Here is a 57,671-nt window from a genome sequence, read left to right on the forward strand (position 1 = left end):
CCCGGCGAGAACGCAGGCGACCCGGTCCGGGTCAGCGGGCCGCTCCTGCGGCCGTTCGTCCTGGACACGACCCGCTTCGACTTCGGGCTCGGCACGAGCGTGGACGCCGCGCTCGACGCGACGCTCGGGCCGGTCCGGGTCAGCGTCGGGCGTGCGGACAACAAGGCGAAGGCTGCGCTCGCCGCCCGCTTCACGGCCGCGGCGCCGTCGACGACGAACAAGCGGCTCGGGCTCGACAGCTCGGAGTTCTCCACCTGGGCAGCCTCGCTGCTGCCCAGGACGGACGGCAGCGTCACGCTGCACGAGCCCGACGACCGCCTCAAGGCGTCCTGCCCGGGCGTGACGGGGAACCCCGACGCCTGCGCCGTCCTTCCGGTCTGGGCCGGCAACACCTCGCTCGGGACTGCGAAGTTCACTGCACCTGACCTGCTGGCTCCGACCGGCAGCAACGGGTGGAGGTTCGACACCACCGAGATCGAGAGCAAGCTGTCCAACGAGGCGATCCAGTTCTCACTGCTGCTCGACGGGCTGCGCGCCCTGTCGCAGAAGCTCGCGGGGGCCCTGCAGTCCCTGCCGGCCGGCACGAAGATCCCGCTCCTGGGCACCGATGTGACCGCCGGTGTCGACGTCCTGGAGACCTTCGACCGAGAGGTCCTGGCCAGAGCGCAGGACATCGTCGACCAGACGACGACGCAGAACCGGCCGGCCGCCAAGGAGTTCGAGGCCAGGGCCAAGCAGTTGCTCGCGCAGATCCCGATCGTGCGCGACGTCAACGGCAACGGCCGGAAGGACGACGACATCGTGCTCGCGCTGCAGTGCAAGCGCGGCAACGGCGTCGGCGACTGCCAGCAGGACAACTCGTTCACGGACATCGTCCGGTTCGAGGTGCGCAAGCTGCCGCTGGGCCAGAGCCTCCAGGGCGGCACCTCGGCCTTCGACATCGGCTTCCCCGGCCTGCGCCTCAAGAGCGCCGGCCAGGTCACGGGCAAGGCGGGCTACGAGCTGGACCTGGGCTTCGGCCTGGACCAGGCGCACGGGTTCTACGTGCTCACCAGTGGCAGCGACCCGGAGCTCCGGGTCACGGCCGGTGCGGCGCTGCCCGAGGAGATGAACGCCGACATCGCCTTCCTACCGATCGGGATCACCGACCTGCACGGCGGTGACGACGTGAGCGTCTCGCTGAAGGTGGACCTCAAGGGCGGTGACGCCGGAGGCGTCCTGAGCCTGCAGTCGCTGAGCAGCGCGACCCTGGCCGCCTCCGTCGAGGCGAACGCCAATGTCGAGCTCGGCCTCTCCACCCAGATCCAGTCGCCGAAGTCGTCGTTGCCGAAGCTGAAGGCCGATCTCCTGATCAACGGCAAGCTCGGCTGGGCGGCCGGGGGCAACGTCAGCAACCAGGCCTCCATCCGCTTCGAGAACGTCCGGCTGGACGTCGGGAGCTTTGTCAGCGACTTCGTGCGCCCGGTCGCGGCCGAGCTGCGCAAGTACACCAAGCCGCTGGAGCCGACGATCGACGCCATCCGCAAGCCGATCCCCGGCGTCGCGGAGGCGGCGGAGTGGGCCGGCCTCGATGCGCCGACATGGCTCGAGCTGTTCGAGGCCGTCGACGCGCTCAACACCCAGCAGGGCAAGGCCAGCGGCCTGCAGATGATCAAGCACGTCATCACGCTGACCGAGCTGGTGCGGGAGTTCGACAAGCCGTCGCAGGCCAACGGCGAGCTCCGGCTGGGCAAGTTCTCGGTCGACGCCGGGAAGGTGACGAGCCCGGTCCCGGCGGACGAGCTCGACGGCCTCGTCAGCAGCCCGACGGTCCTCACCGGCCCCGGCAACTCCAAGAGCGTGTTCGACCGCATCAACATCACCCAGTCGGGGGCGCTTCGGGAGGCGAAGACCAACGGCGGCCTCACGTTCCCGGCCTTCGACGACCCGGCGAAGCTGTTCGGCCTGCTCGTCGGCCAGGACGTGTCGCTGGTCGAGTTCGACGCCGGCCGGCTCGCGATCTCGCGCAACTTCCAGTTCGCGTTCCCCGTCGGGCCGATCAGCCTCTACATCGGCGGTGGCGCGAGCCTGGAGGGGCGTTTCGTCGCCGGCTACGACACCTACGGCATCCGCAAGTCCTTCGAGATCCTCAACGACGGGGACACGTCCAACGACGGGGTCTGGAACGTCGCCGAGGGCATGCTGCAGGGCTTCTACATCAACGACCTGGACGACAAGGGCAACGACGTCCCGGAGATCACCTTCCGGGCCGAGCTGACCGCTGGTGCGTCCGTCGGGATCCCGCTGCTCTCCGTCTCGGCCGAGGGCGGGGTCGGAGGACAGGTCGACGTCAACCTCAAGGACGACGACGGCAAGGTGCGCTTCGAGGACATCGGGGCGCAGCTGAAGCGGAACCCGAACCCGATCTGCTTGTTCGACGCCTCGGCGAAGATCGACGCGTTCATCCGCGCCAAGCTCGAGACGCCGCTGGGCAACTCGGTCTACCCGATCGTCAACAAGACGATCTACGAGGAGAAGGACCTGCTGAAGTTCTGCGCCACGAACCCGGAGGGCAACCAGTACGTCCCGAAGCTGGGGACCAAGCTCGCTGACGGCACGTTGGCGCTGAAGGCCTCGGTGACCGACGACGACTTCACCGTGGTGCAGTTCGAGCCGGGCAACGTGCTCGTGTCCGGCCAGGGGCTCCAGGAGGAGTTCAAGGGCGTCACGCGGGTCTTCGCCGACCTGCAGGCCGGCAACGACCGAGTCGACGTCAGCAGCGCCCAGGGGGTGAGCAACCGGCTCGACGTCGTCCTCTGCGGTGGGCTCGGGAACGACGCCCTCACCGCGACCAGCGGCCAGGCCGGGCTGTACGGCGACGGCGGGCCGGGGATCAAGGTGGGGGAGCAGAGCCACCCCTGCGCGAACCCCGGTGACGGCGGCGACGACGAGCTGCAGGCGGGGGCGTACGACGACACCCTCGACAGCGGTGTCGGCAACGACGTCCTCAAGGGGGGCGACGGCACGGACACGCTGAAGGCGGGCTCGGGGGCCGACACGCTGCGCGGAGGCCTCGGCACCGACAGCATCGACGGCGGCCAGGGCGACGACACGACCGACTACAGCGACCACGACGCCTCGGTGACGGTGAACCTCGCCGGAACCAGCGGCTCGGGCGACGAGAAGGACACGATCCAGGCGATCGAGAAGGTCATCGGCGGCACCGGCAACGACACCCTGACGGCTGCCGACACCCAGAGCGTCCAGCTGGACGGTGGCACCGGGAACGACACGATCACGGGCGGACAGGCCGTCGACCTGCTGCTCGGCGGGGCCGACAACGACACCCTCACGGGTGGCGGGAGCGGCAACCAGCTCGTCGGCGGGCCGGGCGACGACACGCTCATCGACGGGCCCGGGTCGGACTCGTTCATCGGCCAGGGCGGCGTCGACACCGCCGACTTCAGCCAGGCGTCCGGGCCGGTCCACGTCCACATCGACGGGCTGCCGAACGACGGTGTGGTCGGCGCGATGCCGGACAACGTCGTGGACGTCGACGTCATCCTCGGTGGGCCGCACGACGACGTCCTCTCCGGCGGCTCCGCGTCCGAGACGCTGAAGGGTGGCAAGGGCAAGGACCTGCTCGAGGGCGGCCCCGGGGACGACACGCTGGTCGCCGGCGAGGGCAACGACGAGCTGCGCGGCGACGCGGGCAAGGACACGCTCTCGGGCGAGGCCGGCGACGACGTGCTCGGAGGCGGCAAGGGCGGCGACGAGTTCAACGGCGGCGCCGACTTCGACACCGCCGACTACTCCGACCGGACCGATGACCTGAAGATCTACAAGGACAACGATCCGAACGACGGCAACTCCGCGTACGACGGCTACGGCAGCGGCGCCACGGACAACGTCAAGCAGGACGTGGAGAAGTACGTCGGCGGCAGCGGCAAGGACGACTTCTTCGGCTGGGCCGGCAACGAGGTGATCGAGGGTGGCGCCGGGCCGGACTGGCTGAACGGCGAGTACGGCTCGGACACCATCGACGGCGGACCGGACGTGGACACCGTCTACGACATCAACCAGAGCCCCAAGCGGGACGAGGACGCCCCCGACGTCCTGCGCGGCGGCGCCGGCAACGACAACGTGTACGGCCAGGGCGGCAATGACGAGCTCGACGGCAACGCGGGCAGCGACTGGCTCTACGGCGGCGCCGGCAACGACCAGCTGTTCGGCGGGGAGGACACCGACTCCGACACGCTGAGCGGCGACGGCGGCGACGACGTGCTCCGCAGCGGTGAAGGCGGCGGCGCCCTCTGGGGCAAGGCCGACAACGACCGGATCTACGGCGGCTCGGGCCACGAGACGATCGCCGGTGGTTTCGGTGCCGACTACATCGAGACCGGCCTCGGCGGCGGCTCGGCGTACGGCGGTGGTGACGACGCCGAGAGCAAGGAGACGACCCCGAACCGGATCATCGGCGGCTCGGGCCCGGAGCAGGACTCGCTGACCGGCTCCGCCGGCAACGACACCATCTCGGGCGGTGGCGGCGGCGACCTCATCTTCGGCGGTGAGGGCGACGACGTCATCGACACCCTCGGCGGCACGGTCCTGGCCATCGCCCACGGCCAGGGGGGCAACGACACCATCACCGGCGGCGAGGGGGAGGAGCAGTTCCACGGCGGCGCCGGGAACGACACCCTCATCGGCAACGGTGGCACCGACACCCTGCAGGGCGACGCGGACGACGACAAGCTGTACGGCGGGCCCGGCGACGAGTACCAGTTCAGCGGCGGCGCCGGCGACGACCTGCTGGACGGCGGCCCGGGCGCGGACCAGATGTCCGGCGCCCAGGGCTTCGACACGGTCAGCTACGCGGACCGCGCCGAGCCGCTCGTCATCGACGTCGACGGCCAGGCCGACGACGGTGGTGCCAGCGATGCGCACTCGAACCGGACGCTGAACCAGAAGGACAGCGTCAGCACGGACGTCGAGAAGGTCATCGGTGGAGCAGGCGGCGACCGCATCACGGTCGGCGCCCCGCAGACGGGTGGGTACACCCTCGAGGGCCGAGGCGGCGACGACACCCTCGTCGGCGCGGCCGGGCCTGACGTCCTCGACGGCGGCGAGGGCAACGACGTCGAGCAGGGCAACGGCGGTGCGGACACCTTCCTGCAGGGTGCCGCCCCCAACGGTGGCGACGACCTCTCCGGCGGCGAGGGCGCCGACTCGGTGAGCTACGCACTGCGTACGCGGGGCTCGGTGGCGGTCTCGCTCGACGACGTCGCCAACGACGGCGCGGCGGGGGAGTCCGACAACGTCCGCTCCGACGTCGAGGGCTCGCGCCTCGGCGAGGTCGAGCCGCAGCCGGACGGCGGCACGGGCGGCGGTGGCACGGGTGGCGGTGGTGGCACCGGCGGCGGCGGCGGTGGCGGCGGGGGCGGCGGCGGCGGGGGCGGCAACCCCGCCCCGGTCGAGCCGCAGCCCGCGCCTCCGGCCCCGCAGCCGACCCAGCCGGCTCCTCCGGCGCCCCAGCCGACGCAGCCGGCGCCGGTGGAGACGCCGGTGCCGCAGCCTCCGGCTCCGCCGGTGGCCCGCAAGCCCGTGATCTCGATCAAGGGTGGCGCGGTGACCGAGGGCAAGAAGGGCCAGCGCAAGAAGCTGACCTTCACCATCACCCTCTCCGCGCCGGCGAAGGGCAAGGTCACGGTCGCGTGGTCCGCGGCCGGGGTCACCGCGAGGGCGGGCAGCGACTTCGCCAAGGCGGCCGGGACGGTCACCTTCGCGAAGGGGCAGAAGGTCAAGACTGTCACCGTCACGATCCTCGGTGACAAGGTGAAGGAGAAGAACGAGACCCTCAAGGTCAACCTCTCCAGGCCGACGGGCGCGACCGTCAAGGTGAAGTCGGCGGTCGGGACGATCCGCAACGACGACAAGTAGCCCTACGCGCTGCTGCGAGCTGCCCATGGCCTCCGGGCCATGGGCAGCTCGCGTGCCGGGCAGCGCCTGCCTCACCGGGCCCTCAGCGCGAGGGGCCGCCGGCGCCGATGGCGTCGAGGTCGGCCACGGCCTCGGCGGGCAGCCGGAGCCCGGCGCCGGCGACGTTCTCCCGCAGGTGCGCGACGGAGGAGGTCCCCGGGATCAGCAGCATGTTGGGGGAGCGCTGCAGCAGCCAGGCGAGCGCGACGGCGATCGGAGTCGTCTCCAGGCGGGTGGCCACCGCCCGCAGCGCGTCCGACTGGAGGGGGGAGAAGCCTCCGAGCGGGAAGTACGGCACGTACGCGATGCCCTGCTCGGCCGTGAGGCCGACCAGCGCGTCGTCCTCGCGCCGGGCGATGTTGTAGAGGTTTTGCACGCAGACGACGGGCGCGATGGTCTGCGCCTCGGCCAGCTGCTCGGCGCTCACCGTGCTGAGACCCAGATGGCGGATCAGGCCCTGCTGCTGCAGCTCGGCCAACGCCTCGAACTGCTCGGCGATCGAGCCCGGCTCCGGGGTCTCGAGCCCGCCCACGCGCAGGTTGACGACATCGAGCGCCTCCAGCCCGAGGTGGTCCAGGTTCTCGTGTACCTGCCGGCGCAGCTCCTTCGGCGTGCGCGCGTGCGGCCAGCCGCCGGCCTCGTCCCGGCGCGCGCCGACCTTCGTGACGACACGCAGGTTGTCGGGGTACGGCCAGAGCGCCTCGCGGATGAGCTCGTTGGTGACGTAGGGGCCGTAGAAGTCCGCGGTGTCGATGTGCGTGATGCCGAGTTCGACGGCTGTGCGGAGCACGGCTGTCGCCTCGTCCCGGTCCTTCGGGGGGCCGAAGACGCCGGGCCCGGCGAGCTGCATCGCGCCGTAGCCGACGCGGGTGAGGTCGAGGTCGCCGACGCGGTAGGTGCCGCCGGGGAGGTCGTTCGTGGCCATGGTGCCCTTCCTGCCGCGGCCGGACGCCTGCGGCAGGCCCAGGCTGCGACGTCGGTGCGGGCGCAGGCAGAGCCCCGGTCTTCCTGGGAGTGGCAGGGCCAGGCTGTCGCGGCGCGACGTCCCTACAGTGGCCGCATGGCCGGCACCAACGCGCTGGGGGAGTATCTCCGGGCTCGACGCGAGCTCGTGGACCCGGCTGACGTCGGCCTCCGGGTGATGGGCGTACGGCGGACGCCCGGGCTGCGCCGCGAGGAGGTCGCGACGCTCGCCGGCATCAGCGCGGACTACTACCTCCGGCTCGAGCAGGGGCGCGACCGCAACCCCTCGCCGCAGGTGCTCGACGCGCTGGCCCGGGTGTTCGGCCTCGACGCCACCGCCACGGCGTACCTGCTGGGGTTGGCGGGCACCGTCCGCACCCCGCGCGCGCCGCGGCGGGAGGTCGTCCCCGCGGGGATCCGACAGCTCGTGGCCGCTCTCGACCTGCCCGCCTTCGTCGAGAGCCGCCGCTTCGACGTCCTCGCCGTCAACCCGCTCGCGACCGCGCTCGCGCCGAGCATCCGTCCGGGGGAGAACCGCCTGCGGTCGGTCTTCCTCGACCCGGCCGAGCGCGCGCTCTATCCCGATTGGGAGAAGGCGACTGCAGGCATGGTCGCGTCCTTCCGCGCCTCCATCGGGACCGACACCGATGACCCGCGCACCGCTCAGCTGGTCGGTGAGCTCTCGCTCGGCAGCGAGCACTTCGGCCGGCTATGGGCACGGCACGACGTCGGGCCGCTCGCCGGTGGCACGGCCCGCATGCGTCACCCGCTGGTGGGCCACCTCGAGCTGCGGCGGGAGAAGCTGCCGATCGGTGATTCGGGCGGGCAGCTGCTGGTGATCTACCACCCGGAGCCGGGCTCGGAGTCGGCGACGGCGCTCGGGCGGCTGCGCTCGCTGGCCGGTGGCGAGCCGGTCGCGGGTGAGGGGTCGGGCCGCTCGGCGCGGTGACTGGAGCTGCCGGAGGAGCAGTGAGGGCCGGCCACGCGAGCGCCCGGCCCTCATGGGAGCAGCGACTGCCGCTCAGCCCCGCGCCTCCCGGTCCACCCGCTCCAGCACGTCGGTGAGGATCCCGAGCCCCTCCTCGGCCTCGGCCTCGGTGAGGATCAGCGGCGGCGCGATGCGCAGCACGTTGCCGTAGAGCCCGCCCTTGCCGATCAGCAGGCCGGCCTTCCGCGTCTCCTCCATCACCCGGGCCGCCGCCTCGGTGTCAGGAGTGCGGCCGTCCGGCCGGACGAGCTCGACCCCGACCATCAGGCCGCGGCCGCGTACCTCCGCGATGCTCGGGCAGCGCGCCGCGACGTCCCGCAGCCCCTCGTGCAGCCGGGTGCCGACCTTCGCGGCGTTGGCCTGCAGGTCGCGGGACAGGATGTAGTCGAGGACGGCGTTGGCCGCCGTCGTCGCCACAGGGTTGCCGCCGAACGTCGAGATCGAGTTGGCGCCGATGCAGTCCATCAGGTCGCCGCGCGCCACGACGCCGCCGATGGCCCAGCCGCCCGCCAGCCCCTTGGCGAACGTCATCGCGTCGGGGACGACACCGGAGGCGTTGATCCCCCAGAAGTGCTCGCCCGTGCGGCCCCACGCGGTCTGCACCTCGTCCGAGACGAAGAGCGTGCCCGTCTCGTCGAGGACCTCCTTGTAGGCCGCCAGCAGGCGGTCCGGCGGCACGGCGAAGCCGCCGACGCCCTGGATCGGCTCCGCGATCATGCAGGCGACCTCGCCCGCGGTCGCCACCGCGAGCAGCTCGCGCAGGTCGTCCACGCACGCCGCGACGTACGCCTCGTCGTCGAGGTCGCGGAACGGGCTGCGGAAGCGGTAGCCGCCGTGGACGTACGTCACCTGGAACGGGGAGAAGCTGGTGGCCGACCAGGACCGGTTGCCCGTCACGCCGGTCGTCGCGAACGCGCGGCCGTGGTAGCCGCTGCGCAGCGCCAGGATCTGGTTGCTGCGCCGGTACGTCGTGGCGAGCAGCAGCGCCGCCTCGTTGGCCTCGGTGCCGGAGTTGGTGAAGAACACCTTCGCGTCCGGGATGCCCGACAGCTTCGCGATCTTCTCCGCGAGCTCGACCTGCGAGCGCAGCAGGTAGAGCGTCGAGGTGTGCACGACGCCGCGCCCGAGCTGCTCCTGCACCGCCTCGCGCAGCTCCGGCAGCCCGTAGCCGACGGAGTTGGTGAGGATGCCCGCGAAGAAGTCGAGGTACGTCCGCCCGGTCGCGTCCGTGACGCGGCTGCCCGAGCCCGAGACGATCTCGAGCGGCTCGTCGTAGTAGAGCGAGAGCCACGCCGGGAGGACGGCCCGGTGGCGGGCGAGCAGGTCGTCGGTCATGCCGCCAGTCTCCGTCACCCGGCCAGAGCGGCGGAGACGACCTCGCGGGCCTCCTCCTGGATGCGGGCGAGGTGCTCCTTGCCCTGGAAGCTCTCCGCGTAGATCTTGTAGACGTCCTCGGTCCCGGACGGCCGCGCGGCGAACCAGCCGGACTCCGTCGTGACCTTGAGCCCGCCGATCGCGGCGCCGTTGCCCGGTGCCGACGTCAGCTTCGCCACGATGGGCTCGCCGGCGAGCTCGGTCGCCGTCACCTGCTCCGGTGCGAGCTTCGCCAGCACGGCCTTCTCCTCGCGCGTGGCCGCCGCGTCGATCCGGGCGTACGCCGGCTGGCCGAAGCGCTCGACGAGACGGGCGTAGTGCTCGCTCGGGGACGACCCGGTGACGGCCTGGATCTCCGAGGCGAGCAGGCAGAGCAGGATGCCGTCCTTGTCCGTGCTCCACGGGCTGCCGTCGAGCCGCAGGAAGGAGCCGCCGGCGCTCTCCTCCCCGCCGAACGCCACCGAGCCGTCGAGCAGGCCGGGGACGAACCACTTGAAGCCCACGGGCACCTCGACGAGCCGGCGGCCGAGGCTCTGCGCGACGTGGTCGATCATGCTGGAGCTGACGAGGGTCTTGCCGATGGCCGCGTCGGAGCCCCACGACTCGCGATGCCCGAAGAGGTATTCGATGGCCACGGCGAGATATGCATTCGGATTCATCAATCCGGCGTCAGGAGTGACGATGCCGTGCCGATCGGCGTCGGCGTCGTTGCCCGTCGCGATCCCGAACTCGGAGCGCCGGTCGATGAGCGAGGCCATGGCGTACGGCGACGAGCAGTCCATACGGATCTTGCCGTCCCAGTCGAGCGTCATGAAGCGCCAGGTCGGGTCGACGAGCGGGTTCACGACGGTCAGGTCGATGCCGTGCCGCTCGGCGATCGCGCCCCAGTAGTCGACGCTCGCACCACCGAGCGGGTCGGCGCCGATGCGTACGCCGGCGGACCGGATGGCGGCGATGTCCAGCACCGAGGGCAGGTCGTCGACGTACGCGCTCATGAAGTCGTAGCGGCTCGTCGTCTCCGCCGCACGCGCCTTGTGCAGCGGGATGCGGCGCACGTCGGACAGCCCGCCCGCCAGGTGGGCGTTCGCCCGGTCCTGGATCCATCCCGTCACGTCGCTGCCGGCGGGCCCGCCGTCCGGGGGGTTGTACTTGAAGCCGCCGTCACGGGGCGGGTTGTGCGACGGGGTGACGACGACGCCGTCAGCGCGGTGCGCCGGCCCGGAGGAGTTGTGCCGGAGGATCGCGTGCGACACCGCGGGCGTGGGTGTGTAGCGGTCGGCGCTGTCCACCAGCACCGTGACGTCGTTGGCGGCGAACACCTCGAGCGCCGTCGCCCAGGCCGGCTCCGACAGCGCGTGCGTGTCCTTGCCGAGGAACAGCGGCCCGTCGATGCCCTGGCTCGCCCGGTATTCACAGATCGCCTGGCTGGTCGCGGCGATGTGCGCGTCGTTGAAGGCGGTGCTGAGGGACGACCCGCGGTGGCCCGAGGTGCCGAAGGACACCCGCTGCTCGGCGACCGACGGGTCCGGGGCCTCGGTGTAGTACGCGGTCACCAGCCTCGCCACGTCGACGAGGTCGGATGGCTGGGCGGGCTTGCCGGCGCGCTCGTGGACCATCGGAAATGCCTCCTTGCTAGGGCCTGCTGCTGGCCGAATTCTGCTGCCCTGTAGTTGGCCTGCCAACTCCAGGGGTTGGGAATCGGGCGAGCGGGGAACTCCCCACGCGTCCGGGTGCCACAGGCCCCGCCGTCCGGGACGCCGGATCGGCCGGGAGGGGGTGGCCCTTCGCATTCGTGCACTATTTTCAGCACCCTGGGGGTTTTCGATGTCGTCTGCCCTGCGCCGCTCGAGCGCCGTCGCGCTCGCCACAGGTGGTCTGCTGCTCTCCCCGTTGACCGGCTCGTCGGCGCTCGCCGACCCCGACTACGGCGTCGCTCCCAGTGCTCCCTACGCCTACGACCAGGTCGTCTCGTCGGCCGGGTTCACGGTTCAGTTCACCGATAACTCGGACAATGAGTATGTTTTCTACCTCGAGCTGAGCAACAACAACGGCGGCACCTGGACCCGCGTGGACGGGGCCTGGCGCTCCGCGGTCGAGGGGACCGGCGGGCAGTCCGCGCTCAGCGCGAGCACGGGCAAGCTCGGCACGCTCTTCCGCGTCGTGGCCTACAACGGGGCAGGCGCGTCCGCGAGCAACATCCGCATGTGCTGCTAATCCGCTGCTGAGCCACCGCTGGTCGGGGCGTCCGGCGGGTCCTGCACGCGCACCCGCACCGACCTGACGGCGGCGACGCTCTCCTCGAGCACCTTGCGCCGGGGGTCGGGGACGTCGAGGAACGGGCCGGTGACAAGGGGGCGCAGGGGGGCCAGCCGTGCGTCGGCCAGCACGGCGTCGACCGCGCGGCGGTCCCCGCCCGTGACGAGGCCGGCCAGGCGGGGCGCTTCGGGCAGCAGCACGAGGGCAGCGGCGTCCGCGGTGGCTTCGAACGCTACTCGTGCCTGGCCCTCGCGGCGGCGCGCGAACCGCTGCTGCGACCACCCACCGGCGGCTGTCCGGCCCTGCACGTGGCGCTGCCCTGCCTTGGCCGACACGATGTCGGACCCCTCGACGACGCCGACGGCGTAGCCACCCAGCCGGGCCAGCAGCAGGCCGACCCGGCGCGGGCGGAGCGCGTGCGCGACGAGCGCGGCGCGACCGTCGACATCGGGACCGCCCCCGGAGTCAGGAGGCCCGTCCGGCTCGACGAGCAGTGGGGGGAACGGGACTTCGCACGTCGCGATCGCGCCGTCAGCGGCGACGAACCGCACCTCGTCCGCCGCGACAGCGCACGAAGCCGGCCCGTGGCGTTCCTCGAACCCCGCGAGCCACCGCTCGAGCCGGTCCGCCCCGACGGTGACCCAGCGGCCACCGCCGGCGGCGGGACGCGAACGCGACATGCTGTCAGCCTCGCGCGTCCGGCCGGCCCTGCGCGTGAACCAGCCCGGTGCGCCGCCCGTCAGCCCTGCGCATCCGCCTGCAGCCGCAGCGCCGTCGCCAGCGTCGGCGCGGCCGGCAGCTGGGGGAGCAGGGTCGCCTGGTAGGCGTGGTAGACGTCGGGCTTGCCGGCCCAGACCGACGCGGCGGGCAGGTTGTGCTCGTCGAGCTCGTGGTGCCAGCTGCCGTGCTCGCGGTCGAGGAAGGCGTCCTCGGCGGTGTCCCACCACGTGCGGTACCACTGCTCGTAGCGCTGCTCGCCGGTCCGGCGCTGGAGTGCGGCCGCGGTCCCGATGGCCTCGGCGAGCACCCAGTGCATCCGGGCCGAGACGACGGGCCGGTCCTCCCAGTCCAGCGTGTAGACGAAGCCCGGCGTCCGCCCCGCCTGCCAGCCGACGTCGACCGACGCGTCGAACAGCGCGATCGCGTCCTCCAGCAGCCAGGCCGGGGCAGGCTCGCCGGCCGCCTCCATTGCCGCCTCGAGACCCAGCAGCAGCCGGGACCACTCCAGCCAGTGGCCGACCGTCGAGCCGTACGGCCGGAACTGGTCGGCGGGGGAGTCGACGTTGTAGTCCAGCTGCGGGTGCCACTCCGCGTCGAAGTGCTCTGGCAGCCGCCAGTGCTGGGCGCGGGCGGCGCCGTGGACGAGGTGCTCGGCGATGCGCAGCGCGCGCTGCCGCCACACGCCGTCCCCGGTGACGTCGGCGGCGGCGAGGAAGCACTCGACGGCGTGCATGTTGCTGTTGGCGCCGCGATAGGGGTCGAGCTCGGTCCAGGCCCGGTCCCATGCCTCGACGCAGCGCCCGGCCTGCTCGTCCCAGAACCGCTCCGACATCACGTCGAGCGCCTCGGCCAGCAGGCTGTCGGCCCCCCGCCGCCCCGCCGCCGCCGCGCTGCTCGCCGCGAGCACGACGAAGGCATGGACGTACGCCTCCTTGCCCGTCCCGACCGGCTGGCCGTCCGGCGAGACGGCCGAGAACCAGCCTCCGTGCTCGCCGTCGCGCAGCAGGCCGGCGAGCGCGGCGACCCCGGCGTCGGCGTGGCCGCCCGCGCCCGGGGCCCCGCGCAGGTGGGCGAGGGCGAACACGTGCGTCATCCGCGCGGTGATCCAGGTCTCGATCGGCCGGTGGAGCTCCGGCTTGCCGGCGCCGTCGAGCCAGGCGAACCCGCCCGAGGGGTGGCGGGACGCCTCGGCGAAGGACAGCAGGCGCCGCCCCTCCTCGTCGAGCCAGGCGAGGTGGGAGGGCAGGGCGGTCCAGGTCATCGCGGTTCCTCTCTCCAGCCGACGGCCCACTCTGTCAGCCGCTGCAGGGTGCGGTCGGCGGCGCGGCGGAGCCCGCCGCGCCCTGACAACGGTGTCAGCGCAGGGGGAGCGTAGGGGAGGCGCCGCGATGGGGCAACGACCGTGCGGGTGTGCCCGTGCCCTCGCTCGTGGCAGCCGGCAACGAGCGGGCGATCAAGGCCTGCTCCGGGCGGGTGACGGCGTGGGCGCGGGACGGCGCGGGTAGGGCCCACGCGCGGACGCGCCCGCAGACGGGCGCCGGCCGCCCCCGGCAGGGGCCGCACCGACTGGAGGAGACGACACATGAAGGCGCTCGTATGGCACGGCAAGCGTGACGTGCGGGTCGACGAGGTCCCGGACCCGACGATCCAGGAGCCGACCGACGCCATCGTCCGGATCACGTCGACCGCGATCTGCGGGTCGGACCTGCACCTCTACGAGGTGCTCGGGCCGTACATGCACGAGGGCGACATCCTCGGCCACGAGCCGATGGGCATCGTGGAGGAGGTCGGCCCGGAGGTCTCCCACATCAAGCCGGGCGACCGGGTCGTCGTGCCGTTCAACATCTCCTGCGGCCACTGCTGGATGTGCGAGCGCGGCCTGTTCGCGCAGTGCGAGACGACCCAGGTCCGCAAGTTCGGCAAGGGCGCGTCCCTGCTCGGCTACACCGAGCTGTACGGCCAGGTCCCCGGCGGGCAGGCGGAGTACCTTCGCGTCCCGCAGGCGCACTTCGGCCCGGTGAAGGTGCCCGAGGGCCCGACGGACCAGCGCTTTCTCTATCTCTCGGACGTGCTGCCGACCGCATGGCAGGCGGTGCAGTACGCCGACGTCCCGCGCGGCGGCACCCTCGCGGTCCTCGGGCTCGGCCCCATCGGCCAGATGTCGGTGCGCATCGCCAAGCACCTCGGGGTCGAGCGGGTGATCGGCGTCGACCTCGTGCCCGAGCGGCTCGCGATGGCGGCGAAGTACGGCGCCGAGCCGCTCGACATCTCCGATGTCGACGACGTGGCCTCCCGGCTCATCGACCTCACGCAGGGGCGCGGCCCCGACTCGGTCATCGAGGCGGTGGGCATGGAGGCGCACGGCGGTCCCGGGTCGAAGGCGGCCAAGGCTGCGCAGACGGCGGCCGGGCTGCTGCCGGACGCGATCGCCAAGCCCTTCATCGACAAGGCGGCCGTCGACCGCGTCGACGCGCTGCTCGCGGCCCTCAAGGGCGTGCGCCGGGGCGGGACGGTCTCGGTCTCCGGCGTCTACGGCGGAGAGCTGGAGCCGCTGCCGATGATGGAGATGTTCGACCGCGGGATCCAGCTGCGGATGGGCCAGGCGCACGTCAAGCGCTGGGTGCCGGAGATCCTCCCGCTCGTCGTCGACGACGCCGACCCGCTGGGGACGGAGGACTTCGCCACCCACCTGCTGCCATTGGCGGAGGCGCCCCGCGGTTATGAGATGTTCCAGAAGAAGGAGGACAACTGCGTGAAGGTCGTCCTGCAGCCCTGACGCCGTCCGGCCGGTGCTCGCGGACCGGCTGAGAACGGCCTCTCGTGGTGCGGCCACACCCCTGGTGCGCCTTTCGGGCGACGGGTAGTGTGGCCGCACCTGTCCGTTCAGGAACGTGCGGACAGGGGGTCGAAGGGCTCCAGACCAGGGGTTCTGCGGCGCTTATCGGTGAGCTGCGCTGGGGATGCGCGCTCGCCCGTAGCCGTAGATTTCAGGAGCCGCGGATGCTCGCAAACTCCAACATCCCGTTCCCCAGTGTCCTGCCGGGACTCGCTAGCGCTCCTGTCCTCGAGGACGCGGGCCGGGGTCCCTCCGCGCGCGACACCGATGGCGGCGGCGCGTCCGGGCACAATGTCGCTGACGTGCTCGCTCTCGCGGCCCTCCGTCTCGAGCGGGCGCAGGCAGCTCTGGCGTGGGCCGAAGAGGCGTTCCGGCTCTCGCGCGGCCTGTTCCGCGACAGCGAAGTGCTGTGCGCGTGCGACGAGGTCCTCCGGGCCCGTGCAGAGTTCCTCGGGCTGATGTCCGGCCGCGGGCTGCCCTGCCCCGCCAGCGACGCCCGCCTCGCCGCCGACGTCGTCATCGCCGACCTGCGGACGGGGGCGATGGCGTGAGCTTCGCGCTGCGCTCCCGGCCCACGCCGGAGCCCGTCGGCCGCTACGTCTGGGGCGAGCTGCCCGACGGCAAGGCCGTCACTGCCGTGGAGCACGTCGTCCTCGCCGGCAACACCTGGGAGGAGCGGCACGCCGCGGTCACCGGGTTCCTGGCCCGGCAGGACCTCGCGGGCCACCGGTGCGTACGCCTCGTCGTGCAGGAGGAGCCGCCCGCCGGAACCGCGCCGGACGGGCCGGCCGGGGCGGCCGGGGCGGCGGAGGCGGCCGTGGCTCCGCAGCGCAAGGCCGCCCGAAAAGGCGCGGCGAGCCAGACGAGCAGGCCTTCCAGGCGGCGCACTTGACCGAGGCTCCGCACCTGCAGCACGACCTCGCCGAGTTCGAGCGGCGGCTCGGCCGGCTGCGGCAGGCCGCGCTCGGTCCGGACGGCGCGCCGTCCGCCGCGCGTGCGGCGCTGGAGACCGACGAGGAGGAGCTGCGCGGCCTCGTCGAGCAGTCGCGCTGGTGGCCCGCGCGCAGCCCCGGTGGCCCTGAGCAAGGCCACGAGGCGCTCCCCGTCGCGGTGGTCGTCACTGACGGCGAGGGGATGATCACGTCCGCCAACGGCCACGCCCTCGACCTGCTCGGGCTGCGGGCCGGAATCGCCGTCGGCAAGCCGCTCCCGGACTGCGTCGCACTGCACAGCCGCCCCCTGATGCGGACGGTGTTGCGCGCACTCGGCGCGGACGGCTCCCACCAGGTCGTGCGCCTGCAGCTGACCCCGCGCGACGGCGAGCCCAGGGAGGCGACCGTCGCCGTCAGCGCCGCCGACTCCTCCTCGGGCACGATCTTGCGCTGGGTGCTGGTGCCCGACGCCGGGCAGCCCGGCCGCGAAGGCGTCGCCGGCGACAGGGTCGTCGTCCGTCCGGACGACCTCGACGTCCTGGCCGTCGGGGCCGCGTTCGCCGAGTTGGCGAGAGTTCCCGAAGACGGGCAGGAGCCCGGGCGGACGCCCTACGAGCGCATCGCCGACCTCGCCTCGGCAGCGGTCCCCGGCGCGGCACATGTGAGCGTCGCCGGATGGAACGACAGGGGCGAGCCGGCCGCGCTGTCCGCCACTTCCGCCTGGAGCGTCGAGCTCAACGCCGCTCAGGCGCGCCTCGACGAGGGTCCGGCCGTCGACGCGCTCCGGCTCGGGGCCGCTCTCTCAGCGGTCGAGGCCGACGCCGCGCGGCTCTGGCCGCGGTGGGTGACGGCGGTGGACCCCTGTCCCCGGGCCGTCCTGGCGCTGCCGCTGACCGACGGCAAGGAGGTCGTCGGCACGATCGCGGTCTACTCCCACCCGGACGAGGCCGCCGACCCCGCTGCCCACCTCACTGCACTGGCCCCGAAGCTCGGGACGTACGCGGCGGCCGCGGGTGCCGCGGTGGGCGTGGCCCGCCGCCTGCAGGAGTCCCGCCGCCACGTGCGGCAGTTGCGCGAGGCGCTGGAGAGCCGGCCCGTGATCGACCAGGCCAAGGGCATCATCATGGTGCAGCGAGGCTGCTCGGCCGATGAGGCCTTCGCCGCGCTCGTCGAGGTCAGCCAGCGGCGGAACGTCCGGGTGCGCCTGGTGGCCCAGCAGCTCGTCGACTCGGTGACGGCCCGCCGCCGGCACTGACCGCGGGCGCCGCGCACCACACTGCCTTGCCGGGCACCGCTCGGGGCTCAGCTCCAGCGGCCGGTGGGACAGCTCGGACAAAGGGCGGCCCTGGTCGCGCGCTCGCCCCGAACGACCCGTTGGCCCAATGGTGCTCAGCACCAGCCGGCCGCGCGGTTTCATCACGAGCTGGGCCGCTTGCTGGTCAGCCTGCAACGCGCCAGCGACCAGGAAGCCGCCACTGGGGTGAACTGACGAAGGATGTCGGGCGACGCGTGAGAGGCCGGGGAGCGGGGGGTAATAGGGAGGCGGGCTTAACACGTAGAGATATCGTTCAGTAACACAAGGTGAGCGAGTGGCTCATCACTGTCGATCCGGCGGAGGAGTTCGGCATGACGACCCCCAGGCGCAAGAGCACGGCCAAGGCGGCGCCCACGCCCGCGGTGCCCGCCCCTGACGTGCCGAAGGCCTGTCCCGACTGCCGGAGCCCCAAGGTCACGCACCTCGCGATGACCCTGACCGACGGCACGCCCGTCACCATGATCAGCTGCAGCAACTGCGACACGCGGTCCTGGTGGGAGGGCTCGGAGCGGCTGGCCCTGCAGAGGGTGGTCGACCTCGCGACCAAGCCAGGAGCCACCGGCCTCGATCTGCGCGACCGCAAGCGCACCGACCCCGTCCCCCCGCCGGGGGCGTCCCGCCGCACGAAGTAGGCGCGCTCGCCCCCGGGGCACGGGCCGATACCCCACGGTCGGTGTCGTGACACAACCTTGATCCCAGATCATGGTGTTGCGCGCCCGTCTCTAGGGGATTGACCTCCTGTTGCCGCAAGGAGGCGATCCGATGGGTCCTGGCGCAAGGACGAGCCGTGGGCACCGTGGGGCTGGAACAAGCCGGCCCCGCAGGCGAGCCCCGATCACATTTCTGGCAGTCGGAGCGATCAGCGCGGGGCTCCTGACTGCGTGCGGGGGGGAGAGCGGGCCTCCCACGCTCACCTGGTACACGAACCCCGACGACGGCGGCCAGGCCGAGCTGGCCAGGCGCTGCGCCGAGGACTCGGGGGGCCGCTACCGGATCGAGACCGCCGCGCTGCCGCGGGACGCGAGCTCCCAGCGCGAGCAACTGGTCCGCCGACTGGCGGCCAACGACTCCTCGATCGACCTCATCAGCCTCGACCCGCCCTTCATCCCCGAGTTCGCCGAGGCCGGGTTCCTGGCGGAGATCCCCGAGGACGTCGCCGCGAAGGTGACCGAGGGAGTCGTCGAGGGGGCAGTCGCGGGGGCGAGTTGGAACGGCGAGCTGGTCACCGTCCCGTTCTGGGCCAACACGCAGCTGCTCTGGTACAAGAAGTCCGTCGTCGAGCAAGCCGGGCTCGACATGAGCCGGCCTGTGACGTGGGACCAGATCATCCAGGTGGCCAAGCAGAACGGCTCCGCCCTCGGGGTGCAGGGCATCCGGGCCGAGGCGCTCACCGTGTGGGTCAATGCGATGGTGACGTCCGCGGGCGGGCAGATCCTGGAGAACCCCGAGGCTCCGCCGGAGGACGTCCGGCTCGGGCTCGAGACGCCAGCGGGGCAGGCGGCGGCGAAGGTCATCCAGGACATCGTCGACCAGGGTGTGGCCGGTGCCGGCCTGTCCAACCGCGACGAGGACGCATCGGCGACGCTCTTCGAGAACGGCGGCGCCGACTTCATGGTCAACTGGCCCTTCGTCTGGCCGCGTGCCAACGGCAAGGTCGAGGACGGGTCCATGGACCAGGCGACGCTCGACGACTACGGCTGGGCGCTCTACCCGTCCATGACCGAGGGCGAGCAGAGCCGGCCCCCGCTGGGTGGCATCAACCTCGGTGTCGGGGCCTTCAGCAAGCACAAGGACTTCGTGCTCGAGGCCGCGCAGTGCATCACGAGCACCGAGAACCAGGCCTATTACTTCCGCACCAACGGCAATCCGCCGTCCAAGGAAGCCGCCTTCGACGACCCCGAGGTCCGCGAGGCCTTCCCGCAGGCGCCGGTGATCCGCGAGTCGTTGCAGAATGCGGCCCCTCGCCCGCAGACGCCGTACTACAACGAGGTATCCGGCGGGCTCCAGCGCACCTGGTCCCCGCCGGAGTCGGTCGACCCCAACAGCACGCCTGAGAAGGCGACGTCGCTCATTCAGGGAGTCCTGCGCAAGGAGAAGCTGCTATGAGCACGACCACGATGCCTCCGACCAAGGCCCCGAAGACCGAGCCGAAGTCGGCCCCCAAGGGCGCGTTGAGCGACCGGGCGCGCAGCGAGCGCCGGCTCGGCTGGATGCTGGCCGGCCCGGCTTTCGCGATCATGCTGCTGGTCACGGCGTACCCGATCGTGCAGGCGTTCTACGAGTCGCTGTTCGACTACCGGCTCACCGACCCGGACAACCGCTCGTTCACCTGGTTCTCGAACTACGCGGTGATCCTCACCGACTCGATCTGGTGGCAGGCGCTGGGTGTCACGGTCGGGATCACTGTCGTCACCGTCGCGGTGGAGCTGGTGCTCGGCTTCGCGCTCGCCATGGTCATGCACAAGGCCATCACGAGCGTCCGGCCCGTCGTACGCACGGCCATCCTCATCCCGTACGCGATCATCACCGTCGTCTCGGCGTTCGCGTGGTGGTACGGCTTCAACCTCACGTCCGGCTTCGTGAACACCTGGCTGGGCCTGGGTGACTACGACTGGTTCGGCGACACGCTGCCGGCGCTCGCGATCATCTGCCTGTCCGAGATCTGGAAGACGACACCCTTCATCTCGCTGCTCCTGCTGGCCGGGCTCGCCCAGGTGCCGGAGGTGCTTCAGGAAGCGGCCAAGGTCGACGGCGCGACGTGGCTGCAGCGGCTGTGGAAGGTCACGATCCCGAACATGAAGGCGGCCATCATGGTGGCCCTGCTCTTTCGTGCGCTGGACGCGTTCCGGATCTTCGACAACATCTTCATCATGACGCGCGGCAACAACAACACCGAGTCGGTGTCGTTCCTCGCCTATCGGCAGACGATCAGCCGGCTCGAGATCGGGCTCGGCTCCGCGCTGTCGGTCCTGGTCTTCCTCTGCGTCGTCCTCATAGCCGTGGTCTTCATCAAGGGCTTCAAGGTCGATCTGGCATCGGCAAGGGGGGAGAAATGATGGGCGCCATGTCGACCCGCGAGCGGGTCCTGTGGTACCTCGGGGCGCTGGCCATCGTGCTGTACGCGCTGTTCCCGGTCGCGTGGATCATCTCGCTGTCGTTCAAGTCCCAGGGCGACCTCACCGACCGGAACTTCCTGCCGCGCAACCCCTCCTGGGGCAACTACGAGACGATCTTCTCGGGCAGCGCGCGGGACCTGTTCCTTCCGGCCCTGCGCAACTCGCTCGGCATCTGCCTCATCGCGACCTTCGTCTCCGTCGTGCTGGCGATGTTCGCCGCGTACGCGATCGCCCGGCTCGACTTCCCGGGCAAGCGGCTGATCCTGTCGACCGCGCTCGTGGTCGCGATCTTCCCGGCCATCTCGATCGTGACGCCGCTGTTCAACCTGTGGCGCGGGATCGGGCTCTACGACACCTGGCCGGGGCTGATCATCCCGTACCTCTCCCTGACGCTGCCCATCTCGATCTGGACGCTGGCCGCGTTCTTCCGGGAGATCCCCTGGGAGATGGAGCAGGCGGCCCAGGTCGACGGGGCCACCTCGTGGCAGGCCTTCCGCAAGGTGATCGTGCCGCTGGCGGCCCCCGGAGTCTTCACCACCGCCATCATCTCGTTCTTCATCGCGTGGAACGACTTCATCTACGGCATCTCGCTCACCTCGACGGAAGCGTCCCGCCCGGTTCCGGCCGCACTGGCGTTCTTCACCGGCGCGTCGCAGTTCGAGGAGCCGACCGGCGCCATCACCGCGGCCGCGGTCGTGGTGACCATTCCGGTCGTCGTGCTCGTCCTCCTCTTCCAGCGGCGCATCGTCGCCGGCCTCACCAACGGCGCCGTCAAGGGCTGACGCCCGCTGACCGGACCAGCCGAGCAGACTCAGGAGCAGAACATGGCCGCAATCACGATGAACCACATCGTCAAGAGGTACGGCGACGGCTTCCCCGCGGTGAACGACGTCAGCCTCGACATCGCCGACGGCGAGTTCATGATCCTCGTCGGTCCTTCCGGGTGCGGGAAGTCCACCCTGCTGCGGATGATCGTGGGGCTGGAGGACATCACGTCCGGCGACATGCTCATCGGGGGGCAGCGGGTCAACGAGAAGTCCCCTCGCGAGCGCAACCTCTCGATGGTCTTCCAGAACTACGCGCTCTACCCCCACCTGTCGGTGTTCGAGAACATCGCCTTCCCGCTGCGGCTTGCCGGCACCTCCGACGCCGAGGTCAAGAAGCGGGTGCAGGACGCCGCGGACGTCCTCGAGCTGCGCGAGCACCTCGAGCGCAAGCCGGCGAACCTGTCCGGCGGCCAGCGCCAGCGCGTGGCGATGGGCCGGGCCATCGTCCGGCAGGCCGACGCGTTCCTCTTCGACGAGCCGCTGTCCAACCTCGACGCGAAGCTGCGCGGGCAGATGCGCACCGAGATCGCCCGCCTCCAGCGCCGGCTCGGCGTCACGACGGTCTACGTCACCCACGACCAGACCGAGGCGATGACGCTGGGGGACCGCGTGGCGGTCCTGCGCAAGGGCGTCCTGCAGCAGGTCGCGTCGCCGCGCGAGCTCTACGAGCAGCCGGTGAACCTCTTCGTCGCCGGGTTCATCGGCTCGCCGCCGATGAACTTCCTGCCCGCGACGGTGCAGGGAGCTGCGCTGCGCACGCCCTTCGGCGACCTGCACCTGGACGACCGCCGGGCCAAGGCCGTGGCCGGCCACGACCTCGTCATCGTCGGGCTGCGCCCCGGGCACTTCGAGGACGCGAGCCTGGTCGAGGAGGACAAGCGTCGGCACGGCTCGGTCTTCCGCGCCATGGTGGACGTCACCGAGTGGCTCGGCGACCAGCAGTACGCCTACATCCCGTTCGAGGCGCCCGCCGAGATCACCGCTCAGCTGCGCGACCTCAGCCGCGAGCTCGACAGCGACCAGATGCGCACGCAGGCCATCGTCGAGATCGACGCCATGAGCCGGCTGCGCGAGGGCCGCGAGGCCGAGTTCTGGGTGGACACGCGCAAGGCGCACGTGTTCGACCCCAAGACCGGCACCAACCTCACCCGCGACGCCGAGGCGGGCGCGCGGATGACGGAGGAGGTCGCGCAAGAGCGCGCCGAGCAGCTCACCGAGACCCGCGAAGGGCGGGTCACGGCGGGCTGACGTCGACGTCCCGGCACGGCTCCCTGCCCGTTCAGGGCGCCGTGCCGGGCCCGGGCTCGGGAGGCAGGCGGCCTGACGCCGACGGACGTCGTCAGGCCGCTCGGCCGTGCGCGGTGAGGAAGCCCTCGACGATCGCGCAGAGCTCGTCGGTGACCGGCCCCCCGAGTGCCGCGGAGAGGGCGTGGGCCGGCAGCGCGGCCGCGTCGGCGGCGTCCAGTGACCGGACCGACGCGTAGCCTTCGGCCCACTCGCCACAGGCGCTCTCGAGCTCGAGCCAGGTCCTCGCGCCCGCGACGGCCGGCGCCACCTCGCCGAGAGGGTCCGCCTCCAGACAGCCTTCGAAGCCGTCGACCGCCAGCAGGCCGTCCACGCCCGTGGCGGCGACGGCCGCCGGCCCGAGCGCGCCGTGGACCAGCCCGTGGGCACGGCGGCGGCCCGCGCGGGCGAGCCGGTCCACGACAGCCGCGTAGCCGGCCGTGAGCAGCGCGGCCCGGCTGCCGCGGGCTGCGGGCGGGACGGGGCGCGGCGCCGCAGGGCGGCGTACGAAGCCGTGCGGGCGCGCCCAGCCGTCCGCATGCGCGTGCAGGGCCGCGGCCAGCGCGCCCAGGTCGCCGGGGCCGGGCGGCGCCGTGGACGCGGACACATTGGGCAGGTGCTCGAACAGCACCGCGTGCCGGACCGTACCCGTGCGGGTGCCGGGCGTCGGCACGGCCCGCGTGCCCGGCTCCACCACGGTCGCCACCGAGGCGCCGCACGTGGTCGGGAGGACATGCGGGGTGCGCGCGACCCCCGCCCGACCCACCGCCCGCATCCAGGCCAGCTCGCTGTAGACCTCGGCCCGGCGCTGGGCCCCGGGCGCGGAGACCCGCAGCACCGCGGGCGCCCCGTCCGGGAGCTCGACGCGGTAGGCGGAGGAGCCGGTCCGTGCGGCACCCTCATGCGGCGCGAGTGCGGCTCCGCGGCCGCCGAGGCCGTCCAGGCCGTAGTGGGCGAGCGCGAGGAGAGCGACCGGGTCGACGTCCCGGTGTGCCATGCCCCCCGCACCAGGTCGCACGTCCATGTCGCTCCCCTCGCGTCGCTTCCCTTCCCCCAACCCCGCAGTACGAGGAAAAACCCGGCGTGTTACGCCAAGGCGGCCGCAGATGTAAAAGGTGGGCAACCGTTCGGGCACGCGCCGCCGACGTCGCCGATATCCTCGGGCGGTGGCTCCCGTCGCGCGGACCGACGTCCGCCACCCCGCGCCGCGCAGTGGCGGCCCTGCCACATGACCGAGCCCGACGCGGGTGCCGCGGTGGGCGCATCTGCTGACTCTGACTTCAGGGAAGTCGAGACCCGTGATCGGGCTCAGCGGTGGAGCCTGCTCCTCGACCTGCTCGCGCAGCGCCAGCGGCTGTCGGTGGCCGAGGTGGCCGAGGAGATCGGCGTCTCCGAGGCGACCGTCCGGCGCGACTTCAGCGCGCTGGCCCGCCAGCAGCTCGTCACGCGCACCCACGGGGGAGTGGTCGCCGCAGCCGTCGCGTACGGGCTGCCCGCCCGCTACCGGGCCCGCTCCGACAGCGACGCGAAGGACCGCATCGCCGCCGTCGCCGCGGACCTCGCCCGGCCCGGGACGGTCGTCGGCTTCAACGGGGGCACGACGACCACGGCGACCGCACGTCAGCTGGGCTCGCGCACCGACCTCGCCGAGGGGCCGGCCAGGCCGGCCGTCACCGTGGTGACGAACGCATTGAACATCGCCATGGAGATGGTCCTGCGCCCGCACGTCAAGACCGTCGTGCTCGGCGGGGTCGCCCGGTCGCAGGCGTACGAGCTGAGCGGCCCGCTCGCCGCACTGGTGCTCGAGGAGCTCTGGCTGGACGTGCTGATCCTCGGCGTCGACGGCATCTCGGTGGAGGGCGGCGCCCGGTGCCGGCACGAGGGCGAGGCCGGGATCAGCGGCCTGATGGCGCGGCGGGCCGAGCGGGTCGTGGTCGCGGCCACCTCGGACAAGCTCGGCTCGCGCAGCTTCGCGCGCATCTGCGGGATCTCAACCGTGCACACCCTCGTCACGGACTCCGGCGCCGACCCGGCGAAGGTGCAGGCGCTGGACGCCGCGGGCGTGGAGGTGCTGCGGGTCTGAGGGTGTTGCCCGTGTGACGCTGTTGCGGGTCTGACGGTGCTGCGCGTCCGATGGGTGCTTCGGACTGGACGTGCCGCGCGCCTCAGCGTGCCGGACGCTACCCGCGCGACGGGAAGAGCGTCACGCTCCCGCCGCGGATGGCGGCGAGCGTGACGCTCTTCCCGTCAGGGCCAGCAGGTCAGGCCGCGGGGCGCACCCCCGTCCCCGCCGCCGCAGCCGACGTCGGCGGCCACTGCGCGAGCAGCTCCAGCAGCAGTGCCTTGCCCTCCGCGCTGATCTTCGCCGGCCGCAGGGCGCCGATCGCGCCGCGCAGCTGCTGGACGTAGCCGCTCACCGCCGTCGCGTTCGCGCCCGCCTCCGCGGTCTGGGCCAGGCTCACGATGTCGAGCAGGTCGCGGTAGGTGCTGGCGACGATGCCGCCCGAGGCTCGCAGCGACGACAGTGCCGTGCGGATCTCGGTGATGCTCGCCGCGGTCACCGCGAAGGTGATGCTCGTCGTCGTCGCGCCGGCGGTGACAGTGAGCGTCGCGGTGTAGTGGCCCGGCCCGGCGTAGGTGTGGCTCGCGCTGACCGCGTAGAGCGAGTTCACCCGCGGGGCCAGGGTGTTGGCGTAGACGCCGGGCGTCCCGGTCAGCGTCGCCGTGCTCGTGGTGCCGTCGCCCCAGTCGATCGTCGCGGTCGGGCTCGCCCCGGGAGTCCCGGTGAGGGCGGGCAGCGCGAGCGTGGCCACCTGGCCGCTCACGGCGTACGGGTAGGTGTTGGTGACGTTGACGTCGGCCGCGGTGAGGTCGGCCCGCCACGGGACGAGGGGCGAGGGGTAGAAGTTGACGCCCATCGCGGTCCACCGCGCGCCCTGGGCGGCGAGGCGCACCTTGAACTCGTCGAACGTCCGCCCCGGGACGCCGGCCGGCGACCAGCCGAGCTCGGCGATCGCGGGGAGCCGCGGGAAGTAGAGGTACTCGGCGTCCGAGAGGTTCTTGACGGTCTCGGACCACAGCGCGCCCTCGACCCCGATGACGTCGGACTCGGTGACGGCCGGAAGCACCTCGCCGGTGGAGGTGGTGCGGGCCGGGACGAGCGTCGCCGGGTCCCAGTTGTAGGCGGTGTCGACGTCACAGCCGCGCGGGCAGGCCCAGTTGAGCCCGATCGGCGTGACCGGCCCGTTCGGGTTGGTGGTGCGGGAGGTGACGTACTTCTGGTCGACGTACGCCCGGTCGGCGGGGGACATCACGACCTTCATGCCCTTCTGCACGGCGCGGCGGGCGGAGTCCCCGCCGGAGCCCGTGCCGCCGGTGCCCCAGAACTGCACGACGCCCTGCGGCATCCCGGGTTGCCCGAAGTCTCCTTCGGAGATCTCGTTCCAGCCCATGACGATCTTGCCGGCGGCGCCGACGATCGGCGCCTCGCGGTTGATGAAGTCGGCGTACTGCTGCTGGGTGAGGATCGTCGTCGGGACCTCGTCACCGCCGATGTGGTAGTACGGCCCGGGCGTGAGCGCGCTCAGCTGGTTGATGACGTCCGTCAGCAGGGCCCAGGTGTTCGGGCTGTCCGGGCAGAGCGCGCTGTAGCCCACGTCGCCGCTGAGGTTCCACCTCGGCGGCTTGTTGGCGCTGCAGTTGATGTCCGGGTGGATGTCGGCGTACGCCATGATCGCCGCGTTCGTGTGCCCGGGGGTGTCGATCTCCGGCACGATCGTGACGAAGCGGCTCGCGGCGTACTGCACGACGTCGACGTACTCCGCCTGCGTCCAGTAGCCACCGGGGGAGTTGTCGATCCCGAACTGGGCGCCGATCGTGGTCAGCTCGGGACGGCCGTTGATCGCGATGCGCCAGCCCTGGTCGTCGGCCAGGTGCAGGTGCAGCGTGTTGATCTTGTACATCGAGATCTCGTCGATGATCCGCTTCACGGTGTCGACGGTCTGGAAGTGCCGGGCGATGTCGAGCATCGCCCCGCGATAGCCGAAGCGCGGCTCGTCGGTGATGGAGACGCCCGGCACCGTCCACGGCCCCGGGCGCACCGTCGGGCTCTCCACCCAGGCGGGCAGCAGCTGGCGCAGGGTCTGCACCCCGTTGAACGCGCCGTGCGCCGTGTGCGCGCGGACGACCACGCCCGTGCTGCCGGACTCGAGGGTGTAGCCCTCGTCACCGAGGGACGTCGCACCGTCCAGCGCGAGGGCGAGCGTGCCGGGCTGCGGTGCCCCCGTGGACACCGGCAGCGCGTAGCCCGTCGACGGGCGCAGCACCGCGGCCAGCTGCTGCGCGACGGCGAGCGCGCCCTGCGCAGCGACGATCCGGGTGTCGGCGGAGAGCGTGAAGGACTGCCCGCTGCGCAAGGACATCTCCTGCGGGAGCGGGACGAGCTGGGGCGCCGTCACGGGCGCCACGGCGGCCTGGGCCGCCGGCGTACCGGACACAGCGGCGGTGAGGGACGCGGCCCCGAGCGAGCCGGCGAGCAGCGCGGTGAGCACGCGGCGCGCCCGCGGGACCGCGCCGCGTCGGGCGGGGTGATGGCTGCGGGGGTTCTTCGGCGCGGGCGGTACGGCCGACGCGTCCGGGATCGACGGGATGGGCAAGGCAGGCCTCCAGGAGCGCAGGGGAGCTCGGGCCGTCGGCCGGGTGTGCCGGCGGCATGGAGATGGCGCGGGCGGCGGCGAGAGCGGCCAGAGCGCAGCCCCTCCCACTGCGGCGGAGGGCTGCCGGTCGCGACGTCTGGCCGAGCGTCGTGACCGAATCGCATCGGGGTCGCCCCGAAACGCGCACAAGTCGTCGTCCTGCCCGAATATTCGGGGACCTGTCGGGCGGAAGTCAACAGTTGGGGAAGTCGGAATTGCCGGGCTGTCCGCGGGCTGTGCGTGTGCTGGTCCGTGCCCTGTCCGTGCGCTGTCCGTGCGCTGTCCGTGCGCTGTCCGTGCCCTGTCCGTGCCATCTCCGTGGCGCGCGGACGGCGCGCGCACGTCAGCGGGCACCGGAGGGGAGCGAGGAGCAGCGGTCGGGTATGCATGTGCCATGTCCGACGAGATCGCTTCCCCCACCTCCGTTGCCACCGCGGGTACGCCGGGCCGCGGCGCTGCCCCGCAGACCGGCCGGGGCTTCGGCGTCGACATCGGCGGGAGCGGCGTCAAGGGCGCCCCGGTCGACCTGGCCACCGGCGAGCTGCTCGACGAGCGCTACCGGATCCCGACCCCGCAGCCGGCGACTCCCGAGGCGGTGGCCGAGGCCGTCGCCGAGGTCTGCGCGCACTTCGAGTGGACCGGCCCGCTCGGCTGCACCGTCCCGGCCGTCGTCACCTCGGGCGTCGCCCGCAGTGCCGCGAACATCGACAAGTCCTGGATCGGCACGGACGTCGAGGCCCTGCTGCGCAAGGCGACCGGGGCCTCAGCGGTGGCGGCCGTCAACGACGCCGACGCCGCCGGGGTCGCCGAGGTGGCCTACGGCGCGGCCAAGGGCCGGGGCGGGGTGGTCATCGTGCTGACCCTCGGGACCGGCATCGGCAGCGCGCTCGTCGTCGACGGCGTCCTCGTCCCCAACACCGAGCTCGGCCACCTCGAGATCGACGGGCACGACGCGGAGAAGCGCGCGGCGGACTCGGCGCGTGAGCGCGAGGACCTCTCGTGGAAGGACTGGGCGGCCCGGCTCGACCGCTACCTCAAGCACGTCGAGATGCTGTTCTCGCCGTCGTTGTTCGTCCTTGGGGGCGGCGTCAGCAAGAAGTCGGAGAAATTCCTCCCGCTGCTCTCGCTGGACACGCCCGTCATCCCGGCGGAGCTGCGCAACAACGCCGGGATCGCCGGTGCCGCGCTGCTCGCGGCCGGCCGCGGCTGACGGCCGGTCGTCCGGGAACGCCGGCGGGCCGCCCGTCGTCGTCCCGTCGGTTGTCGGTGCGAGCAGACGGGTGGGCGCGTGACTGGGGGCAGGCATCGGCGTCCGGGCCTTGACGAGGACGCGCCGGAGGCCGTGCCCGGCCCGGCCGGAGTCCTCGTCGACGGCGCCGGAGAAGGGTCGGCCGGCGACGGGGTAGGCCCGGCACCGGCGTACGTCCCGCGCCGTGCGCGCCCCGAGCCGGCGGCGCGTGCCGTGGCGGTGGAGGGCCCGGTGCCGGGCCAGAGCCTGGTGCCGGACGAAGCCGGAGGCCCGGGAGCGCAGGCGGTCGAGGCCCCGGTGCCCGAGCCGGTGCCGGCCGGGCCGGCTCGCCGCGAGATCGGCCCGCGGGGCCGCCGGGCGCGCGCCCGACGCGTGGCCCGGCGCCGGCGCGCGCTGGCGCTGCGGGAGGCGGCGTTCCTCGCCGTGGCCGCGGTCCTGGGCGCCGTCCTCATCAAGGCGTTCCTCGTCGAGGCGTTCTACATCCCCTCCGGCAGCATGGAGCAGACGCTGCACGGGTGCGAGGGCTGCTCGGGCAACGACCGGGTGCTGGTCTGGAAGCTGGGCACCCGTCTCGGGGACCCGGAGCGTGGCGACATCGTCGTCTTCGGCACCGAGGGCACGAGGTACGCCCAGCTCTCCTCCGAGCGCGACGTCATCAAGCGCGTGATCGGCGTGGGGGGCGACGAGGTCCGCTGCTGCGACCCGCAGGGCCGGGTCGTGGTCAACGGCGAGCCCCTCGACGAGCCCTACGTCTACGAGGACAACTCGATGGCGTTCGGGCCCGTGACGGTGCCCGCCGACCAGCTCTGGGTCATGGGGGACCACCGCAGCGACTCGCAGGACTCGCGCTTCGTCGGCCCGATCCCGGTGGAGAACGTCGTCGGCCAGGCCTTCGTCCGGGTGTGGCCGCTGCACCGCCTCGGGCTGCTGCACTGAGGCGGCCGGGCCCGTCCGGCCCGGCGCGCTGCCACATTGAGCCGGCGGACGCACCGCCTCAGCCGGCCGCGGGACGCAGGGGCGCAGCCGGCCGCGGGACGCACCGCCTCAGCCGGCCGCGGGACGGAGGGCGGCAAGTACGTCGTCGTGCAGCAGCCCGTTGGTGGCCAGCGCGCTGCCACCGGCCGGCCCCGGGACGCCGCCGAGGTCGGTGAACCGCCCGCCCGCCTCGCGCACGAGCAGGTCGAGCGCGGCGAGGTCGTGGAGCGCGACCTCGGGCTCGGCCGCCACGTCGACGGCCCCCTCGGCGACGAGGCAGTAGGACCAGAAGTCGCCGAACGCCCGGGTCCGCCACGCCGTGTCCAGCAGGCCGAGGAACGCCGGCCGGCGGGCGCCCCACGCGTCGAGCGAGGAGTAGGACACCGAGGCGTCGACGAGCCGGGAGACGCCCGAGGCGGCCAGCCGGCGCGGCTCGGACCGGCCCTCCTGCCCCCAGGCGCCGGCTCCGCGTGCCGCCCACCAGCGGCGCCCGAGCGCCGGCGCGGACACGACGGACACGACGACCTCGTCGCCGTCCAGCAGCGCGATCAGCGTCGCCCACGCGGGCACGCCGCGGACGAAGTTCTTCGTGCCGTCGATCGGGTCGACCACCCAGCGGCGCGGCCCCTGGCCGGTGTCCGGCAGCTCCTCGCCGTGGACGGCGTCGTCGGGGCGCTCGGCCGCGAGCGTCGCGCGCACCTGCTCCTCGACGGCCCGGTCGGCGTCGGTGACCGGCGTCGCGTCCGGCTTGGACTCCACCCGCAGGTCCTGCGCGCGGAAGCGGGCGAGGGTCGTCAGGTCGGCCGCGTCGGCGAGCCGCAGCCCCAGCTCGAGGTCGGCGGCGTACGCCCCGGTCGCCCCGGCGGCGACAGTAGCCGCAGACGCCGCGGAGGCCGGGCCGGGGGACGAGGAACGGGGGGGCACGGAGGAGGACACGGTGGGACGCTATCGACCGTGCCGCCCGCGTCCGGCGCGGGCTGGCGCATACTTCGCACGGTCGGAACCATGGCGGGAGCGCCGCCGTCGGGGGGGCGGCGACGAGCACGGCCGGGCGGACGAGCACCGCCGGGCACCAGAGCACGGGCACGGGAGGGGACATGGCTGCACTCGGGCGCATCTTCGGACGCCGTCGTGCCGCGGGCCCGGTCGAGCCCGCGCCGCTGGTCGTGCCCCGCCAGACGCTCGACGGCTGGGTGCTCGACGGCACCCCGCTCGCCCGCAGCGTGCCGCGCGCCGACCAGCGCGAGCTGGCCCACCTGCTGCACAGCGTCTCCGGCCGGGTCGACACCCCTTGGACGTATTCCCGCGCGGCCGAGATCCTGCTGGCGGCCGGGGACGTCGCGCAGGCGCACGCCGTCACCTCGGCCTGGCTGCGCCATCCGGCGTCGCGCGCGGCCGAGCACGCCGCGGCCACCCGCTCGCTGACGCGGACGCACGAGCGGGTCGAGACGCGGCTGGCGTCGGCCGAGCAGCCGCTCGACGTGCAGCGGGCGAACGGTTGAGGCACGGCGTCGGGAGGGGCGGGGCGTGAGCAGCCAGCCGGGTGCGTCCGGGCCGGGTCAGGACTACGAGGTCGCACCGGCTCCGCCGGCGTTCCTGTTCGACCTCGACGGCACCCTCATCGACAGCGTCTATCAGCACGTCGTCGCCTGGCGGCAGGCCCTCGTGTCGGTCGGCATCGACGTCTCGGTGTGGCGGCTGCACCGGCGCATCGGCATGAGCGGCGGGCTCTTCGTCCAGGCGCTGCTCGCCGAGACCGGCGTCGAGCTGTCGGCGGAGGAGGTCGAGCGGCTGCAGCAGCTGCACGCGGAGGCGTTCGCGCAGCTGCACGGGACCGTCCGCCCGCTTCCCGGCGCCCGCGAGCTGCTGGCCGAGCTGACCGGCCGCGGCGTCGCCTGGGCCATCGCGACGAGCGGACGCGAGGCGACCGCCCGCCCCGGGCTGGACTCGCTCGGGGTGCCCCCCGACGTGCCCGTCGTGACCCGCGACCGCGTCCGCCGGGCCAAGCCCGACCCCGACCTGTTCCTGGCCGCCGCCCGCGCGCTGGGCGTTGAGGCATCCTCGACCTTCGTCGTGGGCGACAGCGTCTGGGACCTGCTGGCGGCGCGCCGCGCGGGCGCGCTCGGGGTGGGGCTGCAGTCCGGCGGCTACGGCCGCGAGGAGCTGGAGCGGTCCGGCGCGTTCCGCGTCTACGCCGACCCCGCCGAGATGCTGCTCCACCTGCACGAGCTGGGCGTGCGCGGGGGTGGCGGGCTTGCCTGACCCGACCCCGCCGCCGCCGGCGGCGCAGCTGCACGAGCTGGCCAAGGCCGCCTTCGAGGTACGCGCCGTGCCGGGCGCCGACGACCTGCTCGCCCGTGTCGTGGAGCGGGCCCGCGAGCTCGTCGGCGCCCACCAGGCGCTGCTGGTGCGTGCCGCCGACGACGGTGCGGGCACCCCGCCCATCGCCGCCTCGGTCGCGTCCCGCCCGGGCTGGTCGCCCACAGCGCTGCCGGCGGCGCTGCGCGCCCTGCACGACGTCGTGGTCCGGACCAACGCGCCGCTGCGCCTGGACCACGCCGACCTCGAGGCCCATCCGGCGTACGCCGCGGCCGCGGACGACCCGGAGCTGGCCGAGTGGCCGGCCCTGCGCGGGCTGCTCGCCGTGCCGCTCGTCGCGCGGGACCGGAGCAACCTCGGGGTGCTGCAGCTGTCGGACAAGTACGCCGAGGCCGGCTTCACCCCGGCCGACGAGGCCGTCGCGGTCCAGCTCGCGCAGCTCGTCGCGGTCGCGGTCGAGTCGCGGGCCGACGCCGAGCGGCTCACCCGCAGCGAGGAGCGCTACGAGGCGCTGGTCGCCGCGACGAGCGACGCCGTGTGGGCGGTCGACGCGGAGTTCCGCAGCATCGGGGACCAGCCGTCGTGGCGCGCGCTGACCGGCCAGGAGCCCGGCGGCGACCTCGGGCTGGGCTGGCTGGACGCCGTGCACCCCGATGACCGCCCTCATGTCGTGGCGGCCGTGGACCGGGCGGTGCGGACGGGGGAGCGCTACGAGGCGACCTACCGGGTGCAGTCCGAGGGGCGGGCCGAGCGGTGGCTCCGGGCGCGGGGCGTGCCGGTCACGGGCGACGACGACGGCACGCCGCGCGTGGTGGGCTGGGTCGGCGGGTGCAGCGACATCACCGACATCGTGCAGTCGGAGCGGGCCCGGCAGGACCTGACCGCACGCGCAGCGGCGGCGACGCGCCGTGTGGAGCTGCTGCAGCAGGTGACCGCCGCCCTCGCCGAGGCCCTGACCACGGCCGACGTGAGCGCCGTGGTCACCGGCCCCGGGCGCGGGATGCTGGGCGCGGCGGAGTGCGCCCTCGTGCTGCTCGACGAGCAGGGCGGCGTCCGGCGTACGGCGTCCGCCGGCCCGCTCGACGCATCGCTCGTCGACCGGCTGGCCGAGGTGGGGCGCACGGGCGAGCCGGTGTTCGGCCGGCCGGACGAGGCGGCGGGCGGCGGGGGCGCGCTGGCGCTGCTGCCGCTCGGCGGGGCCGATGGCGCGGCCGGGGCGCTCGCCCTCACCTGGGCGCACGAGCGCGAGTTCTCGGCGGAGGAGCGGGTCTTCCTGACGGCCGTCGCCGCGCAGTGCGCCTCGGCGCTCGCCCGGGCGCGCCTCTACGACGAGCTCGCCGAGCGCGCCGCGCGCCAGACGCTGCTGCTCGACGCCACCGAGCGGCTCTCGGGCAGCCTGGAGCGGGACGAGGTGCTCGAGCAGCTGGCGGCCCTGGTCGTGCCCGAGCTGGCCGACTGGGCCGTGGTCCACCTGCTCGACGGGCAGGGGCCGGCGCTGCGAGCCACGGCGGTCGCGGCCAAGGACCCGGTCGTCGCGGCCGACCTGCGGCTGTTCTTCGACCAGTTCCCGGTGGCCGTGGGGGAGCCGTACGGCGCCGGTGCCGTCGTGGCGAGCGGGCGGCCGCAGCTCCTGGACCGCCCGGAGCTCCTCGGGGCGGAACGGGCGGGGCCGGAGCCCGGCCCGCTCCCGGAGGCGCTCGGCGCGCTGCCGCCGAGCACGCTCGTCGTCCCGCTCTCGGCGCGCGGCCGGGCCTTCGGCGCGTTGACGCTCGCCCGGGCCGACTGCGCGTACGGGCCGGAGGAGCAGGCGTTCGCCGACGACCTCGCGCGCCGCGCGGCCCTCGCCGTCGACAACGCCGCGCTCTACTCGGCCCAGCGCGAGGCCGCCGTCACCCTGCAGCGCTCGCTGCTGCCGCAGTCGCTGCCGGCCGTGGAGGGGCTCGAGTTCGTCGCGCACTACGTGCCCGGTGCGGACGGGACCGAGGTCGGGGGCGACTGGTACGACGCGTTCGAGCTGCCCGGCGGCCGTGTCGGCATCGCCGTCGGCGACACGATGGGGCGCGGGGTGGGGGCCGCCGCCGTGATGGGGCAGGTCCGCGCGGCGCTGCGCGGCTACGCCCTCGAGGGCCACATCCCGGCCGAGGTGCTGCGCCGCCTCGACCTGGTCGTGCGGGCCTTCGACGAGCTGCGGCTGACGACCTGCGTCTACGCCGTCTACGACCCGCGCACCCGCTGGCTGTCCGTCGCCTCCGCGGGCCACCTGCCGCCCCTGGTGCTCGAGCCGGGCCGGCCGGCGCGCTTCCTCGACCTCGACCCCGGCCTGCCGCTCGGCGTCGGCGCGGAGCTCTCGACGCAGGACGCGCCGTTCCGCGAGCACGTCGTCGCCCTGCGGCCCGACGCCACGGTCCTGCTCTACACCGACGGCCTGGTCGAGCGGCGCGACGTCGTCGCCGACGAGGGCATGGAGGCGCTGCGCTCGGCCCTGGACGGCGTCGAGCGCTCGCCGCGCGAGGTGCTGGACCTCGCCCTCGGCAGGACCGGGCAGCTCGAGGCGCCCACCGGCCAGGACGACGTCGCCGTCCTCGCGGTGCGCGCCGTGGGCGGGCTGCCGGGCATGCCGGGCCAGCGACGCGCGCTCGAGGTCGAGCTCTCGCCGAGCCTGCACGCCGCGCGCACCGCCCGCGGGCGCGTGCTCAGCGCCCTGACCGAGTGGGGGCACGGGGGGTCCGAGGACGCGGGCGGCCCGGGCGGGTTCGAGGCGGTCGACGCCGTCGTGCTGCTCACCGACGAGCTGGTCACCAACGCCGTCGTGCACGCCCACTCGCCGCTGCTGCTCGAGCTGAGCGCGACGGCCGACCACGTCCGGGTCGCGGTCACCGACGAGAGCCCTCGCCTGCCCGCACCGCGCGGCCAGTCGCAGGACTCGGCCGACGCGCTCGACGCGGTGTCCGAGGGCGGGCGCGGGCTGCGCCTGGTCGAGCTGCTCGCCAGCCGGTGGGGCGTGGACCGGCTGCCCGTCGGCAAGCGGATCTGGTTCGAGGTCGACCTGCCGGCCGAGGCGGCGCCGGGCGGCTGAGCGGCGCCCCGCATGCAGGGACGGGGCCTCAGCCCTCCGGCTCCTCGTCCGGCACGTCCTCGCCCGCCCCGCCCCGCGCCCGCAGCAGCCGTCGCAGCGACTCCAGCCGCGCCGGCCCCGCGCTGCCCGCGGACCCGCTCGCGACCCACTCGTCGAGCGCGCACTCGGGCTCGTCATGGGTGCAGCCGCGCGGGCACTCCTCCATCCCGGCGGCGAGGTCGGGGAAGGCACCGACCACGCGGGAGGGGTCGACGTGCGCGAGGCCGAAGCTGCGCACGCCGGGGGTGTCGATCACCCAGCCGGAGCCGTCGACGAGGCGGAACATGATCGCCGACGACGACGTATGACGTCCTCTTCCTGTCACCGCATTCACGTGTCCGACTGCACGTCTCGCGCCGGGCACCAGGGCGTTGACGAGCGTGGACTTGCCCACGCCGGAGTGCCCGACGAGGACGCTGGTGCGGCCGCGCAGCCGGGAGCGCAGCTCGGCGAGCCCGTCGCCCGGGCGGCTCGCGATCCACGGGACGTCGAGCGCGGCGTACGCCTCGATCAGCTCGTCCGGCGGCTTGAGGTCGGTCTTGGTGATGCAGAGCAGCGGGTCGAGCCCGGCGTCGTACGCCGCGACGAGGCAGCGGTCGAGCAGCCGGGGGCGGGGCTCGGGGTTGACGGTGGCCGTGACGATGACGAGCTGGTCGGCGTTGGCGACGAGGACGCGCTCGACCGGGTCGGTGTCGTCGGCGGTCCGCCGCAGTGTGTTGGCCCGCGGCTCGACGCGCACGACGCGGGCCAGGGCGTCGGTGCCGCCGGCCAGGTCGCCCACCAGCGCGACCCGGTCGCCGACCACGACGCCCTTGCGCCCGAGCTCGCGCGCCTTCATGGCGGTCAGCTCGCGCGGCTCGGCCTCCTCGTCGACGACGCAGGTGTAGCGCCCACGGTCCACCGCGACCACGCGGCCCTCGGTCGCGCCGGCGTGCTCCGGGCGGTCCTTCGTGCGCGGCCGCGACTTGCCCCGTCCGGGGCGTACGCGGATGTCGTCCTCGTCGAGGTCACGGCGGCGGCGCGGGCCGGGCATCGAGCGGCGCCCTCAGCCGAGCAACGTGGCCCAGAGGCCGACGAAGTCGGGGAGCGTCTTGGTCGTCGTCGTCACGTCCTCCACGAGCACGCCGGGGACGGCGAGCCCGAGGACGGCGCCGACGTGTGCGAGCCGGTGGTCGTCGTAGGTGCCGAACAGGCCCCCGTGCAACGGCCGTGGCCGGATGTGCAGGCTGTCCGGCGTCTCGGTGACGTCGCCGCCGAGGGCGTTGATCTCCGTGGCCAGCGCGGTCAGCCGGTCGGTCTCGTGGCCGCGCAGGTGGCCGATGCCGCGCAGGGTCGACGGGCCGTCCGCGAGGGCGGCGAGCGCCGCGAGCACCGGCGTCAGCTCGCCGACGTCGTGCAGGTCGGCGTCGAGGCCGAAGACGCGGCCGGTGCCACGGACCTCCAGGCCCTCGGGCAGGAGCTGGACCGAGGCGCCCATGTCGGTCAGCAGCCCGCGCAGCGCGTCCCCGGCCTGCGTCGTGCGCTCGGGCCAGTCGGGCACGACCACGCGGCCCTGCGTGACGAGCGCGGCCGCCAGGAAGGGCGCCGCCCCCGACAGGTCCGGCTCGACGACGACGTCGCGGGCCCGCACCGGGCCCGGCTCGACCCGCCACACGTCCGGCGTCGTGTCGTCGACGGTGACGCCGGCGGCGCGCAGCATGTCGACGGTCATCTCGATGTGGGGGAGCGACGGCACGGGCTCGCCGGCATGCCGCACGGTCAGGCCCTCGTCGTAGCGCGCACCGCTGAGCAGCAGCCCGCTGACGAACTGGCTGGACGCGCTGGCGTCGATCGTGACCTCGCCGCCGCGGACGCGTCCCTGCCCGTGCAGGGTGAACGGGAGCGTGCCGCGGCCCCCGTCCTCCAGCCGCACCCCCAGCGTGCGCAGCGCCTCGAGGATGCCGCCCATGGGGCGTACGCGGGCGCGCTCGTCGCCGTCGAACTCGACCGTCCCGTCGGCGAGCGCCGCCAGCGGCGGGACGAACCGCATCACCGTGCCCGCGAGCCCGCAGTCCACCGCGGCCGGCCCGCGCAGCCGCCCGGGCGTGACCGCCCAGTCCTCGCCCGACGCGTCGACCGCGGAGCCCAGCGCGGACAGGGCCGCGGCCATCAGCCGGGTGTCGCGCGCCGGCAGCGGCTTCGCGACGACCGAGGGGGCGTCGGCGAGGGCGGCCAGGACCAGCGCGCGGTTCGTGACCGACTTGGAGCCGGGCAGGCGGACGACCGCGTCCACCGGGCCGGTTGCTGGAGGCGCCGGCCACGGCGTCGCGGCGGGAGCGGACGGGGCGGGTGCGGGCACGGCGGTCACGCGCGCCGAGGCTAGCGGGTCACCCGACGGGCAGGGCCTTGCCCGCCGCCTTGATCGCCTTGGTCGAGCCCTTGTGCGCCGACGCCTTCGCCGCGAGCTTGGCCTCGCGCGCCGCCATCTTCGCCTCGCGCTTGGTCGCCCGGGCCGCGTGCTTCGAGGCCTTCGCCAGGTGGCGGGCGCGCCAGGCGAGGGACGGGTCGCCCGCCGTGTCGACGGCGGCGAGCAGCAGCCCGCCCATCATCGACAGGTTCTTGAAGAAGTGGATCTTCTGCTGAGCCTTGGTGCCCGGGTTGTCCTCCTCCCAGAAGCGGTGGCCCGCCGCGGTCGTGGGCGCGAGCGAGGCGAGCAGCGCCAGCGCGGACAGCCGGGGGAACTTGCCGAGCGCGAGCAGCGTGCCCGCCGCCACCTGCACTGCGCCGTTGATGCGGACCAGCTGGACCGGGTCCTCCGGCAGGTAGGGCAGGTGGCGCGCCAGTGGCGGCGCGACGTCCTCGGCCTTCTCGACCTTCGACGTGGGGTTGCGAAGCTGGTCGATGCCGCCGGTGATGAAGATGCCGGCGATCATGGGACGGGCGAGGCGGCGCGCAATCATCATGGCCCTGCCCTTCCCCAGGTTGCGCTCGCTCATGTGCGCCTGCTGATCATCTGCTCGGCCGGCCGTGCTCCGGCCGGCGGGCACCGCTCACCGCAACGGGCTGGGAAGCTGGTGCGCGTGTGCGGACGGTACGCGGCCAGCAGGAGCCCCGAGGACCTCGTCGAGGAGTTCGAGGTGGACGCCTGGGCCGGCGCGGGCGCCGGGGGCGGCACGGGCGACGGCGCCGGCACGGGCGACGCGGTGCCGCCGTCCTGGAACGTCGCGCCGACGGACCCGGTGCGCGTCGTCCTCGAGCGGGTCGTGGAGGAGCGGGCCGAGCGGCAGCTGCGGACGGTGCGCTGGGGGCTCGTCCCCTCCTGGGCGCGCGACGCCTCCGGCGCAGCGCGGCTGATCAACGCCCGGCTCGAGACGGTCGCCGAGAAGCCGGCCTTCCGCAAGGCCTTCCGGTCCCGGCGCTGCCTCGTCCCGGCCGACGGCTACTACGAGTGGTACGCGCAGGAGGACGGTGGCAAGCAGCCCTTCTTCATCCGGCGGCGCGACGGGCGGTCGCTGGCGATGGCCGGGCTGTACGAGCTGTGGCGCGCGCCCGGCGAGGGGTCCCCGTGGCTGTGGACGGCGACGGTCATCACGACCGCCGCTGTGGACGAGCTCGGCCGGTTGCACGACCGGATGCCCATGCTGGTCGAGCGCGACCGCTGGGCGCAGTGGCTCGACCCCGAGGGAGGCGACGCGGAGGAGCTGAGGGGGCTGCTCGTGCCGGCGGCGCCGGGGCTGCTCGAGGCATACCCGGTCTCGAAGGCCGTGGGCAACGTCCGCAACAACGGCCCGCACCTCGTCGAGCCCGTCCCCGCCGCCGAGGAGGCCGCCGATGCCGCGCCGACGCTCTTCTGAGCCCGAGCTCCCGGAGGTGGAGCAGCTGGAGGTCGGGACGCCCGCCGGGCCCGCCCGGGCGTACGTCTCGGCGGCGGCCGCGCCCCGCGCGACCCTCGTCCTCGGGCACGGTGCCGGGCGGGGGAGCGACACCGCCGACCTGCTCGCGCTCGCGGCCGGGCTGCCCGCGGCCGGGATCAGCGTCGTCCGGCTCGACCAGCCGTGGGTCGTGGCGGGCCGCAAGGTCGCTCCCACCCCCGCGGCGCTCGACCAGGCGTGGCTGGCGGCCGTCCCGCAGCTGCCGACGGCAGGACGGCTGGTCCTCGGCGGGCGCAGTGCCGGCGCCCGCGTCGCGTGCCGCACGGCCCGCGCGCTGGGGGCGTCCGCCGTGGCCTGCCTCGCCTTCCCGCTGCACCCGCCGGGCAGGCCTGAGCGGTCGCGGGCCGAGGAGCTGCGCGGCGTCGACGTGCCCCTGCTCGTCGTGCAGGGCGAGCGGGACGCCTTCGGCCGCCCGGAGGAGCTCCTCGACCACGTCGAGCGCGTCGTGCCGGTCCCCGGCGCCGACCACTCGCTGGCGGTGCCGAGGTCGGCCGGGCCGGGCGGCCCGCAGGCGGCTCTCGACCTGGTGGTCGCCGCCATTCGCGACTGGCTGACCGGCCCGTCCGCGCTGCCCGGGCCCTCCTGCCCGCCGCCGACCGCAGGCCGCCGCTGAGGGGCGGGAATCGCCGGCGCCGGAGCCGGTGTTGTCCGCTTCGAGACGGGTGACGGCGGGTCGTCGCCCCTGGTGGAGCGGAGGCCGGTTTGCTCGCGTCGAGCACTCTCAAGCGGGGGGAGGCGCCGTATCTCTCGTGGCCCGAGTGGCCGACGGGTGGCGCGGCGGCCCGACCAGTAAGCTCCCGGGCGATGACCGAGGATGCGAGCACGGGCACGGGCACCGACAGCCCGGAGCGGGCCGAGACGCCGGCTGAGCGCACCGCGCGCTTCGAGCGCGACGCGCTGCAGTACGTCGACCAGCTCTACTCCGCGGCTCTGCGCATGACGCGCAACCCGAGCGACGCCGAGGACCTGGTCCAGGAGACGTTCGCGAAGGCCTACGCGTCCTTCCACCAGTTCCAGGTCGGAACCAACCTGAAGGCCTGGCTCTACCGCATCCTGACCAACACGTTCATCAACACCTACCGCAAGAAGCAGCGCGAGCCCCTGCAGGCCGACACCGAGACGGTGGAGGACTGGCAGATCGCGGCGGCGGGGGAGCACACGTCGAGCGGGCTGAAGTCCGCCGAGGCGGAGGCGCTGGAGCACCTGCCCGACTCCGACGTGAAGGACGCGCTGGCGAGCATCCCGGAGGACTTCCGGATCGCGGTCTACCTCGCCGACGTCGAGGGCTTCGCCTACAAGGAGATCGCCGACATCATGGGCACCCCCATCGGGACCGTGATGTCGCGGCTGCACCGCGGCCGCCGGCTGCTGCGCAACCAGCTGCAGGACTACGCCCGCGAGCGCGGGCTCGTTCCGTCCGCCTCGTCCCCGGAGGTGTCGCGATGAGCTGCGGTAGGCACCACCAGACCCCGTGCGTCGAGGTCCTCGCCCGGGTCTACGAGTACATCGACGGCGAGCTCGCGACGTCGGACTGCGCCACCGTGAAGCAGCACCTCGACGAGTGCGGGCCGTGCCTGCGCGAGTTCGGGATCGAGGAGGAGGTCAAGGTCGTCGTCAAGCGGTCCTGCTCCGACCCGGCCCCCGAGGAGCTGCGGGCCAAGGTCCTGCTGCGCATCCGCCAGGCCCAGCTCGAGCTCGCGCCCGAGGGCTGAGCTTCCCGCCGACGACGACGGCCCGGTCTCCGCAGGGAGGCCGGGCCGTCTCGCGTTCGGGCGCGGAGTCAGGCGTTGGGGCGCTTGCCGTGGTTCGCCGAGCTCTTCGCGCGGGACTTGCGCCGACGGCCTCGCTTGCTCATGTGTGCCTCCATAGGAACGGCCTGCTCGGCCACTCGGTCAGGCCACCCACGGTAGCCGTCCCCGCGGGCGCTGCTGTGCGCGGCCCCTGCGCGCCGGCGCCGGGGCCGCGCGCCGGCGCCGGCCGGGTCGAGCGTGCGTCCCGGCCAGCACGAACATCGCGACCCCTGCGGCGACGAGCACGTCGCCGACGCTGACGACCTCGCGCCGCAGCGGCGAGGCGACCGGCACGACGTCGCCGAGCAGCCGCAGCCGGGTGGACGGCGTCGCCTCCTCGTGACCCGGGTCCGCGTCCAGGTGCAGCTGCTCGTACGGCACGCCGGCCCGCTCCGCAGCCACGAGGGACACCGGCATCGCGCCGTTCGCCACCACCACGGCCGCGTTGAGCAGCAGGCCGAGGCCGATCAGGGGTACGCCGGGGCGCCACCGGTTGGCCACCACCACCGCCAGCGCGGCGAGGGCCGCGAGGCCCACCAGCAGCGCGCGCAGCGCGCCGGAGGCGCCGAGGACGGCCGCGGTCGCCTGCAGCACTGCCGCGGCGACCAGCACGGGGACGCCGAGCACCCGGACGTACCCGAGCCGGCGCAGCGTTCCGCCCGTCGCGACGCCGAGCGCCGCGGCGAGCACTGCGACGGTCAGCACGAGCCCCACCCGCCCAGTCTTCCCGCGCACGTCGCCCGATCGGAGCATCAGGGGGCCCGGGCGCGCCGCCGATCGTCCGGAGGTGAGCGACGTGCCGCCTCCCGGTGCCGCCAGCCCGCTGTCCGTCGTGCCCTTCCTCGTCGCGTTGTGCGAGCTGGGCGGCTCGGACCTGCACTGCAAGGTGGGCTCGCCGCCGCGGGTGCGCATCGACGGCCGGCTGCGCCGGCTCGCGGCGCCCGCCCTCGGCCCGGCGGAGACGGCGACGATGACCGCGGAGGTGCTGAGCCCTGCCGCGGCCGCCGAGTTCGAGCGGACGAATGAAGCAGATTTCGCCTACTCGGTCAGCGGGCTGGGCCGGTTCCGCGTCAACGCCTTCCGTTCACGGGGGTCCATCGGGCTCGTTTTCCGACGGGTGGGCGTCGGAGCGGTGGGGCTCGAGGACCTCGGGATGCCGCCCGTGGTGCGGAGCCTGGCGATGGAGAAGCGCGGGCTGGTGCTCGTCACCGGCCCGACGGGCGCGGGCAAGACGACGACGCTGGCCGCCATGATCGACGCGATCAACTCCTCGAGCGAGTCGCACATCATGACCATCGAGGACCCGATCGAGGTGCTCCACGCCGACAAGCTCGGCATGGTCAACCAGCGCGAGGTGCGGGTCGACACCGAGAGCTTCGCCGTCGCGGTGCGCGCGGCGATGCGGCAGGACCCGGACGTGATCCTCGTCGGCGAGATGCGCGACCAGGAGACGGTGCGCGCAGCGCTCTCGGCCGCCGAGACCGGCCACCTCGTGCTGTCGACGCTGCACACGTCCGACGCGGCGGAGACGGTGTCGCGCATCGTCGACTTCTTCGCGCCGCACGAGCAGCAGCAGGCACGCCTCTCGCTCGCGGGCTCGCTGCGCGGCATCGTCTGCCAGCGCCTCGTGCCGCGGGCGGACGGCAACGGCCGGGCGGCGGCGCTGGAGGTCTGCGTCGCCACCGGGCGGGTCGCGGACGCCGTCACGGACCCGGCGAGGACCGGGTCGCTGACGCAGCTGATCGCCGAGGGCGGGTTCTACGGGATGCAGACGTTCGACCAGCACCTGGTCACGCTCGTGCGCGAGGGCGTCGTGACGGCCGACGCGGCGCTCGAGGCCGCGTCCAGCCCGCACGACCTCACCGTCGGCCTGCGCGCCGCGGGCCTGGCCGCCTGACCGCGCGCCTCACCAGAGCGCGTCGTGGTGCTCCATGACGCCGTGCGCTCGCTCGACGCGCAGCCCTCCGGGCAGCGTGCCGGAGAACGAGCCGAAGGGCTGGCGGTAGGACGAGCGGACGAGCAGCAGGTCGTCCGAGCGGCCGCGGGCGGCCTCCTCGGCGAAGCGCAGGCTGCTGCCGTCGGCGAACTCGACGCCTGACAGGTCTTGTGCGAATCGCACTTCACCTGTCTGCTGCGGGCGGCCGTCGACCCAGACCGTGTTCTCGGTGCAGGGCAGGGTGTCGTTCAGGCCGACGATGACGCTCCAGGCCACCCGCCTGCCCTCCGCCGTGACGCCGCTGCCGCCCGACCACTGCCACGTGGTGCGCCGCGGGTGGTACCCCGCGTTCTCGTCGACGAGCGCGACGGCGTCGACGTCGAGCGTGCGGTCCCCGATGCGGGCGACGCCGTGTGCCCGGATCCCCGCCTGCTTGTGCGTCCAGGTCCAGGCGCCGTCGGCCGGCGTGACGACCTCGAACGCGGTCTCCGGCCTCTCGTCCAGGGTCAGCTCGACGTGGACGTCGCCGTCGCGTACCCGCAATCGACCAGGGCCGACGTCGACCCGTCCCTTCCACCGCCGGGTGTGCTCGGTCAGCCGGCCGGCCGAACGGTCCCACACCGCCCAGAACTCCTGCGGGACGGGGCCGACCTGCACGTTCGCCGCGCAGAGCGAGACCTCCGGGCTCCACACGGAGACGTAGCGCCAGGACTTGCCGAGGCGCAGCCTCGGTACCGGGAGCCGGCCCGGCCGAGGCGCCCGCGCCAGCCAGGGCAGGCGGTGCGGCGGCAGCGGAAGGCCGGCAGGGCGGTCCGTGCCGTCCCCTCGGTAGTGCAGGCCGTCCACGGCGCCTCCCTCTTCCGGGGGAGAGCGCACTCGCTCTCGCAGCCCTGTCGCGCGGTCGGGGCGGAGGAGCTCACTGGGAGGCGTGCTGATACGTACGCCACTGCGCCCGCCGCTTGCCGCCGTCGCAGCGCGCCCCGCCTTCGCCCGCCGGCCGGTACTGCTTGTGGCCGCCGGCGTCGTCGTGCTGCTGCTCGCGGTTGCACCCCGCTACGGCTACCACCGGGACGAGCTGTACTTCCTGCGGGCGGGGTCCGAGCCGGCCTGGGGCTACCCGGACCAGCCGCCGCTCACCCCGCTGCTCGCCCACGCGATGGACGCGCTCGTGCCCGGCTCACTCCTCGCCCTGCGGACACCGAGCGCGCTGCTCACCGGGCTCACGGTCGTGGTGGCCGCGCTCACGGCCCGCGAGCTCGGCGGCGGGCGTACGGCTCAGCTCGTCGCGGCATCGTCGACGGCCGCGTGCGCAGCGCTGCTCGCGGTCGGGCACCTGCTCTCGACGACGACGCTCGACGTGGCCGCCTCCGCGCTGCTGGTCCTGCTCGTGGCCCGCGTGCTCGGCGGAGCGGGCCCCCGGCTGCTGCTGGCCGCGGGCGTCGTGCTCGGCGTGGGCCTGCAGAACAAGCAGCTGATCGGCTTCGTCGCGGCCGCGCTCGTCGTCGGCGTCGCGGTGGCCGGGCCGCGGTGGCTGTTGCGCTGCCGCGCGGCTTGGGGCGGCGCGCTGGCCGCGCTCCTGCTCTGGCTGCCCAACCTGCTGTGGCAGGCGAGGCACGGTTGGCCGCAGCTGGAGATGGCACGGGTGATCCGGGCGGACGCGGACATGGGCGGGCGGGAGGCCTTCCTGCCCATGCAGCTCGTCATGCTCGGCCCGCCCCTGGTGCCGCTCGCGCTCGCCGGGCTGGTGCTGCTGCTGCGCAACCCGCGGCTGCGGGCGTACCGGCCGCTCGGCGTCGCGGTCGTCGTGCTCGTCGCCGCGCACCTCGTGCTCGCGGGCAAGCCGTACTACACCGCGGGCGTCTTCCCGTTGGTGCTCTCGGCCGGCGGGGTGGCGGCCGAGCAGTGGCTCCGCGCGGCGGCCCCCGCCTCAGCCCGGAGAGCGCGGGTCCTCGCTGCGGCCGTGGCGGCCAGCGGCGTCGTGGGCGCGCTGCTCGTGCTGCCGCTCGTCCCGGTGCGCTGGTCGGCGGTGCCGGTCGCGGTGTCGTCGGACACCGGGGAGCAGGTCGGGTGGCCGCGGCTGGTGGCGGCGGTATCCGGGGTGTGGGAACGGATACCGGAGGGCGAGCGGCCCGGCGCGGTGGTCCTCACGGCGAACTACGGCGAGGCCGGCGCGGTCGACCGCTACGGCGCGTCCCACGGGCTGCCGCGGGCCCACAGCGGCCATGTCGGCTACGCCGCCTGGGGGCCGCCTCGTGGCGACGGCCCCGTCGTGTTGGTCGGCTTCGGCGATCCGGGCTTCGTAGAAAGGTACTTCGCCGATTGCGCGCTCGTGGCGCAGGTCGACAACGGGGTCGGCGTCGACAACGAGGAGGCAGGCGCGCCCGTGCACCTCTGCCGCGGGCCCGTCGCCCCGTGGCCGCGGCTGTGGCCGCAGCTCGAGCACCTGGGCTGAGGGGGGCGTATCACTCCCGCGACGGCGCCCGTCGTCTCGGGTGGGGGCGCCCTCGCTCCCTGAGCCGGCCACGGGGGTGTCGGCTCAGGGGGCGGGGCGGGCGTACGCGAGCAGGTCGACCCCGGGCGCCGGGGACCAGTCGCGCTCGGGCAGGCGGGAGAAGCCGAGCCGCTCGTAGAGCCGGTGCGCGACGGCGCTCGACGGCTGCGTGCTGAGGACCAGCCGGCCGGCGCCAGCCGCCGCCGCGCGGCGCAGGCACTCCTCGACGAGCGCCCGGCCCGCACCGCGGCCGCGTGCCTCCGGCGCGACCGCGAGCATGCGGAACTCCGCTTCCCCTGTCCGGGAGATCTCCGCCCACGGGCCGCCGGGCAGGCAGAACGTCACCGTCCCGAGTGCTTCGTCGGTGTCCGGGTCCACCGCCACCAGCAGGTGCGCCTGCTCGGCGCGGAGCGCGGCGTTCGCCAGCCGCAGCTCGTAGCCGTCCTCGACCGCGTCCAGCATCCCGTCCGCGCGGTAGGCCTCGACGGTGATGCGCCCCACGCGCTCGAAGTCGTCGGGGCGGGCGTCACGGACGGGCAGCGGCGCGGGCACGCCGGGAGCGTACGACGCGGCCGGGTGGGGAGGCTGAACCGGTGTCGTCCCCGCTGCTCGCCCTGCGCATGCTGCTGCGCGACGCTTTCGGGGCGCTGCGCGGCCGCGACGTGGCGCTCGTCTCGGCAGGGCTGACGTTCTACGCGGGGATCGCGGTGGTGCCCTCGCTGCTGGTCGCGATCTGGGCCGCCAGCCTGGCCGTCGGCAACGCGCAGCTCGACGAGTGGGCGCGGACGCTCGGCGAGGCGCTGCCCGAGGCGCTGGGCGCCCCCGACGCGGCGCGGGCGCTGGTCGAGGCGGCGCTCGACCTGTCCGTACTCGGGGCGCTGATCGCGGCGTTCCCCGCGTCGCTCTATGGAGAAGGACTGCGCCGCAGCTTCCTCGCGCTCGAGCGCCGGACCGAGGCGCTCGCCGGGTGGCGCGGCCGGCTGCGGGCGCTGCCCCTGCTCGTCGTCGCTCCGCTGGCCGTCATGGGCGTCCTGCTCACCACGCCCTGGCTCGCCCGGTTCTTCGACAGCGGGCGTCCCGGGCCCACGGCGCTCGGTGTGTTCATCGCGCTGGTCGCGGACTGGCTCGTGCTGTCGCTGCCGCTGAGCTACACGTACCGCGTGGTGGGCCGCTCGACGCGCACCTGGGCCTCGGCGCTGTGGTCGGGCTTCACGACCGCGTCGTTCATCAGCGGGTTCCTGCAGGGCTTCGTGCTCTTCCTCGCCCTGCCCCTCGACCTCGGCGCGCCGTTCGGCGGGCTCACGGTCATCGGCGCCGTCGTCGCCGTCGGGCTGTGGATGTGGGTGCTGCACATGGTGCTGCTCGTCGGCTACACGCTCACGCTCGCGCTCGAGGAGCGCGGGGGGAACCCGTTCCGGCTGCCCTACTCGCTGTGAGGCGGGGCCTCAGCTCGGCGCGGGCGCGCTCTCGGACGTGGCGGTGGGCACGGCCCGGTCGGCGTGCGGCGTCGGCGCGGGCAGGCCCGCGAGCAGGGCCGACGGCACGTCCACGACGTCGACGTCGATGCCGCGTGCCCGCAGCGCCTCGACGACGTCCTCGGGAGCGGACGGGCCGGTGATGAGCAGGTCGACGTCGGTGACCGGGCAGACCCGGGCCAGCGCGACGTGGCCGACCTTCGACCCGTCGGCCAGGCAGATCCGGCGGCGCGCGGACTGCAGGGCGCGCGCCTTGACGCCCACCTCGGGGAGGTTGACGTTGGTGATGCCGGCGTCGGCGTGCACGCCGTTGCAGCCGAGGAACGCGGTGTCGGCGTGGACCCGGTCGAACACCGCGTCGGCCAGCGGGTCGACCAGCGAGTGCTGGAGCGGGCGGAGCGTGCCGCCACTGAGGACCACGGTGAAGCGGGGGATGGCCGGCTCCAACGTGGTGGCGATGGTGAGGCCGTTGGTGACGACCACGACGTCGTGCAGCTCCTCGCGGGCCACCAGCGCGCGGGCGAGCGCCGTGGTGGTGGACCCGACGTCGAGGACGAGCGTCTCGCCGCTGCTGACCAGCCCGGCCGCCGCCTCCGCGATCGCCGACTTCTCCAGCGCGCCGCGCGACTGGGTCTCCTCGAAGGGGCGCTCGGAGTGGGACAGGTCCTCGGCGACCACGCCACCGCGTACGCGCCGGACCCGGCCGCGCGAGGCCAGCCGGTCCAGGTCCGTGCGGACCGTGACGGTGGAGATGCCGAACATCGACGCCAGGTCGGTGACGCTGACGAACCCGCAGTCGCGGATGATCGACAGCATCCGCTCGCGGCGCAGGCCACCCCGGCGGTCCTCCGAGGACGCGCGTCGGTCGTCTCCTTGGCGCGTCGTGGCACCGGCATCGCTCATCGAGGGAGTACAACGCCTTTCGCGGGGCTTGTCAATGCGTAGATCCAACCCGGCCCGCACTTGCGGTTGGCCAAGCTGTGGGAACGCCGACGCCCTCCCGTCCGGAAACGGGAGGGCGTCGGGCCGAGCAGACGGCGAAGGTCAGGCGGCCTTCTTGGTCTCCCAGAAGATCGTGTCGATCTCGGCGATCTTGTCGAGCAGCTTCTGCGCCTCGGCGGGGTCGACGGTGCCCTTGCCGCCGGCGGCGCCGGCCAGCTTCGTGGCCTCGTTGAACAGCTGGTGCAGGTGCGGGTACTTCTCGAAGTGCGGGGGCTTGAAGTAGTCCGTCCACAGCACCCACAGGTGGTGCTTGACCAGCTCGGAGCGCTGCTCCTTGATGATGAGGGCGCGGGTGCGGAACACCGGGTCCTCGTTCGACTGGTACTTCTCGCAGATGGCCTTGACCGACTCCGCCTCGATGCGGGCCTGGGCCGGGTCGTAGACGCCGCACGGCAGGTCGCAGTGGGCGGACACGGTGGTGCGGGGGGCGAGCAGGCGCGCGAACACGGGCACCCATCCTTCCGCTCGGAAGAGACTGACGTTCGGGACACTACCCCCGCTGGGAGAGGCTGCACCCGGGAGGATCACGCAGTGGCCGTACGCGCGACGCAAGGCCTGCCGCGGCCCTGGCGGGTCGAGGTGACGGGCCGGTCGATGCTCCCCACGCTGCACCCCGGCGACCGCCTGCTGGTGATGCGTGGACGCACCCCGCGGGTGGGAGACCTGGTCGTCGTACGCCTCCCCGACCGTCCGCTGTCGGTGAAGCGCGCGGGGGCGAGGGACGACGACGGCTGGTGGGTCGAGAGCGACAACCCCGGCGAGGGGACGGACTCGTGGACGATCGGCCGGCCGGTGCCCCCGGAGGACGTCGAGGGGGTCGTCGTCTGGCGCTACCGCCCGCTGCGGCGCACGCGGCGGCGGGCCTGACCGGTCTTCTGCTTCCGCCGGGTTGTGCGACCGCACGGGACGACGACGGCCCGCCACGCGCTGTGCGTGGCGGGCCGTCGGCGCGCGCAGCGTCAGGCCATGCGGCCGGTGAGCGCGTACACCTTCATGTTCGGCAGGTTCGGCAGTGTGATCGACACGGCCGTCCTGGTGCTGTCGACGGCCAGGGCCACGTGCCACATCCGGACGCGCAGCCCGTCGTGGATGCCGGTGTTGCGGTGGCGGGTGGGCACGTCGATCGCCGTCTCCTCGCCGTAGGCCGGCGCCGCGGCCGCCCAGTCGGTCGACATGAGGGAGGCCTTCGACGTGGTGCCGTCGGAGTACGTCACGGTCACGTCGCCGCGGTAGTTGCCGTTGTGCGAGGCCGTCACCGCGTCGAGGGCGGAGTAGCGGCCGGGCGTGAGGTGGATCGTCTGGCCGCGCGCGGACAGGAAGTTGCCGGCGGTCCCCGTGGTGTCGGGGAAGAGGTACGGCCGCCCGGCCGCGGTGCCCACGCCCGGGGCCGGCAGCAGCTCGGCCGGCCAGCTCCAGCCGTTGGTGCCGAAGACGCCCTGGCCCATGTTGTCGTCCGTCGTCACGCCGTCGATGTCGTACTGGCCGGCCAGGGACTGCAGGCAGTTCGAGCCCTGCACGACGCACGCCGTGGGCAGGTTCGGCACCGGGGCGGGCGCGGTGGGCATGCGGTCCACGGGGAGGTCAGCCGCCTTCGTGCCCCACCCGGTGTTGGCCTTCGAGCCGACCTCGACGGTGACCGTGCCGCCGTTCAGGAACAGCGACTCCGGAAGCCACGAGCGGGTGTAGCCGGGCTTGCCGTTGACCGACGCGCTCTGGACGTAGACGTTCGACTCGGACGCCTGCGGCGCGGTGATGGTGATCGTCGGGCCGCCCGCACGGTGCACCCAGGCGCGCTCGAACATCGGGCTCGAGATGAGCATGTCGGCCGTGCTGGGCGTCTGCGGATAGATGCCGAGCGCGGCGAAGACGTACCACGCCGACATGGTGCCGAGGTCGTCGTTGCCGGGCAGGCCGCTCGGCCCGGTGCCGTAGACGAGCCGCGCCATGGCGCGCACCGTCTCCTGCGTCTTCCAGGGCTGGCCGAGGGCGTTGTAGAGCCACGGCGTGTGGATGCCCGGCTCGTTGGTCGGGTCGTAGCGGAACGCGTCCCCACCGGTCGCCCAGGAGCCGTCGGCCTTGTGGAAGAACGTGTCGAGCCGGGCCGCTGCCTTGGCCCTGCCGCCCATCGCGGCCGCGAGGCCGGAGACGTCGTGCTGGACCATCCAGGTGTACGTCGCGCTGGTGCCCTGAGCGAAGCCCACGTCGCTGGTGGGGCTGAAGGGCCAGTGCCAGCTGCCGTCGGAACGGCGCGCCTGCTGGTAGCCGCCCTCGGCGCCGGCCGACGGGTTGAAGGTGTTGCGCCACCAGCCGGCCCGGTCGAGGAAGGTGGAGTGTTCCGCGGCCCGGCCGAGGCGCCGCGCCCAGTCGGCGAGGCCGAAGTCCGCGGCCGCGTCCTCGAGGGTCTCGGCGGCGCCGCCCCAGCAGTGGCAGGTGTCCTGCGGGGCGTAGTGCAGCCGGAGGTACTCGGCGAGGTTCGGGCGCTGGCCCTCGCACTGGCCGGGGCAGCCGGCGTCCGACAGGCCGCTCGGGTGGGGCACGGTGGCCTGCTTCACGAGCGAGTCGAACGCCCCCTGCACGTCGAAGTTGCGCACGCCGAGGGCGTAGAAGCCCGCCAGCGTGGGGGCCGACGGGTCGCCGGTCATGACGTGGGTCGGGCCGTTGACGTGCACCCAGCGGTCCCAGACGCCACCGTTCTGCTTGGCGAGGTTGAACAGCGACTGGGCGAAGTCGCCGGCGACCTTCGGCTGCAGCAGGGCGAGCAGTTGGGTGTGTGCGCGGTACTGGTCCCAGCCGGAGAAGTTGCCGTACTGCGCGCCCTGGCCGGGCTCCAGCTCGTGGACGCGGAAGTCGCTGCCGAGGTAGCGGCCGTCGACGTCGCTGGAGACGTTCGGCTGCAGGTAGGAGTGGTAGAGCGCGGTGTAGAGCTTCGTCAGCTCGGCGTCCGAGCCGCCGGCGACCTCCACGCTGCGCAGCACCTTGCCCCAGGCGTCCCAGCCGTCAGCTGCCACGCTGGCGACGGTGTCGCGGCGCTTGATCTCCTTCGCGAGGTTCTGCTCGGCGCCGGCGAGGCTGACGTAGGAGATGCCGATGCGCATCTGCACGTCGGTGTCGCTCGAGGTGTCGAAGCTGACGTAGCCGCCGGAGCCCTTGCCCTGCCGGGCCGCGCCGGTGGCGTAGCCCTCGCCGCCGCGGGCCGTGGTGCCGCCCTTGGTGAGCGTGCTGTCGACCCACGTGCCGGTGCCGGAGAACGCGCGGTCGAAGGAGGCGCTGAAGTAGAGCCGGTAGTAGCTCTTGCGGTTGTTGGTGCCCCCGTTGGCCCGGCGGCCGCAGAACGCGCCGGTCAGCACGGAGCCCGTGACGCGCTGGTTGGTGACGTCGATGTCGATCTCGGCGTCCTCGCTGCCGTTGAGCGAGTTCGAGACGCGGAAGAGCAGGTTGGCCGGAGAGCCCTTCGGGAAGTCGAACTCGCCGATGCCGGCGCGCGTCGTCACCGCGAGGTCGCTCGTGACACCCGAAGCGAGCTTCACCTTGTAGCGGCCGGCCTCGGCGACCTCGTCGGCGTGGGAGAAGTTCGAGGCGTAGACCTGGTCGCGGAAGTCCGCGGTGGGGGAGGAGGTGACCTCGCCGACGAACGGCATGATCGGCACGTCGCCGGCGGCGCCCGGGTTGCACCCGGCGCCGTTGACGTGGGTGAGGCTGAAGCCGCGGACCCGCGTGGCGTTGTACTGGTAGCCGTTGGCGGCGCCGGTGCTCGTCTGGTCCCCGGTCGTGCTCGTGGGGCTCCAGGCGATCATCCCGAACGGGCGGACCGCACCGGGATAGGTGTTTCCGTCCTTGGCCGAGCCGATGAGCGGGTCGACGTACTGCGCGAGGTCCTCCGCGCGGTCCGGGATGTCGTACGCGGCCTGGGCCGCCGGCGCGGCGAGGCCTCCGGCCGCGAGGGCGGCGAGGGTGAGCGGGAGCGTGCCGCGCAGGACGGCACGTCGGGACAGCGGAGTCACGTACACCTCGTCGTGGGAGTGATGGGGCTGGTCCACGCAAACAGGCCCGGGTACCGGCAGGCGAACCGCGGGTGACGCGCAGGCTATCCGGCGACGAAGCTCCGTTGACAACGCTGTCTGACGCGGTGCCCGGCGGAGACGGAGCAGGGGGCAGCGTCAGCCGAGCACGTGTCGCAGGTACGCCGTGGGGTCCCCGAGGTAGCGCCGCCAATGGTCGACGAGCGCCAGCTCGTCCCACGCGGCCTTCTCGTAGCCGGTCTCGGACAGCTCGAGGATCGTCGCGCCCGGCAGCGCCGTCAGCAGCGGGGAGTGGGTGGCGCAGAGGACCTGCGACCCGGCCGCCGCGAGGTCGTGCAGCACGCCCATCAGGGCCAGGCACGAGGAGAAGGAGAGTGCCGACTCCGGCTCGTCCAGGACGTAGAAGCCCGGCGAGTCGAAGCGCGTCCGGAGCACCTCCAGGAAGCCCTCGCCGTGGCTGCGCTCGTGCAGGCCGAAGGTGCCTACGGACTCGAGGTAGGTGTAGAGCCCGTGCATCGTCTCGGCCCGCAGGAAGAACGCCCACCGGCGCCCACCCACGCCGCGCACGATCCGCAGGTCCGCGGCGAGGCCGGACTCGGTCGCCCGGGTGGAGAAGCTCGCGTTCGGCGAGCCGCCCTCGGGGTTGAGCCCGTACGCCTCGGCCACCGCCTCGACGAGCGTCGACTTGCCGGACCCGTTCTCGCCGACGAGGAACGTCACGCCGGGCGCGAGGTCGAGGCCGTCACGCAGCAGCTGGGCGACGGGCGCCAGCGTGTAGGGCCACGCCGCGGGGTCGTACGCCGCCCCGTCGGACCGCTCGACGCGGCGTACGGGCCGCTCGTCGAACGGCCCCGGGTGACCGCCCGGACGGGCCCGCGGCGCCAGCCCTCAGTCCTCGTCGTCCGCGCGGGCCAGCCAGGTGGCCAGCCGCTCGATCGGCACCTCGTGCTCGGGGTTCAAGTCGACGAACAGCCGCAGCCGTTCGGCGAGCCAGGCCAGGGTGACCTCCTCGTCGCCCCGCCTGGTCTCCAGCTCCTCGATGCCGCGGTCGCTGGCGTACACGTCAGCGGTCGAACGCGGCCGACACCAGGCCGCGCTGCTCGGCCTCGTGCGCCTTGTGCGAGCCGACCGCCGGGGAGGCCGACGCCGGGCGCGACACGCGGCGCAGCGGGCGGCCCTGCAGGTGGTCGGGCAGGTTGAGCAGCATGAACGGCCAGGCGCCCTGGTTGGCCGGCTCGTCCTGCACCCAGACCAGCTCGGCGTTGGGGAACCGCGAGACCGCCTCGAGGATCTCGGCCGCGGGCAGCGGCGCGAGCTGCTCGATGCGCACGATGGCGGTCCGGTCGTCCGAGCGGCGGGTGCGCTCCGCGGCGAGGTCCCAGAAGACCTTGCCGGAGCAGAGCAGCACGCGGTCCACGCGCTCGGGGTCGAGCGCCGCCTGGTCGCCGATCACGGGCCGGAACGTGCCGGAGGTGAACTCCTCCGGCCCCGAGACGGCCTCCTTGCGCCGCAGCATCGACTTCGGCGTCGCGACGATGAGCGGGCGGCGCGGCTCGTGGTAGGCCTGCCAGCGCAGCAGGTGGAAGTAGCTGGCCGGCGTCGACGGCTGCGCCACGGTCATGTTGTCCTCGGCGCACAGCTGCAGGAAGCGCTCGATGCGGGCCGAGGAGTGGTCCGGGCCCTGGCCCTCGTAGCCGTGCGGCAGCAGCAGCACGACCGAGGAGCGCTGGCCCCACTTCTGCTCCGAGGAGGAGATGAACTCGTCGACGATGGTCTGGGCGCCGTTGACGAAGTCGCCGAACTGCGCCTCCCACAGCACCAGGACCTCGGGGCGCACGACCGAGTAGCCGTACTCGAAGCCCATCGCCGCGTACTCCGAGAGCAGCGAGTCGTAGACGTAGAAGCGGCCCTGGTCGGTCGAGAGGTTCGCCAGCGGCGTCCACTCGTCGCCGGTGTGCCGGTCGGTGAGGACGGCGTGGCGCTGGACGAAGGTTCCGCGCCGGCTGTCCTGGCCGGCCAGCCGCACCGGGACGCGCTCGAGCAGCAGCGAGCCGAAGGCGTACAGCTCGCCCATGGCCCAGTCGATGCCCCCCTCGGCGGACATCGCCGCACGCTTCTCGAGGAGGGAGCGCAGCTTGGGGTGGACCGTGAAGCCCTCGGGCATCGCGACGTGGGCGTCGGAGATGCGCTTGATGACCTCGGGGGAGACCGCGGTCGGCAGCGCGTGCGCGTGGCCGGCCTGGCGCTGCTCGTCGGGCGCCTCGAGGGCGCCGGAACCGACCGCGCCGGTCTCCCGCGTCTCGTTGAAGACCCGCTCCAGCTGCTCCTGGAAGTCGCGCAGGGCCTGCTCGGCCTCCTCGACCGTGATGTCGCCGCGGCCGATGAGAGCCTCGGTGTAGAGCTTGCGCACCGAGCGCTTCTGCTCGATGAGGGAGTACATCAGCGGCTGGGTCATCGACGGGTCGTCGCCCTCGTTGTGCCCGCGGCGGCGGTAGCACACCATGTCGATGACGACGTCCTTGCGGAACCGCTGGCGGAACTCGAACGCCAGCCGGGCGACGCGGACGCACGCCTCCGGGTCGTCGCCGTTCACGTGGAAGATCGGCGCCTGGATCATGCGGGCGACGTCGGTGGAGTAGAACGACGAGCGCGACGAGGCCGGCGAGGTGGTGAAGCCGACCTGGTTGTTGACGACGACGTGGACGCTGCCGCCGGTGCGGTAGCCGCGCAGCTGCGAGAGGTTCAGCGTCTCGGCCACGACGCCCTGGCCCGCGAACGCGGCGTCGCCGTGGATCAGCACCGGGAGCACGGTGTAGCCGGACTCGCCGCCACCCTTGTTGAGCCGGTCCTGCTTGGCGCGGACGATGCCCTCGAGGACGGGGTCCACGGCCTCCAGGTGCGAGGGGTTGGCCGCGAGGTAGACCTTGCACTTGGCGCCGCTGTTCGCGGTGAAGGTGCCCTGCGTGCCGAGGTGGTACTTCACGTCGCCGGAGCCCTGGACCGACTTCGGGTCCTGGTTGCCCTCGAACTCGCGGAAGATCTGCGCGTAGGACTTGCCGGCGAGGTTGGCGAGCACGTTGAGCCGGCCGCGGTGGGCCATGCCGATCGCGGCCTCGTCGAGCCCGGCGTCGGCGGCCTCGGACAGCAGCGCGTCCACGAGCGGGATCAGGGACTCCCCGCCCTCGAGCGAGAAGCGCTTCTGCCCGACGTACTTGGTCTGCAGGAAGGTCTCGAATGCCTCGGCCGAGTTGAGCCGGCGCAGGATGCGCAGCTGCTCCTGGCTGTCGGCCTTGCTGTGGCCGCACTCGACCTTCGACTGGATCCAGCGCCGCTCCTCGGGGTCCTGGATGTGCATGTACTCGATGCCGACGCGGCGGCAGTAGGAGTCACGCAGCACCCCGAGGATGTCGCGCAGGGTCGCCATCGGCTTCTGGCCGAAGCCGCCCGTGGCGAACTCGCGGTCGAGGTCCCACAGCGTCAGGCCGTGGTTGGTGATGTCGAGGTCGGGGTGGCTGCGCTGGCGGAACTCCAGCGGGTCCGTGTCGGCCATCAGGTGGCCGCGCACGCGGTAGGCGTGGATGAGCTCCTGGACGCGCGCCTGCTTGGTGACGTCGTTCTCGTGCGTCCACGCGACGTCGGCAGCCCAGCGGATCGGCTCGTAGGGGATCCGCAGAGCACGGAAGATGTCGTCGTAGAAGCCGTCTTCGCCCAACAGCAGCAGGTGGACCCGGCGCAGGAACTCCCCGGACTGCGCGCCCTGGATGACCCGGTGGTCGTACGTCGAGGTGAGCGTGAGGACCTTGCTGACCGCGAGCCGGGCGAGGGTCTCGGGCGACGCGCCCTGGTATTCGGCCGGGTAGTCCATCGCGCCGACGCCGACGATGGTGCCCTGGCCCTTCATCAGGCGCGGGACCGAGTGGACCGTGCCGATGGTGCCGGGGTTGGTCAGGCTGATCGTCGTGCCGGCGAAGTCGTCGGCCGTGAGCTTGCCGCCACGGGCCTTGCGCACGATGTCCTCGTAGGCCGCCCAGAACTGCGCGAAGTCCATCGTGTCGGCCGCCTTGATGGCCGGCACCAGGAGCTGGCGGGTGCCGTCAGGCTTCGCGATGTCGATGGCCAGGCCGAGCCCGACGTGCTCCGGGCGGATGACCGCGGGCTTGCCGTCGGCCTCCCCGAAGGAGACGTTCATGTCCGGCATCGCCGAGACGGCGCGCACGACGGCGTAGCCGATGAGGTGCGTGAAGGAGATCTTGCCGCCGCGCCCGCGGGCGAGGTGGTTGTTGATGACGATGCGGTTGTCGATGAGCAGCTTCGCCGGGACCGCGCGCACGCTGGTCGCGGTCGGGACCTCGAGCGAGGCCTGCATGTTGGTGACCACGCGGGCGGCCGGCCCACGCAGCGGCGTCACCGACGAGCCGCCGGCCTTGGCGGGGGCGGCGGCGGGGCGCGGCGGCTGGTTCGGCGTCGTCGAGACCTCGCGCGCCGCGGACGGGGTGGCCGACGGGACGGGCGGGGCGGCTGGGGTGGTCGTCGTCGGGGTGTCGGCCTGCGCGATCGGGGCCACGGGACGGCTCGCGGTCGGCGTCGGGGCGGGGGCCGTGGGCGGGGGCGCGACGGGCGCGCTCTGGGCCGCGGGGGCGCTGGGCGCGGCCGCAGGTGCGGCGGGAGGAGTCGTCGATGCCTTGGTCACGCCGTTGGGCCCACCGTCTCCGTGCGTGTGCTTGAAGTCCTCGAAGAAGCCCGCCCATGCCGTGTCGAGCGACGAAGGGTCCTGGAGGTACTTCTCGTACATCTCAGCCACGAGCCACTCGTTGGGGCCGAAGCCCTCCGTGGGGTCGTCCTGCGGAGACGGAGACTGCGACACGGCGGTGTTCGCCTACTTTCGAACCTCGACACGGCCTGGGCTGCCAGTAGGCCAGGCTATCTGCATCCGTCCCCTAATGGCCTCCCGGCCCCTAGGGGTGCTCGCGGTCGCGCGACGCCGGGTAGCGGGCCACTCCTCATCCCTAGCGCGTCGGCCGCCGCCGTGTCGAGGCCCGGACCGGCGCCGGCCCGGGAACGCGCGAGCCGGGGCCGTCGCAACGGCCCCGGCTCGCACCTCGGCGTCGGCAGGTGCACCCCGTCCGGAGAAGGTCAGCCCTCGGGCGCCAGCGCCCGGCGCAGCAGCTCGTCCCAGACCCCGGGGTCGTCGGAGCCGTCGTCGCCGATGCCCGGGTTGAACACCGACGTGCCGTCGGAGAGCAGGACGTGCGGGCTGCCCTCGATCCCCAGCTCGCCGACGAGGCCGAAGTCGCGGCGGACCGCCTCCCGGCCGGCGTCGAGCAGCCCGGCGAGCGCGTCCGCGTCGACCTCAGGCACTTCGCGGGCGACCGCGAGCACCTCCTGCGCGGTCCCGACCGGCCGGCTGGACACGAACAGAGCACGGCGCAGCGCCCAGTCCAACGCCTCGCTCGCAGCCAGCCCGCCGACCCGCTCGTCCTTCGCGGCGCTGACCGCGCCGAGGGCGTCGAGGAAGCTGCCTGGCCACTCGCCGTGCTCGCCCGACCACGGGCGTACGCCGAACCCGGGCTCGAGGGCGAGCACCTGCACGGCCTCGTCGGCCAGTGGCGGCACCGGGCGTCCGTTGGCCAGCTCGAGCGGGAACGCGCGGTGGTCGACCCGCACGTCCAGCTCGAGCCCGAGCCGCTCGCGCGCCGCGCGCAGCCGGTAGACCGCCAGCGACGCCCACGGGCAGGCGATGTCGCTCCAGACCTGCAGCGTCCCGGGCAGGGGCGCGTCCGCAGCCGTCACGCGGACGGCGTCGACTCGTCGGAGTAGCGCAGCAGGGCGCCGACACCGTCCTGCAGCTGCAGCCGTCCCTTCGGGACGACGATGACGTGCGCGTCCGTCGCGATCGTGGCCCGCAGCAGGGCCGCGTCGGCGCGTGCGGCGAAGCCGTCGTCGACCCCCATCGCCTTGAGCTCGGCCTCGTCGACCGCGATCTGCGACGGGTCGGGCCCGACGTAGACCGTCGTGTCGTCGTCGAAGTCCGGTGTCACGATCAACGTGTCGACCTGGGCCTTCTGCAGCGCGCCCACGACCTCGGCGCGCCCGGTGAGCGCGCCGCCGTGCCCGGCGCCGGTCTGCTCG

General features: G+C 73.6%; 48 protein-coding genes and 1 pseudogene (2 of these 49 cut by a window edge). 26 read left to right on the forward strand and 23 right to left on the reverse strand.

Annotated features, from left to right (window positions below; translation table 11 throughout):
• A protein-coding gene (locus tag G9H71_RS05925; RefSeq protein ID WP_166279546.1) for a Calx-beta domain-containing protein crosses the window boundary here: on the forward strand, positions 1-5,916 show its 3' portion. It extends 3,660 nt beyond the left edge of the window; the window shows 5,916 of its 9,576 coding nt (coding positions 3,661-9,576); its start codon lies beyond the left edge, outside the window; its stop codon occupies positions 5,914-5,916.
• A gap of 82 nt (positions 5,917-5,998) precedes the next feature.
• Here G9H71_RS05925 and G9H71_RS05930 read toward each other — a convergent pair whose 3' ends face one another.
• The gene (locus tag G9H71_RS05930; RefSeq protein WP_166279549.1) at positions 5,999-6,880 is read right to left on the reverse strand and encodes an oxidoreductase; all 882 of its coding nucleotides are present in this window, start codon (positions 6,878-6,880) and stop codon (positions 5,999-6,001) included.
• Between the two features lie 135 nt (positions 6,881-7,015).
• Here G9H71_RS05930 and G9H71_RS05935 point away from each other — a divergent pair, with 135 nt between their 5' ends.
• A complete protein-coding gene (locus G9H71_RS05935; protein WP_166279552.1) occupies positions 7,016-7,867 on the forward strand; it encodes a helix-turn-helix domain-containing protein in 852 nt (283 codons plus the stop codon).
• Positions 7,868-7,939: 72 nt separating this feature from the next.
• Here G9H71_RS05935 and G9H71_RS05940 read toward each other — a convergent pair whose 3' ends face one another.
• Together G9H71_RS05940 and pgm are read right to left on the reverse strand one after the other, a co-directional pair.
• Positions 7,940-9,241, reverse strand: a complete 1,302-nt coding sequence (locus G9H71_RS05940) for an aspartate aminotransferase family protein (RefSeq protein ID WP_166279555.1) — start codon at positions 9,239-9,241, stop codon at positions 7,940-7,942.
• 14 nt (positions 9,242-9,255) lie between these two features.
• Positions 9,256-10,896 (reverse strand): phosphoglucomutase (alpha-D-glucose-1,6-bisphosphate-dependent), encoded by a 1,641-nt coding sequence (gene pgm, locus G9H71_RS05945; RefSeq protein ID WP_166279558.1) that lies wholly within the window; start codon positions 10,894-10,896, stop codon positions 9,256-9,258.
• Between the two features lie 208 nt (positions 10,897-11,104).
• Here pgm and G9H71_RS05950 point away from each other — a divergent pair, with 208 nt between their 5' ends.
• On the forward strand, positions 11,105-11,494 hold the full coding sequence (locus G9H71_RS05950) for a hypothetical protein (protein ID WP_166279561.1): 390 nt from the start codon (positions 11,105-11,107) through the stop codon (positions 11,492-11,494).
• Here the strand turns inward: G9H71_RS05950 and G9H71_RS05955 are convergent.
• Together G9H71_RS05955 and G9H71_RS05960 are read right to left on the reverse strand one after the other, a co-directional pair.
• Positions 11,491-12,216 (reverse strand): acVLRF1 family peptidyl-tRNA hydrolase, encoded by a 726-nt coding sequence (locus G9H71_RS05955; protein WP_166279564.1) that lies wholly within the window; start codon positions 12,214-12,216, stop codon positions 11,491-11,493. The genes G9H71_RS05950 and G9H71_RS05955 overlap by 4 nt on opposite strands.
• Positions 12,217-12,275: 59 nt before the next feature.
• The gene (locus G9H71_RS05960; protein WP_166279567.1) at positions 12,276-13,517 is read right to left on the reverse strand and encodes an AGE family epimerase/isomerase; all 1,242 of its coding nucleotides are present in this window, start codon (positions 13,515-13,517) and stop codon (positions 12,276-12,278) included.
• A 321-nt stretch (positions 13,518-13,838) separates the two neighbouring features.
• On the opposite strand from G9H71_RS05960, the gene G9H71_RS05965 reads away from it, so the two are divergent.
• From G9H71_RS05965 to G9H71_RS06005, 9 genes are all read left to right on the forward strand, one after another.
• A complete protein-coding gene (locus G9H71_RS05965; protein ID WP_166279570.1) occupies positions 13,839-15,032 on the forward strand; it encodes a zinc-dependent alcohol dehydrogenase in 1,194 nt (397 codons plus the stop codon).
• Between the two features lie 224 nt (positions 15,033-15,256).
• Positions 15,257-15,643: a hypothetical protein gene (locus tag G9H71_RS05970; RefSeq protein WP_166279573.1), complete on the forward strand. Its 387-nt coding sequence runs from the start codon at positions 15,257-15,259 to the stop codon at positions 15,641-15,643.
• Entirely contained in the window at positions 15,640-15,984 is a 345-nt protein-coding gene (locus G9H71_RS05975) for a hypothetical protein (RefSeq protein ID WP_166279576.1), read from the forward strand. The genes G9H71_RS05970 and G9H71_RS05975 overlap by 4 nt, the downstream gene beginning before the upstream one ends.
• A complete protein-coding gene (locus tag G9H71_RS05980; protein ID WP_166279579.1) occupies positions 15,981-17,279 on the forward strand; it encodes an ANTAR domain-containing protein in 1,299 nt (432 codons plus the stop codon). The genes G9H71_RS05975 and G9H71_RS05980 overlap by 4 nt, the downstream gene beginning before the upstream one ends.
• A gap of 371 nt (positions 17,280-17,650) precedes the next feature.
• On the forward strand, positions 17,651-17,971 hold the full coding sequence (locus G9H71_RS05985; RefSeq protein WP_166279582.1) for a hypothetical protein: 321 nt from the start codon (positions 17,651-17,653) through the stop codon (positions 17,969-17,971).
• A gap of 130 nt (positions 17,972-18,101) precedes the next feature.
• Positions 18,102-19,445 carry an extracellular solute-binding protein gene (locus G9H71_RS05990; protein WP_166279585.1) on the forward strand — a complete coding sequence of 448 codons (1,344 nt, stop codon included), beginning with the start codon at positions 18,102-18,104 and terminating at the stop codon, positions 19,443-19,445.
• Entirely contained in the window at positions 19,442-20,395 is a 954-nt protein-coding gene (locus G9H71_RS05995; protein ID WP_166279588.1) for a carbohydrate ABC transporter permease, read from the forward strand. The genes G9H71_RS05990 and G9H71_RS05995 overlap by 4 nt, the downstream gene beginning before the upstream one ends.
• A gap of 8 nt (positions 20,396-20,403) precedes the next feature.
• Positions 20,404-21,237: a carbohydrate ABC transporter permease gene (locus tag G9H71_RS06000; protein ID WP_166279591.1), complete on the forward strand. Its 834-nt coding sequence runs from the start codon at positions 20,404-20,406 to the stop codon at positions 21,235-21,237.
• Between the two features lie 42 nt (positions 21,238-21,279).
• Positions 21,280-22,530 (forward strand): ABC transporter ATP-binding protein, encoded by a 1,251-nt coding sequence (locus tag G9H71_RS06005; protein ID WP_166279595.1) that lies wholly within the window; start codon positions 21,280-21,282, stop codon positions 22,528-22,530.
• Positions 22,531-22,621: 91 nt separating this feature from the next.
• On the opposite strand, the gene G9H71_RS06010 is transcribed toward G9H71_RS06005, so the two are convergent.
• Entirely contained in the window at positions 22,622-23,563 is a 942-nt protein-coding gene (locus G9H71_RS06010; protein ID WP_166279598.1) for an aminoglycoside phosphotransferase/kinase family protein, read from the reverse strand.
• Positions 23,564-23,794: 231 nt separating this feature from the next.
• Between G9H71_RS06010 and G9H71_RS06015 the strand changes: the two genes are divergently transcribed.
• Positions 23,795-24,649 (forward strand): DeoR/GlpR family DNA-binding transcription regulator, encoded by an 855-nt coding sequence (locus G9H71_RS06015; RefSeq protein ID WP_166279601.1) that lies wholly within the window; start codon positions 23,795-23,797, stop codon positions 24,647-24,649.
• A 178-nt stretch (positions 24,650-24,827) separates the two neighbouring features.
• On the opposite strand, the gene G9H71_RS06020 is transcribed toward G9H71_RS06015, so the two are convergent.
• Complete coding sequence (locus G9H71_RS06020) at positions 24,828-27,221, reverse strand: family 20 glycosylhydrolase (protein WP_166279604.1); 2,394 nt, start codon at positions 27,219-27,221, stop codon at positions 24,828-24,830.
• A gap of 433 nt (positions 27,222-27,654) precedes the next feature.
• Here G9H71_RS06020 and ppgK point away from each other — a divergent pair, with 433 nt between their 5' ends.
• Together ppgK and lepB are read left to right on the forward strand one after the other, a co-directional pair.
• Positions 27,655-28,470 carry a polyphosphate--glucose phosphotransferase gene (ppgK, locus tag G9H71_RS06025; RefSeq protein WP_166279607.1) on the forward strand — a complete coding sequence of 272 codons (816 nt, stop codon included), beginning with the start codon at positions 27,655-27,657 and terminating at the stop codon, positions 28,468-28,470.
• A 132-nt stretch (positions 28,471-28,602) separates the two neighbouring features.
• Positions 28,603-29,445, forward strand: coding sequence for a signal peptidase I (gene lepB / locus G9H71_RS24940; RefSeq protein ID WP_331272777.1), 843 nt, complete (start codon positions 28,603-28,605; stop codon positions 29,443-29,445).
• 108 nt (positions 29,446-29,553) lie between these two features.
• Here the strand turns inward: lepB and G9H71_RS06035 are convergent, their stop codons facing one another.
• Positions 29,554-30,312 carry an inositol monophosphatase family protein gene (locus G9H71_RS06035; protein ID WP_196791779.1) on the reverse strand — a complete coding sequence of 253 codons (759 nt, stop codon included), beginning with the start codon at positions 30,310-30,312 and terminating at the stop codon, positions 29,554-29,556.
• A 269-nt stretch (positions 30,313-30,581) separates the two neighbouring features.
• Here G9H71_RS06035 and G9H71_RS06040 point away from each other — a divergent pair, with 269 nt between their 5' ends.
• The 3 genes from G9H71_RS06040 to G9H71_RS06050 are packed head-to-tail and all read left to right on the forward strand — an operon-like array spanning position 30,582 to position 34,879.
• Positions 30,582-30,986 carry a hypothetical protein gene (locus G9H71_RS06040; RefSeq protein WP_166279613.1) on the forward strand — a complete coding sequence of 135 codons (405 nt, stop codon included), beginning with the start codon at positions 30,582-30,584 and terminating at the stop codon, positions 30,984-30,986.
• 25 nt (positions 30,987-31,011) lie between these two features.
• On the forward strand, positions 31,012-31,746 hold the full coding sequence (locus G9H71_RS06045) for an HAD family hydrolase (RefSeq protein ID WP_166279616.1): 735 nt from the start codon (positions 31,012-31,014) through the stop codon (positions 31,744-31,746).
• On the forward strand, positions 31,739-34,879 hold the full coding sequence (locus tag G9H71_RS06050; RefSeq protein WP_166279619.1) for a SpoIIE family protein phosphatase: 3,141 nt from the start codon (positions 31,739-31,741) through the stop codon (positions 34,877-34,879). The genes G9H71_RS06045 and G9H71_RS06050 overlap by 8 nt, the downstream gene beginning before the upstream one ends.
• Positions 34,880-34,907: 28 nt before the next feature.
• Here the strand turns inward: G9H71_RS06050 and rsgA are convergent, their stop codons facing one another.
• From rsgA to G9H71_RS06065, 3 genes are read right to left on the reverse strand one after another with little or no spacing between them, the layout of a single operon-like run.
• Positions 34,908-35,951: a ribosome small subunit-dependent GTPase A gene (gene rsgA, locus G9H71_RS06055; RefSeq protein WP_166279623.1), complete on the reverse strand. Its 1,044-nt coding sequence runs from the start codon at positions 35,949-35,951 to the stop codon at positions 34,908-34,910.
• Between the two features lie 12 nt (positions 35,952-35,963).
• Complete coding sequence (aroA, locus tag G9H71_RS06060) at positions 35,964-37,256, reverse strand: 3-phosphoshikimate 1-carboxyvinyltransferase (RefSeq protein ID WP_166280516.1); 1,293 nt, start codon at positions 37,254-37,256, stop codon at positions 35,964-35,966.
• A 28-nt stretch (positions 37,257-37,284) separates the two neighbouring features.
• On the reverse strand, positions 37,285-37,893 hold the full coding sequence (locus G9H71_RS06065; protein WP_231134272.1) for a DoxX family protein: 609 nt from the start codon (positions 37,891-37,893) through the stop codon (positions 37,285-37,287).
• 84 nt (positions 37,894-37,977) lie between these two features.
• On the opposite strand from G9H71_RS06065, the gene G9H71_RS06070 reads away from it, so the two are divergent.
• The 4 genes from G9H71_RS06070 to rsrA all read left to right on the forward strand — a co-directional run bounded on the left by G9H71_RS06070 (position 37,978) and on the right by rsrA (position 40,541).
• Positions 37,978-38,751, forward strand: coding sequence for an SOS response-associated peptidase (locus tag G9H71_RS06070; protein ID WP_166279626.1), 774 nt, complete (start codon positions 37,978-37,980; stop codon positions 38,749-38,751).
• Complete coding sequence (locus G9H71_RS06075; protein WP_166279629.1) at positions 38,729-39,442, forward strand: alpha/beta hydrolase family protein; 714 nt, start codon at positions 38,729-38,731, stop codon at positions 39,440-39,442. The genes G9H71_RS06070 and G9H71_RS06075 overlap by 23 nt, the downstream gene beginning before the upstream one ends.
• Before the next feature lie 89 nt (positions 39,443-39,531).
• A complete protein-coding gene (locus G9H71_RS06080) occupies positions 39,532-40,275 on the forward strand; it encodes a sigma-70 family RNA polymerase sigma factor (protein ID WP_407939674.1) in 744 nt (247 codons plus the stop codon).
• On the forward strand, positions 40,272-40,541 hold the full coding sequence (gene rsrA, locus G9H71_RS06085) for a mycothiol system anti-sigma-R factor (RefSeq protein ID WP_166279635.1): 270 nt from the start codon (positions 40,272-40,274) through the stop codon (positions 40,539-40,541). The genes G9H71_RS06080 and rsrA overlap by 4 nt, the downstream gene beginning before the upstream one ends.
• Positions 40,542-40,609: 68 nt before the next feature.
• Here rsrA and G9H71_RS25465 read toward each other — a convergent pair whose 3' ends face one another.
• A complete protein-coding gene (locus tag G9H71_RS25465) occupies positions 40,610-40,684 on the reverse strand; it encodes a 50S ribosomal protein bL37 (protein WP_407939680.1) in 75 nt (24 codons plus the stop codon).
• A gap of 37 nt (positions 40,685-40,721) precedes the next feature.
• The gene (locus tag G9H71_RS06090) at positions 40,722-41,354 is read right to left on the reverse strand and encodes a DUF5317 domain-containing protein (RefSeq protein WP_166279638.1); all 633 of its coding nucleotides are present in this window, start codon (positions 41,352-41,354) and stop codon (positions 40,722-40,724) included.
• A gap of 52 nt (positions 41,355-41,406) precedes the next feature.
• On the opposite strand from G9H71_RS06090, the gene G9H71_RS06095 reads away from it, so the two are divergent.
• Positions 41,407-42,516, forward strand: coding sequence for a type IV pilus twitching motility protein PilT (locus G9H71_RS06095; protein WP_331272779.1), 1,110 nt, complete (start codon positions 41,407-41,409; stop codon positions 42,514-42,516).
• Between the two features lie 9 nt (positions 42,517-42,525).
• Here the strand turns inward: G9H71_RS06095 and G9H71_RS06100 are convergent, their stop codons facing one another.
• Complete coding sequence (locus G9H71_RS06100) at positions 42,526-43,401, reverse strand: DUF2804 family protein (RefSeq protein ID WP_166279641.1); 876 nt, start codon at positions 43,399-43,401, stop codon at positions 42,526-42,528.
• Between the two features lie 82 nt (positions 43,402-43,483).
• On the opposite strand from G9H71_RS06100, the gene G9H71_RS06105 reads away from it, so the two are divergent.
• Positions 43,484-45,007: a glycosyltransferase family 39 protein gene (locus G9H71_RS06105; RefSeq protein WP_166279644.1), complete on the forward strand. Its 1,524-nt coding sequence runs from the start codon at positions 43,484-43,486 to the stop codon at positions 45,005-45,007.
• Positions 45,008-45,091: 84 nt separating this feature from the next.
• On the opposite strand, the gene G9H71_RS06110 is transcribed toward G9H71_RS06105, so the two are convergent.
• On the reverse strand, positions 45,092-45,598 hold the full coding sequence (locus G9H71_RS06110; RefSeq protein ID WP_331272780.1) for a GNAT family N-acetyltransferase: 507 nt from the start codon (positions 45,596-45,598) through the stop codon (positions 45,092-45,094).
• A gap of 41 nt (positions 45,599-45,639) precedes the next feature.
• Between G9H71_RS06110 and G9H71_RS06115 the strand changes: the two genes are divergently transcribed.
• Positions 45,640-46,482 carry a YihY/virulence factor BrkB family protein gene (locus G9H71_RS06115; RefSeq protein ID WP_331272781.1) on the forward strand — a complete coding sequence of 281 codons (843 nt, stop codon included), beginning with the start codon at positions 45,640-45,642 and terminating at the stop codon, positions 46,480-46,482.
• 9 nt (positions 46,483-46,491) lie between these two features.
• Here G9H71_RS06115 and G9H71_RS06120 read toward each other — a convergent pair whose 3' ends face one another.
• The gene (locus tag G9H71_RS06120) at positions 46,492-47,424 is read right to left on the reverse strand and encodes a DeoR/GlpR family DNA-binding transcription regulator (RefSeq protein WP_166279647.1); all 933 of its coding nucleotides are present in this window, start codon (positions 47,422-47,424) and stop codon (positions 46,492-46,494) included.
• Between the two features lie 141 nt (positions 47,425-47,565).
• Positions 47,566-47,970 carry a superoxide dismutase, Ni gene (sodN, locus tag G9H71_RS06125; RefSeq protein ID WP_166279650.1) on the reverse strand — a complete coding sequence of 135 codons (405 nt, stop codon included), beginning with the start codon at positions 47,968-47,970 and terminating at the stop codon, positions 47,566-47,568.
• Between the two features lie 84 nt (positions 47,971-48,054).
• Between sodN and G9H71_RS06130 the strand changes: the two genes are divergently transcribed.
• Positions 48,055-48,390, forward strand: a complete 336-nt coding sequence (locus tag G9H71_RS06130) for a S24 family peptidase (RefSeq protein WP_331272782.1) — start codon at positions 48,055-48,057, stop codon at positions 48,388-48,390.
• 707 nt (positions 48,391-49,097) lie between these two features.
• On the opposite strand, the pseudogene G9H71_RS06135 reads toward G9H71_RS06130, so the two are convergent.
• From G9H71_RS06135 to G9H71_RS06160, 6 genes and pseudogenes are all read right to left on the reverse strand, one after another.
• Positions 49,098-51,515, reverse strand: a pseudogene (locus G9H71_RS06135) (GH92 family glycosyl hydrolase); the annotation flags it as partial.
• A 165-nt stretch (positions 51,516-51,680) separates the two neighbouring features.
• Positions 51,681-52,427, reverse strand: a complete 747-nt coding sequence (locus G9H71_RS06140) for an AAA family ATPase (protein ID WP_166280528.1) — start codon at positions 52,425-52,427, stop codon at positions 51,681-51,683.
• A 3-nt stretch (positions 52,428-52,430) separates the two neighbouring features.
• On the reverse strand, positions 52,431-52,604 hold the full coding sequence (locus tag G9H71_RS06145; RefSeq protein WP_166168832.1) for a DUF6104 family protein: 174 nt from the start codon (positions 52,602-52,604) through the stop codon (positions 52,431-52,433).
• A 1-nt stretch (position 52,605) separates the two neighbouring features.
• The gene (locus tag G9H71_RS06150) at positions 52,606-56,406 is read right to left on the reverse strand and encodes a multifunctional oxoglutarate decarboxylase/oxoglutarate dehydrogenase thiamine pyrophosphate-binding subunit/dihydrolipoyllysine-residue succinyltransferase subunit (protein WP_166279653.1); all 3,801 of its coding nucleotides are present in this window, start codon (positions 56,404-56,406) and stop codon (positions 52,606-52,608) included.
• A gap of 269 nt (positions 56,407-56,675) precedes the next feature.
• Positions 56,676-57,332 carry a DsbA family oxidoreductase gene (locus G9H71_RS06155; RefSeq protein WP_166279656.1) on the reverse strand — a complete coding sequence of 219 codons (657 nt, stop codon included), beginning with the start codon at positions 57,330-57,332 and terminating at the stop codon, positions 56,676-56,678.
• Positions 57,329-57,671, reverse strand: the final stretch of a protein-coding gene (locus tag G9H71_RS06160) for a baeRF2 domain-containing protein (protein ID WP_166279659.1). The gene runs 785 nt beyond the window's last position; the window shows 343 of its 1,128 coding nt (coding positions 786-1,128); the start codon falls outside the window, past its right edge; it ends in the stop codon at positions 57,329-57,331. The genes G9H71_RS06155 and G9H71_RS06160 overlap by 4 nt, the downstream gene beginning before the upstream one ends.

Source organism: Motilibacter deserti, from assembly GCF_011250635.1.
In the GTDB taxonomy this organism is placed as follows: Bacteria; Actinomycetota; Actinomycetes; order Motilibacterales; family Motilibacteraceae; genus Motilibacter_A; species Motilibacter_A deserti.

Coding starts and splice junctions, on each gene's coding strand:
- G9H71_RS05930 (WP_166279549.1), bottom strand. CDS start 6,880: ATGGCCACGAACGACCTCCCCGGCGGCACCTACCGCGTCGGCGACCTC.
- G9H71_RS06010 (WP_166279598.1), bottom strand. CDS start 23,563: ATGGCACACCGGGACGTCGACCCGGTCGCTCTCCTCGCGCTCGCCCAC.
- G9H71_RS05950 (WP_166279561.1), top strand. CDS start 11,105: ATGTCGTCTGCCCTGCGCCGCTCGAGCGCCGTCGCGCTCGCCACAGGT.
- G9H71_RS05940 (WP_166279555.1), bottom strand. CDS start 9,241: ATGACCGACGACCTGCTCGCCCGCCACCGGGCCGTCCTCCCGGCGTGG.
- rsrA (WP_166279635.1), top strand. CDS start 40,272: ATGAGCTGCGGTAGGCACCACCAGACCCCGTGCGTCGAGGTCCTCGCC.
- pgm (WP_166279558.1), bottom strand. CDS start 10,896: ATGGTCCACGAGCGCGCCGGCAAGCCCGCCCAGCCATCCGACCTCGTC.
- ppgK (WP_166279607.1), top strand. CDS start 27,655: ATGTCCGACGAGATCGCTTCCCCCACCTCCGTTGCCACCGCGGGTACG.
- G9H71_RS05935 (WP_166279552.1), top strand. CDS start 7,016: ATGGCCGGCACCAACGCGCTGGGGGAGTATCTCCGGGCTCGACGCGAG.
- G9H71_RS06075 (WP_166279629.1), top strand. CDS start 38,729: ATGCCGCGCCGACGCTCTTCTGAGCCCGAGCTCCCGGAGGTGGAGCAG.
- G9H71_RS06040 (WP_166279613.1), top strand. CDS start 30,582: ATGGCTGCACTCGGGCGCATCTTCGGACGCCGTCGTGCCGCGGGCCCG.
- G9H71_RS05995 (WP_166279588.1), top strand. CDS start 19,442: ATGAGCACGACCACGATGCCTCCGACCAAGGCCCCGAAGACCGAGCCG.
- rsgA (WP_166279623.1), bottom strand. CDS start 35,951: ATGCCCGGCCCGCGCCGCCGCCGTGACCTCGACGAGGACGACATCCGC.
- G9H71_RS05965 (WP_166279570.1), top strand. CDS start 13,839: ATGAAGGCGCTCGTATGGCACGGCAAGCGTGACGTGCGGGTCGACGAG.
- G9H71_RS05960 (WP_166279567.1), bottom strand. CDS start 13,517: ATGACCTGGACCGCCCTGCCCTCCCACCTCGCCTGGCTCGACGAGGAG.
- G9H71_RS05990 (WP_166279585.1), top strand. CDS start 18,102: ATGGGTCCTGGCGCAAGGACGAGCCGTGGGCACCGTGGGGCTGGAACA.
- G9H71_RS06120 (WP_166279647.1), bottom strand. CDS start 47,424: ATGAGCGATGCCGGTGCCACGACGCGCCAAGGAGACGACCGACGCGCG.
- G9H71_RS06015 (WP_166279601.1), top strand. CDS start 23,795: ATGACCGAGCCCGACGCGGGTGCCGCGGTGGGCGCATCTGCTGACTCT.
- G9H71_RS05970 (WP_166279573.1), top strand. CDS start 15,257: ATGCTCGCAAACTCCAACATCCCGTTCCCCAGTGTCCTGCCGGGACTC.
- G9H71_RS06065 (WP_231134272.1), bottom strand. CDS start 37,893: ATGAGCGAGCGCAACCTGGGGAAGGGCAGGGCCATGATGATTGCGCGC.
- G9H71_RS06005 (WP_166279595.1), top strand. CDS start 21,280: ATGGCCGCAATCACGATGAACCACATCGTCAAGAGGTACGGCGACGGC.
- G9H71_RS05955 (WP_166279564.1), bottom strand. CDS start 12,216: ATGTCGCGTTCGCGTCCCGCCGCCGGCGGTGGCCGCTGGGTCACCGTC.
- G9H71_RS05985 (WP_166279582.1), top strand. CDS start 17,651: ATGACGACCCCCAGGCGCAAGAGCACGGCCAAGGCGGCGCCCACGCCC.
- G9H71_RS06000 (WP_166279591.1), top strand. CDS start 20,404: ATGTCGACCCGCGAGCGGGTCCTGTGGTACCTCGGGGCGCTGGCCATC.